Consider the following 56,514-nt stretch of genomic DNA (forward strand, 5'->3'; position numbering starts at 1 on the left):
GTCGTGGTCGAGCCGGCGCGCCTCGTGCAGCCGGTCGGCGGCGCGCTCGACCGGAGTGGGCTCCGTCAGCCCCTCCCCGATGCGCAGCAGCAACTGGCGCATACGGCGGGACAGATCCTCGATGGACTGGCCGGCCGTACGGACCCACACCGGCGGCACGAACAGGAAGTTGAACAGCAGCCCCACCACCGCGCCGATCAGCGTCTCCAGCACCCGGTCCCAGGCCGTCGACGCCACCCGTGTCACCCCGAGGACGAGCATCGCGCTGATCGCGACCTCCGGCACGAACTCGTCCACCCGGACCAGCCGCCCGACCAGCAGCGAGGCCACGATGATCAGCCCGAGACTCCACCAGGTCAGCCCGACCAGCACACTGAAGCCGCTGGCGACCAGCACCCCCGCGACGACGGCGTTCACCCTGCGGATGCTGGTGGTCAGGGTCGAGTAGAGCGTGACCTGTACGACCAGCAGCGCCGTCAGGGGAGCGGTCAGCGGCGCGGGCTCGCTGCTCAGCCACAGGGCGACCACGTAGGCGATCGTCGCGGCGGCGGCCGACCGCATCGTCTGTACCAGGACGGGTTGCGGGCGCCGCCCCCTCACCAGCTCGGCCACCGGCTCTCCCACCGCGTTTCGGACAAGACGCACGACCTCACACTTCCCAGGCCCTAGCCCGGACCCCGCCGGCCCCCGGCCCGCGCACCGGCTCCGCGCGTACCGTCAGAGCGGTCGCAGCGCCGGCGGTGGTGTCTTCTCCGACCACTCCAGGAACGGCCGCTGATGGCCACCGCCGATCCGGATCAGCGCGATCTCGGTGCATCCGGCGCCGACGAAGCCGGATCCGGCCCGCTCCGCGCCCACCACGTGTGCGACGAGGGCCCGCGGAGCCGCCTGCTCCGTCATGATCGTGTGTCCGATTCGCACCATGATCAGCGCTTAGCCGATCCGCCTCGGCAGGAAACCTACCGCCGCCCCGGGCAGGGCCAATGGGCCGATGCCCGGACGGATCCGTGCGTATCGATCCGCGCGGGCGGACCCGCGGTCGCTCTCGCGTACCCTGAATCAGTTCCGTACGGGCATGCTCACCGACCGGTGGGCGGTGCGCGGCCGGGCCCTCTCACGACCCCGGCCCGCACCCGGTGGAAGCGGCCGACGCGGTACGCCGGGGAGCACCCGGGACCGGTGGCGCCACGCTCCGGCCACCCGCGGTGATGCGGGACGGGGAATGATGAGGTAGACACCTTCCCAGCGGGTCGATCGGCATTCGGGCCGCGCGGCCGCTCGACTCTCCGAACGGTTGTGCATGCCTTCTTCACCGTCCCGTCAGGATCCGCCGCAGGGACCGAGCACGGGGGCCGCGCCGAACGCGCGTCCGCAGCATCACGACATCTTCCTCGAACCGCGCTACACCGTGGAGCTGCCACCGCTGCCCGACGGCGAGGGCGAGGATGAACCCTCCATGGACAGCGTGTTCGACCGGCCGCCGGCCCGCCGCCGTACGCCCACCCCGCGCCGCGGATAGCCGGGGACGCGGCGCGGCGGCCCGCCCGGACGGGCCGGGTGACACCTAATCATCACCCGGCCTGCCGGCCGTCGGCCCAGACGATCCCGTAGTACCTCAGCTGCTCGTCCTCCGAGACGAGCCGCATCCCCACCGCCGTCATCACGCGCTGGGACGCGGTGTTCTCGTGATCGGTGTCGCCCTGGACACGGGTGATACCGCTCGCCCGCGCGAACCGCAGCAGCTCGCGCAGGGCCTCGGAGGCGTAGCCCCTGCCGTGTTCCGACGGGATCAGGCCGTAGCCGATCGTGACGGTGAGGTTCTCGTCCGGGGCGCCGTGGAAACCGAGACCGCCTATGGTGTACCCGTCCTCGCGACGGCGGATCTCGTAGGAACCGAAGGGCTGGGGATCACCGGTGATCGCACAGGTCGTCAGATAGCGTCTGGCCCCCACCATGTCGCCGTCGGCGGGATACCCGGGCGCCCAGCGGTCCCCGTCCGCCGGCTCGGCCGCGGCCACCCGTTCGGCCTCCAGAACACTCAACGGATGAAGCACCAGCCGCTCTGTCACAAGATCGTCCATGACACGGAGACGTATCACGTGCCGCGGTGGCACCACATGTGTTTCATCCGATGTCCATGCCCCGTCCGCCGCCCCGTCCCGCGCTACCTGTGGCTCGGACGGCCGGTCCCGGGGCGTCAAGATCCCGTCAAGGTCCGCGCGGACGACGGCAGGGCCGCGTCAAGACCCTCGGCGGCCCGGGTTCCCGGAGGTCGCCGAGGGAAAATTGCGGTCGAGGGCCGCTGGGACGGTCCTGAGTCCGGCGCTGGGACGGTTCGGTCCGGCGCACGAGGTACGGCGAGGTGGACCATGAGATTCCCGCTTCGCGACCGCATCGCACTGGGCGCGGCCCTGATCGCGCCTCTCGCGGTCGCCCTGTTGCTGCTGCCGCTCCGTCCGGCCATGGCGAGCGCGGACCTGGCGCTGATTCTCGTCGTGGTCGTCGTGGCGGTCGCCGCCATGGGCAACCGTCTCGCCGGCGCGGTGGCCGCGCTGTCGGCGGCCGTTTGGTTCGACTTCTTCCTGGCCCGGCCGTTCGAGCGGTTCGCCATCACCGGCGCGAGCGACGTCGAGACCGCGGTGCTGCTGCTGGTGGTGGGACTCGCCGTGTCGCAATTGGCCGCCCATGCCAGACGGCTGCATGTCATGACGGTGGTGGACGCCGGGCTGCTCAGCCGGATCCATGACACCGCCCGGCTCGCGCAGTCCACCGGCTCTCCCGACGCCGTGGTCGACCAGGTGAGCCGGCATCTCGTGGAGATCCTGCGGCTGCGCGGCTGCCGGTTCGAGTACGGCAGTCTTCTCGGCCACCCGGCGCGTCTGGAGCAGGACGGCACCGTGACCGTGGACCACAAGCGGTGGGACATCGAACACCTCGGCTGGCCCGAGGGCGATATCGAGCTGCGGGCCTCGGGCGGCGGGCACTACGTGGGGCGGTTCATGTTCCGGCCCAATCCCGGCCTCGTACCGTCCAAGCAGGTGCGGCTGGTGGCCGTGACGCTCGCCGATGACGCCGGGGCCGCCCTCGACACCGTGGGCCCGGTCCTGGACACCGGCTGAGGCCCGACGGCCCGACGGTCCGACGGCGTCACGGCCCGGCGGCCACGGCCCAGGGGCGCGACCCAGCGGCGCGCGACGGTTCAGCGGAGAGGGATGGACACCCCGCGCTCCGCGTCGGGCCGGGGGCCGAAGATCCGGCGCTCGCTCTCCTGGATCCGTACGTCGTTGATGCTGGCCTCGCGGCGGGACATCAGGCCTGCCGCGTCGAACTCCCACAGCTCATTGCCGTACGAGCGCCACCACTGGCCGTCCGTGTCGTGGCTCTCGTACTGGAAGCGCACGGCGATGCGGTCGCCCTCGAAGGCCCACAGCTCCTTGCGCAGCGCGTACTCCAGCTCGCGCCCCCATTTCCGCGTCAGCAGTTCGACGATGGCGTCGCGGCCGGTGACGAACGCGTCCCGGTTACGCCACCGCGAGTCCTCGGTGTAGGCGAGCGAGACCTTGTGCGGATCGCGGGTGTTCCACGCGTCCTCGGCGGCCTGGACCTTCTGCTTCGCCGTATCGAGGGTGAACGGCGGCAGGGGCGGACGAGTGCTCATCACGGGCTCCTTCTGGTGCGGCTGATGCGGACTGGCGGGGGCTGGCGGGGACTGGCGGGGACTGGACTGGTGCCGACGGGCACCGACCGGTGCGGACCACGGTAGAGAACCATCGTTCTCCTCGCTCCTGATACCGTAGAGAACGATGGTTCTCGGGTCAAGGAGCGAGGGGACGAGGAACGGGGTGGGGAGCGTGACGAGGATGGACGGCGCGGCCGCCAGGGAACAGGCTCTGGACGCGGCGGAGCGGCTGTTCTACGCCCGGGGGGTCCAGAGTGTCGGCATGGACGACATCCGCGGTGCGTCCGGGGTCTCGCTCAAGCGGCTCTACCAGCTCTTCCCCGCCAAGGATCAGCTGGTCGAGGCGTATCTCGCACGGCGCGACCTCGTATGGCGGCAGCGGCTGGCCGACCGGGTGGACCGGCACCGGGATCCCGAGGAACGGATCCTGGCGGTCTTCGACCATCTGCACGCGTGGTTCGGCGAGCCCGACTTCCGTGGCTGCGCCTGGATCAACGCGTACGGCGAACTCGGCGCCACCTCACCCCGGGTCGCGGAGCAGGCGCGGGCGCACAAGCTGGCCTTCAAGCGGTATCTGGCCGGTCTGGTGGCCGACGCGAAGCTTCCCGCGGGCACGGCCGATCAGCTCCAACTCCTGGCCGAGGGCGCCATGGCGACCGCCGGGATACTCGACACCGCGGAACCCGCCCTCCAGGCGCGGGAGGCCGCCGTCCTGCTGGTGCGGGCCGCGCGCTGAGCGGTGACCCCCGCTGAGGCGCGCCCCCCGGCTGAAGAGACCCTCTGGGGCGCGGACACGTCATGGGTCATTCTGGAGCGGTACGGCACGCCATGCCTCTCGTACGACAGGAGCCGCGCCCGTTATGAAGATCACCGCTGCCGACACCATCGTCACCAGCCCCGGCCGTAACTTCGTCACCCTGCGCATCACCACGGAGGACGGCATCACCGGACTCGGTGACGGCACCCTCAACGGACGTGAACTGGCCGTCGAGAGCTATCTGTCGGATCATGTGGCGCCGCTGCTGATCGGCCGGGACGCGGCGCGCGTCGAGGACACCTGGCAGTACCTGTACCGGGGCGCGTACTGGCGCCGGGGGCCGGTGACGATGGCCGCCGTCGCGGCCGTGGACACCGCGCTCTGGGACATCAAGGCCAAGGCCGCGGGCATGCCGCTCTACCAGCTGCTCGGCGGGGCCTCCCGCACCGGCGCCCTCGCCTACGGCCATGCCTCGGGACGGGACGTGCCCGAGATCCTGGACTCCGTACGCGCCCATCTGGCCCAGGGATACCGCGCCATCCGTATCCAGTCCGGGATCCCGGGGCTGGACTCGGTGTACGGCGTGGCCGCGTCCGGTGCGGGAGGCGGCGACCGCTACGACTACGAACCCGCCCGCCGGGCGGCGGACGGACCGACGCGGCCGGTGGAGGAGGTGTGGGACACCCGGGCATATCTGCGCCACATGCCCGGGGTGTTCGAGGCGGTACGCGCGGAGTTCGGCCCCGAGCTGCCGCTGCTGCACGACGGACACCACCGGATGACGCCCGTCCAGGCGGCCAGGCTGGGCAAGGACCTCGAACCGTACGACCTGTTCTGGCTGGAGGACGCCACGCCCGCCGAGGACCCCACGGCCCTGCGGCTCGTCCGGCAGCACACCACCACGCCGCTGGCCATCGGAGAGGTCTTCAACTCCCCGCACGACTACGGCGTTCTGCTGAGCGAGCGGCTGATCGACTACGTACGCTCGGCGGTCACGCATGTCGGCGGCGTCACGGCGTTGCGCAAGCTCCTTGATCTGGCCGCCCTGTACGGCATCAAGTCGGGCATCCACGGACCCACCGACATCTCTCCCGTCGGTATGGCCGCGGCGCTCCATCTCGACCTGGCCGTGCACAACTTCGGGATCCAGGAGTACATGAAGCACTCGGCCAGGACGCTGGAGGTCTTCCGGACCTCCTACCGCTTCGACGAGGGGCTGCTGCATCCGTCCGATCAGCCGGGCCTCGGTGTGGAACTCGACGAGGCGGCCGCCGCGCGCTTCCCGTACGAGCCGGCCTATCTGCCCGTCAACCGCCTCACGGACGGGACCGTGCACGACTGGTAGCCGACCGGGCGTGCGGGACTTCCGCGAACGCGTCAGCGGCGCCCCACCGGCCCGGGGTGTTCCCCCGGCAGCCGGCCCGCCGCGACGGCCGCGGCGAGCGCGGCGTGGTCGGCCGCGTTGCGGTCGGCGTAGCGCAGCGCGAAGTCGGCCATGGCGCGGTCGAAGGCGTCGGAGCCACCGAGGTAGTGCGCGATGGCGATCCGGTCGCCGGACCGTGCGTGCGCGCGGGCCAGCGCGGCGCCGCACAGCCGCGCGTAGTCGTGCAGCAGGGGCGGCGACAGGTCCTCGACGACGAGGGAGCTCTTCATGTCACGCAGCTGACGCCAGTAGAAGTGCCGGCCCTCGGGCCCGGTCACCCACCCGAGGAAGATGTCGCTCGCGGCCTGGAGCAGCCGCTGTCCCGCCACCACCCGGTGGCCCTGGTGCGGGTAGGCGCTCTGCTGCACATGGGCTTCGAGCACGGACCGTTCGGCCTCCCTGATCTGGAGGAACAGCGGATCCCCGGCGTGCCGGCCCTCCAGCAGCACGATGTAGCAGCGCGTCCCGACGCTGCTGACACCCACGACCTTGCGGGCCGCGTCGATGAAGCGGAACCGGTCGAGGAGTGTGCGCCGCTCCTCCGGGAGTGTGCTCCGGTAGCCGATGAAGATGCGGCGGAGCACGGCCATGTCGAGCCGGCTCACCGGTTCGATCAGCGGCGGGTCGGGGGTGATCCTGCGCTGCCCGTCCGGCGCGTCGGTCAGCATGTCCAGCGTCCGCAGCCCGATGCGCTCCCCGGCGCGCGGCAGCCGCGACTCGACCCGCTTGCGATGTTCCGACCGCATGAGAGGAAGGATGTCCTCGGTGTCGAGACGCTCGTACCAGACGTCGAGTTCACCGCGGGCGGACAGCCGCCGCATCGACGTCCGGTAGGCGGCGGACGCGGCGTGTACGGCTTGCCGGGTGTGGGCCTCGGAGTGGCCGTTGTCGCCGGCGGCGACCGCGATGCTCGCGGCGAGCCGCTTCACATCCCACTCGAAGGGACCGGGAAGGGTCTCGTCGAAGTCATTGAGGTCGAAGAGCAGCGCGCGCTCGGGCGAGGCGAACACACCGAAGTTCAGCAGATGGGCGTCCCCGCAGAGCTGGACGGTGAGTCCCGTGCGGGGCTGGGTGGCCAGATCGGCGGCCATCACGGCGGCGGCGCCGCGCAGAAAGGCGAACGGAGAGGCGGCCATCCGCTCGTAGCGCAGCGGCAGCAGTTCGGGGACGCGGTTGGCGGTCTGGCGCGCCAGCACCGTGAGCGGATCGAGCCGGTCGGCGGCGGGTATCCACAGACCGTGCGAGGACCGGGACGCCTGTTTGCGTGCGGCCCGGCCGCGCTCCGCCCGGTCCGCGGGAGTGGTCATCACGGCCCCTCTCCCTCCGCTGGTCGGTGACGCCGTATCGCCGGTGAGCACGAGCATCGCGTTCCGGCGTCGGGGGAGCCCGGCGTGACGGCCATTCGGGTGGTTTTCACACAGGAATGCACCGTGACGGCGGACAGCGGAGCATTCTCGGATCACGGCGTGTCGGCCTACGACGCGTGCCATGCTGGATAAGCGCCCTTACCCCACGCGACAACGCAACACAGCACGTTCACAGGGCGATTCGGGGAGGTCGGATGGATCCGGTCCGGAAATCCACAGACACGTCGCCCGCCGGTACGGGCCGGTCGCCCGCGCGTACGGGGCCGTCACCCACCGATGCGCGCCCCTCGCCCGCGTGTTCGGGCCCGCCGTCCGCCGGTACGGGCCGGCCCCCCGGGGATACGGCCCCGGCGCCGGACCGCACGGGCCAGGCGCGCAGGGCACGGCGCCGCGAGCGGCTGCTCACGACCGCCACCGAACTGTTCCTCACCCGCGGTTACCCGGCCACCTCCATCGAACGGATCTGTGTCACCGCGCGGGTCTCCATCCGTGCGTTCTACGAGGAGTTCGAGGGGCGTGAGGCGCTGCTGATCGCGCTGCACAACGATGTCGCCCGTTCGGGCATGGAAGCCGCCCTGACGGTCCTCAGCGATCCCGCGACGGAGTCCGCGGACACCCGCGACAGGATCACGGCCCTGACCCGCGCCTATGTGGACGCCGTCACCGCCGATCCCGCTGCCACCCGGATCGCCTTCATCGAAGTCATCGGCGCCGGACGCGCGGTGGAGGACCACCGGCTGCTCTGGCGCGGCCTGTGGACCGACTTCCTGACCGGGGAGGCCGAGCGTGCCGTGGAGCGCGGCGAGGCCGTACGGCGCGACTACACGCTCGCCATGGTCGCCCTCATCGGGGCGGTCAACGAAATGGTCGGGCACTGGGCGCGCGATACCAGCGCCTTCTCGCCGCTGATGCTGGCCGACGAATTGGTCCACCACGCACTCGCCGTCCTCGGTCTCTCCGGCGAATCCGTCGGCTCCGTCGGCTCCGGCGGGTCCGGCGGGTCCGGCGGGTCCGGCGGCTCCGGGGCTCCCGTGGACGGTGAGAACGGCGAGGGCAGTGTGGGCAGTGCGGTGAATGTGGTCAGTGTGGACGGCGCGCACAGCGGCCTCGCGGACGAAGGGAAATGACGCGATGACCGGACTCTGGCACCAAGTACTGCGCACCATGTCCCATCCGGGCGCGTCCCCCGACGACGATCTGCTCGCCCGAGCGGCGGCGGACATCGCACTGCGTGAGCACCCCCATCCGCCCGCCGACGCCCAGGTGGTACTGGAAATCGCCCGCAACGAGTTCGCCGCCGTCCTCACGGTCGGGCAGGCGCGGTCGGCCCTGGACCACGCGCGCCGGATGGCGAAGGACGGGCCGGCCCGGTGAGCGAGCGGCGCGGCGGCGGGTGAACGCGATGGTTGTGGAACGGGCCGAACGCGCGCTGAACAGGCACCGCGCGGGCCTCGGAGCGTACGCCGCGCTCCCGGACGGATAGCCTGTGACCACGATGAACCGTTTGACGACACCCTGGGGCGAGTTCGGCCTCACCCGATTCCCCGAGCATCCCCGCGACACGCTGCGCGCGTGGGACGCCGCCGACGAGTATCTGCTGCGGCACCTCGCGGGCGCCGATACGGGGCAGGGGGAGGCGGGACGGCCGGGTGACGCGGGGGCGGCGGGGGCCGCGGGGGACGCTTCGGAAGGCAGCGAACCGACGGACCTGTCGGGCACGGTGGTCGTCGTCGGGGACCGCTGGGGCGCGCTGACCACGGTGCTCGCCGCGCGTCGGCTCGAACAGCTCGTCGCGGACCCGCTCGTCCAGATCACCGATTCGTATCTCACCCAGCAGGCGACCCGCGCCAATCTGCGCCGGGCCGGCGTCGGCGACGATTGCGTACGGCTGCTCTCGGCCAGGGACACCCCGCCGGAACGCGTCGACGTGCTGCTGATCCGCGTCCCCAAGAGCCTCGCGCTGCTGGAGGACCAGTTGCACCGTCTCGCCCCGGCGGTGCATCCGGGAACCGTGGTCATCGGCACGGGACGGGTCACCGAGATCCACACCTCCACACTGAAGCTGTTCGAGCAGATCCTCGGCCCGACCAGGACCTCGCTCGCGGTCAGAAAGGCGCGGCTGATCTTCGGTACGGCCGCGCCGGGGCGCACACGGACCGCCAGCCCCTGGCCGCACGGCTACGCGCTGCCGGACGGGCTCGGAACCGTATCGGGCCGTACGGTCGTCAACCACGCGGGGATCTTCTGCGCCGAGCGGCTCGACGTCGGTACGCGCTTCCTGCTGCGCAATCTGCCCCGGCGCCACGGTCCCGAGCATGTGGTCGACCTCGGCTGCGGCAATGGTGTGGTGGGCACGGCCATCGCGCTGGAGAACCCGGCGGCCAGGGTGACATTCATCGACGAGTCCTTCTCGGCGGTGGCCTCGGCCGAGGCCACCTTCCGCAAGAACGTCGACTCCGGGACCGCGGCGGAGTTCGTCCTCGGCGACAGCATGACGGACGTACCGGCGGGGACGGTCGATCTCGTGCTGAACAACCCGCCGTTCCACACCCATCAGGCGACCACCGACGCGACGGCGTGGCGGATGTTCACCGGGTCGCGCGCCGCGCTGCGGCCCGGGGGTGAGCTGTGGGTCATCGGCAACCGGCACCTCGGCTACCACACCAAGCTGCGGCGGCTCTTCGGCAACTGCGAGACCGTGACCAGCGATCCGAAGTTCGTCATCCTGCGGGCCGTCAAGCGCTGAGCCGACCATCAAGCGCTGAGCGGCCCGTCAAGCGCTGAGCCGGGCGCCGGGGGCTGCGCCGGGCGCCGAGGCTGCGGCCGGGGGCCGCGCCGGGGCGTTGGGGCTTCCTCCAGGCGGCCTCGCATCTGCGCTGGATGATTGTCTTGAGAATTGTATGTGCGAGCGAATACGGCCTATCTTGTCGCACATGCAGTCCTACACCATCGGTCAGGCGGCGAGGCTTCTCGGGGTGAGCCCCGACACCGCGCGCCGCTGGGCCGACGCCGGGCGGGTCGCGACCCATCGCGACGAGGGCGGACGCCGTCTCATCGACGGCCGCGCGCTCGCGGCGTTCTCCATCGAACTCGCGCAGAACGACACGGGCGAGGAGGACGTCTCGTACACCTCGGCCCGCAACGCGTTTCCCGGCATCGTCACCGCCGTGAAGCTCGGTGATGTCGCCGCTCAGGTGGAGATCCAGGCCGGTCCGCACCGGCTGGTCTCCCTGCTGACCCGGGAAGCCGTCGAGGAACTGGGCCTTGAGGTCGGGATGCAGGCCACCGCCCGTGTGAAGTCGACCAGTGTGCATATCGACCGCACATGACCCGCGCGGTTCCCGAGGCTTCGCGGTGCGCCGCGCCGCCGGCCGTTCCCCGGGCCGTCGTGGCCGGCCGCTTTTCCGTACCGCCCCGAGGCGTCGCCCGTCACCGGCGCTCCTGTCACTGTCCGCTCGCGTGCCCGTACCGGGCCCGTACCGCCAAGGAGTCCACCCTCATGTCCCTCGCCCTCACCCGGCGTCGCGCCGCGACCGTGCTCATGACCGCCGCCCTTCTCGTGCCGCTGGCCGCCTGCGGCGGTGAAAGCGACAGCAAGAAGGACGCAGGCGCGGGCTCCACGAGCGCCGAGGAATCGCCGAGCGGTGCCCAGGCGGCGGATCTGACCGTGCTGGCCGCCGCCTCGCTGACCGATGTGTTCAAGACGGCGGGCGCCGCCTACGAGAAGGCGAACCCGGGTACGAAGGTGACGTTCTCCTTCGCCGGTTCGCAGGAGCTGGCCGCTCAGGTCAAGCAGGGCGCTCCGGCCGACGCGCTGGTCACCGCCGACACCAAGACGATGGACGGTCTCCGGGGCGACACCGGCTCGCCGGAGATCATCGCCAAGAACCGGCTGGTGATCGCCACCGGCGAGGGCAACCCGGACCGGATCGAGAGCCTGAAGGACCTCGCCGACCCCAAGCTGAAGGTCGTCCTGGCCGCGCCCGAGGTGCCGGTCGGCCGCTACAGCGAGCAGGTACTGGACGCCCAGAAGATCGTGGTCAAGCCGGTCTCGCAGGAGCCGAACGTGCGCGCCGTACTGAGCAAGGTCGAGCTGGGCGAGGCCGACGCCGGCATCGTCTACAAGACCGACGCCGCCACCGCGACCGACAAGGTCGACGCCATCACCATCCCCGACGCGCGGAACGCCATCGCCGACTACCCCGCCGCCACCCTCAAGACCTCCGAGCACACCGAAGCCGCCGCCGCGTTCGTCAGCTGGCTCAGCGGACCCGAGGCGCAGAAGATCCTCCAGGACGCCGGGTTCCAGAAGCCGTAGCACTCAGCCGGTGACCAGCAACTCCGCCTCCCAGGAAGCCCGATGAGACGCATGCGCACCCGCGGCCCCGGCGCTCCCGCCGCGCTGGCGCTGCCCGCGCTGCTCGCGATCGCGTTTCTGCTGCTGCCCCTGATCGGCATTCTCGCCCGCACCCCCTGGGGCGATCTCGGGACGCATCTCACCACCCCCGGTGTGGTGGAGGCGCTGCGGCTGTCGCTGCTGGTCTCCTTCTGGGCGCTCGGTCTCTCCCTGGTGCTCGGGGTGCCACTGGCATGGCTGCTGGCCCGGGTGAGGTTCCCGGGTAAGACGCTGGTGCGCGCGCTGGTCCTGCTGCCCATGGTGCTGCCGCCCACGGTCGGCGGGGTCGCGCTGCTGCTCGGCTTCGGCCGGCGCGGGCTGCTCGGGCCCTGGTTGGAAGGCTCGTTCGGCATCACCCTGCCGTTCCACACCTCGGGCGCGGTGATCGCCGCGACGTTCGTGGCGATGCCGTTCCTGATCATCAGCCTCGAAGGCACCCTCGCGGGAATGCGGCCCGCCTACGAGGAGACCGCCGCGTCCCTGGGCGCCTCGCCGGTACGGGTGTTCCTCACCGTCACTCTGCCGATGGTCGCCCCGGGGCTCGCCGCGGGCGCCGCGCTGACCTGGGCGCGCGCCCTCGGCGAGTTCGGCGCCACGATCACCTTCGCCGGCAACCTTCCCGGCACCACCCAGACCCTTCCGCTCCAGGTCTATCTGCTGCTCCAGGACTCGCCGGAGGCCGCGACCTCGGTCTCCCTGCTGCTGCTGGCCATCGCGATGGCCGTACTGATCGCCCTGCGTGGACGCTGGACGGGCGTGACGGCCGACCGCGCACCGGACCGTGCCCCGCGGTCGGACGACGCCGACGCGCTCTCCGTACCGTCCGGACCCTCCGGACCCTCCGCACTCTCCGTACCGTTCGCATCCTCCGTACCGTCCGGACCGGACGACACCGTCCTCACGGCGGACAAGGCCCCCGCCCCGGCCGAACATTGGCGACTGCACGCTGAGGTCACCGGCTTCAACCAGCTCGTCCTGGACGCCGAGCCCGGCACGACCATCGCCGTCGTCGGCCCCAACGGAGCCGGCAAGACGACGCTGCTGCGCGCCCTCCTCGGCCTCACCCCGCGCGCCCACGCCGAACTCCGGCTCGGTGACCGCGATGTCACCGCTCTCCCGCCGCACCGCCGCGGTGTCGCCTGGGTCCCGCAGGACGGCGCGCTCTTCCCCCATCTCAGCGCGCTCGCCAACACCGGCTACGGCCTGCGCGCCCATGGCGTCCCCCGCGCCGAGGCCCGCGGTAGCGCGCGGGAGTGGCTCGACCGGCTCGGTGTCGGGCATCTCGCCCACCGCAAGCCGCATCAACTCTCCGGCGGCCAGGCGCAGCGGGTCGCGCTGGCCCGCGCGCTCGCCGCCCGGCCCCGGCTGCTGCTCCTCGACGAGCCGCTCGCCGCACTCGACCAGACCACCCGGGCGCGCGTGCGGCACACCCTGCGCGGCCATCTCGACGGCTTCGGCGGGGTCTGTCTGATCGTCACCCATGACCCGGTCGAGGCCGTCTCGCTGGCCGACCGGGTCCTCGTACTCGACGACGGCAGGGTGCTCCAGGACGCCCCGCCCGCCGAGGTGACCCGTAACCCGCGCTCGCCGTGGGTGGCCCGGATGCTCGGGCGCAACGCCTGGCCCGGCAGGTCGGGGCCCGCCGGGTTCGAACTCACCGCCGGCGGGCGGCTGATCGTCGCGGAGCCGCCCGCCGAGGGTACGGAGGCCCTCGCGATCATCGCCCCGGAGGCCGTCTCCGTACACCGTGAGCGGCCCGTCGGCAGCCCCCGCAACGTCTGGCGGGGAACGGTACGCGAGATCACCGCCCTCGGCAGCAGGCTGCGCGTACTGATCACCTCGGACGAGGCCCCCGATCTGGTCGCCGAGATCACGCCGCAGTCCGCCGCCGAACTCGGCCTGGCCGACGGCGTATCCGTATGGACCAGTGTCAAGGCCACCGAGGTCACCCTCGTCGCCCTGTGAGACCGGGCCCGTCGGGGAGGTCCCGCCGGTGCCGAGGGCCTGACAGGGTGAGTACGCGGACCGAGCAGGGGAGCGAGCGATGTTGCTGCGTCAGCTGGAGTATCTGGTGGCACTCGCCAGGGAACGGCACTTCGCTCGGGCCGCGGCGGCCTGCTTCGTGTCGCAGCCCTCGCTGTCCGCGGCGATCCGCAAACTGGAACACGAACTGGACGTGCCCATCGTCCAGCGAGGCCGCCGCTTCGAGGGGCTGACCCCCGAGGGCGAACGGGTGCTGCTCTGGGCGCAGCGCATCCTCGCCGAGCGCGACGCCCTGCGCCATGAACTCTCCGCGATGCGCGACGGTCTGGCCGGCACCCTGCGGCTGGGCGCCATCCCCACCGCGCTGACCGCGGCCTCACTGCTCACCACGCCCTTCGTGGAACGTCATCCCCGCGCCCGGGTCTCGCTCGACTCCCTCTCCTCCCGGGAGATCGCCCAGCGGCTGGCCGAATTCGAGCTGGATATCGCGCTCACCTATCTGGACGACGACAGCCTCGGTCATGTCCGCAGGAGTCCGCTGTACGAGGAGCGCTATCTGCTGCTCACCCCGTACGACGGATCGATGACCGGCCGCCCGGCCGCCCGTTGGGCGGAGATCGCCGAGCTGCCGCTCTGCCTGCTCTCCCGGCAGATGCGCAACCGCCGGATCATGGACGAGTACTTCGCCGCGGAAGGCGTGACCACCGTGACCCCCGCCATCGAAACGGACTCCGTCGCCGGTCTGTACGCGCATCTCGCGGCCGGCCACTGGTCGAGCGTCATCTCCCATGCCTGGCTGCACATGTTCGGGGTTCCCGACGGGATGCGGGTGATCCCGCTGGAACACCCGGCGCACGGCCCGCGGGTGGGCCTGGTCATCGCCGACCGCAGCCCCGAACCCGTGCTGGCCAGAGCCCTGTTGGAGATAGCCAGGGAGGCGGGCGTACGGGAGGCGCTGGACCGGCTCCTGGACACCTATCTCAGCCCGGCGGCCCCGTCCGGTGACTCGGGATAGCCGCGGCCTATCCCGAGATAGAAAGGTTCATTTTGACCACGACCCGGCGGCGCGACGAGGGTGGAGACATCTTCCCGCAGCAATGAATGAGGAGCCGCTGTCATGGCAAAGGTGCTGTGCGTGCTGTACGACGACCCGGTCGACGGATACCCCAAGACGTACGCCCGCGACGACCTTCCTCGTATCGACCACTACCCGGGCGGCCAGACCACCCCCACTCCGCAGGGCATCGACTTCACCCCCGGGCAGCTCCTCGGCAGTGTCTCCGGTGAGCTGGGGCTGCGTACGTTCCTGGAGTCCCGTGGCCACACCCTCGTCGTCACCTCGGACAAGGACCGGGACGGTTCGGTCTTCGACCGGGAGCTGGTCGACGCCGATGTGGTCATCTCGCAGCCGTTCTGGCCCGCCTATCTGACGGCCGAGCGCATCGCGAAGGCCCAGAACCTTAAGCTCGCCATCACGGCGGGCATCGGCTCCGACCATGTCGACCTCGACGCCGCCATCGCCAAGGGCGTCACCGTCGCGGAGGTCACGTACTGCAACAGCATCAGCGTCGCCGAGCACGTGGTGATGATGACGCTGTCGCTCGTACGGAACTACCTGCCCTCGCACCAGTGGGTACTGGACGGCGGCTGGAACATCGCGGACTGCGTCGCCCGGTCGTACGACCTGGAGGGCATGCAGGTCGGCACCGTGGCCGCGGGCCGGATCGGGCTCGCCGTCCTGCGCAGGCTGGCGCCGTTCGACGTCGGGCTGCACTACACCGACCGCCACCGGCTCCCCGAGGCCGTCGAGCAGGAGCTGGGGCTCACCTGGCACGAGAGCGCGGCCGCGATGGTCCCGCACTGCGACGTGGTCACGATCAACGCGCCCCTCCACCCCGAGACGGAGGGACTCTTCGGGGACGAGCTGCTCGCCACCATGAAGCGCGGTGCCTATCTCATCAACACCGCCCGCGCGAAGATCGCCGACCGCGACGCCATCGACCGCGCGCTGCGCAGCGGCCAGCTCGCCGGTTACGCGGGCGACGTGTGGTACCCGCAGCCCGCGCCGGCCGACCACCCCTGGCGGACCATGCCGCACCACGGCATGACCCCGCACATCTCCGGCTCCTCGCTCTCCGCCCAGGCCCGCTATGCCGCCGGGACCCGGGAGATCCTGGAGTCCTGGTTCGCGGGCACCCCGCTGCGCGACGAGTATCTGATCGTCGACAAGGGGGCGCTGGCCGGGGTCGGTGCCCACTCGTACTCAGTGAAGAACACCTGATCAAGAAGATCTGATCACCGTCATATCTCCTCGGGATAAGGGGATTTGACGTAGATTCAGCCGCTTCCGGCCACGCCCCTGGCCGGGGCGGCTGTGTCGCGTCCGCTCGCGTGTTCGGCACACTGGTGGCGTGTCCACACTTCCTCACCAGGTACAACAGGGCCTGCCGACGGGCCATATGGTCGTCTGCGGCGACGACACCCTGGCCCACCGGCTGGCGGGCGAGCTGCGCGACGTCTATGGCGAGCAGGTGACGCTCGTCATCCCGCCGGTACGCCCCTCCCGCCTCCCGCCCGCACCACTGGCCGGTCCGGGCAGAGCCTCGGCCCTCTTCGGACGGATGTCCGCGGCCATGGCCCGTACGGCCGCGACGCTCCCGGACCCGGCGGGGGAGGGGACCGGGCGGCCGGACGGTCCGCGTGTCCTGGAGGCGGCGGAACTCGGCGAGGACGTCCTCGCCGACGCCGGAGTGGACGAGGCGGCGGCGCTCGCTCTCGTCCATGACGACGACGAGATGAATATCCGGGTCGCGCTCGCCGCCCGCCGGCTCAACCCCCAGCTGCGGCTGGTCATCCGGCTCTACAACCGCAAGCTCGGCCAGCATCTGGAGGAGCTGCTCGACCAGGCGGCGGCCGTCGCCCTCCCCGGTCTCGACCGGGCGGCCCTGGACGCCACCACCACGGTCCTCTCGGACGCCGACACCGCCGCCCCCGCGCTGGCCGCCACCGCCGTCGCGGGGACCAGCAAGGTGATACGGGCCGACGGTCTGCTGCTGCGAGCCGTGGAGCGCAATCCGCCGGGGCCCGGCGAGGTCGCCGACCCGGGGCTGTGCACCCTCGCCCTGCTCTCCGCCACCACCAACGACCCGGCGGGGGCGGAGGGTTCGGACAACAGCGGCCAGGACGGCCCGCGACTGCTGCCCGACGACGCGAGCGCCGCCGCCGCCACCGGACGCGGCACGGTCGTGCTGGAAGCCGTCTCGCACGCCGCCCCCGACCTGCCGCGGCGCCGGCTCGCGGGCCGCGGCGCCCCGCTCGCCTCACTGTTCTCCCGCCGGCTGCGGTGGTCCTTCGCCGGGATCCTCGCCGCCGTACTCACCCTCGCGGTCGTCTCGTCGCTGGTCACCGAAGCCCATCCGCTGGGCGCGATGTACCTCACGCTGCTCGATCTCTTCGCCATCGGCGATCCCGCCGTGGGTGAGCCCGCGCCCCGGCAGGTCATGCAGCTCCTCGCCATGGTCACCGGAATCCTGCTGCTGCCCGTGGTGCTCGCGGCGGTCCTGGAGGCGCTCGGCACGTTCCGTACGGCATCGGCGCTGCGCCGGCCGCCGCGTGGTATCTCCGGCCATGTCGTACTCCTCGGACTCGGCAAGATCGGCAGCCGGGTGCTCGTACGCCTGCGTGAGCTGGGCATCCCGGTGGTGTGCGTGGAGGAGGACCCCGACGCGCGGGGGATCGCGCTCGCCCGCAGCCTGCGCGTGCCGACCGTCCTGGGCGATGTGACCCAGGAAGGGGTGCTGGAGGCGGCCAAGATCGAGCGGGCGCACGCCCTGCTCGCCCTCACCAGCGTCGACACCACCAATCTCGAAGCCGCGCTGTACGCGCGCTCCGTCGCCCCCGATCTGCGGGTGGCGCTGCGGCTGTACGACGACGACTTCGCGACCGCCGTCTACCGCACCCTGCGCGCGGCGCATCCCGGGGCGCTCACCCGCAGCCGCAGCGTCTCCACCCTGGCGGCCCCCGCCTTCGCCATCGCCATGATGGGGCGCCAGATCCTCGGGGCCATCCCGGTGGAACGCAAGGTGTTGCTGGTGGCCGCCATCGATGTGGCGGGTCATCCGCGGCTGGAGGGCCGTACGGTCGCGGAGGTGTTCCGGCCGGGCGCCTGGCGGGTCATCGCCCTGGACACCGCGGCGCCGGGGGACCGGGTGCCCGATCTCGCCGACACCCGGCTCGATCACGAGGAGCGGCGGCCGGCCGGGCTGGTCTGGGATCTGCACCCCGGCTATGTGCTGCACTCCCGGGACCGGGTGGTGCTGGCGGCCACCCGCAGGGGCCTGGCGGAACTGCTCGGGCGGCGGTCCGCCTCCCGGGCCCGCCCGGCGGGATGATCCCCGGCCTTCGCGGGTGCGGCGTGGCCCTCCGGCGCCGCGCCGTACCCGGCCCTACCGGGGATGCGGCGGGGCCCGGCGGGCACGAGAATGGCGAACACCGGATGAACGAGGAGGCGGCATGAACGCAGAGTCCACGGCGCGACCGGAGCCCGAGAGCGTGACCCCGGACCGGCTGCTGCACACCGGCGGGTGCGACCAGGTCACGGCCGAAGATCTCACGCTCGCCTCCGGCCGCGATCTCACCCCGGAGAACATCGAATGGGCCAGGCGCCGGCTGGCCGAGAGGGGTCGCGCGGCCATCGAGGAGCAGTTGCCCTGAGGGCTGTCCCGTTATCCCGGCTGTTGTCGTAGCGCGACCGCGACAGCCGCCATATCTCCGACCACGCGCCTCGCGCACCGAGCGCGCCCCACCGAGCGGTGAGGCGCGCTTCTCGTTGCCGTCGTCCCGCTGATTGCATCCGTAAGCTCGCGTCCTCCCCCGCGTCACCGAACTCGCCTACGCTCCCTCTCGGTTGACATGCCCAAGACATGCGCAACGGGAGGATCAAGGGATATGGCAAAGTTCCTTCGCACCACGGTGGCGGCCGGCGCCGTCGCCGTGCTCGCCTTCGCCACCACGTCGGCCGGTGCCGCCGACACGGGCGCGCTGCCGTACCCCTCCACCACCGGGGTCGGTGTCCACAACGCGTACGAGAAGGCCACCTTCCCGTACTTCGCGGACGCGCTGGACTCCGGGGCCGGGATGCTCGAACTCGACGTATGGACCAATGTGTTCGGCGCCTCCTGGCGTGTGTCCCACAGCAATCCGCTGGGCAATGACAACAACTGCGCCAACGCCGCCACGGTGAGCCAACTGCGTACCAACGCGAAGAACCGCGATCTGGCCGGCTGCCTGACCGACCTCAAGACCTGGCACGACGCCCACCAGGACCACCGGCCCATCGTCCTCAAGATCGAGATGAAGGACGGCTTCCAGGGGCAGGCCGGCCGCGGCCCCGCCGCCCTCGACGCGCTGCTCAACAGCGAGCTCGGCGACGCGCTCTACCGCCCCGCCGACCTGGTGGGCGACCGCGGCGACCTCGACCGGGCCGCCCAGGCGGGCGCCTGGCCGACGCGCGCGCAGATGGCCGGCAAGTTCATCGTCGAGCTGATCCCCGGCACGGTGGAGGAGCAGAATCCGCTCGACACCCTGTGGACCGACCGTGAGTACGCCACTCATCTGCGTGACCTCAAGGCGGCGGGCCGACTGAGCGAGGCCGCGGCCTTCCCCGCCGTCCACAAGGCCACCGCCGGTGATCCGCGCACCCGCTACACGGACGCGACGATCAGGCCCTGGTTCGTGTTCTTCGACGGCGACGCCTCCGCCTACGCGGCCGGCACGATCGACACCGCCTGGTACGCGCAGCGGAACTACTTCCTGCTGATGACGGACGCCCACAACGTCCCGCCGGCCATCGACGGCACCAACCCCACCGAGCAGCAGGCCCGCGACCGGCTGACGCTGCTGGCCCAGCGGAACGCCAGCCTGATCTCGGCGGACTGGCACGCGCTGGCGACGGTGCTCGCGACCGTCGTCCCGCGCGGCTGAGCCAGGGGAATCACACACGTCCCGGGGCCGGTACCGCTCGCCGGCCCCGGGGCTCGCGGCCAGGGGACGGCGTGGTCCCACAGCCATGTCCGTCCCGCGCTGTCAGCCGCCCTCCGTCACATCCCGGCCGTACGCCGCGAGGACCGTCTCGACCGTGTCCGCCTCCGTCGCGGACTTGTCCTCGCGGTAGCGGACCACCCGGGCGAAGCGCAGCGTCACGCCCGCCGGATAGCGGGACGAGCGCTGGAGCCCGTCGTACGCGATCTCGACCACCAGTTCAGGACGTACGGTCACGGTGAAGCCGTCGTCACGCACCGCCAGTTCCCGCAGACGTTCCGTCTGCCACTCCAGCATCTGGTCCGTCAGTCCCTTGAAGGTCTTGCCGAGCATCGCGAACGAGCCGTCCGGCCGGCGCGCGCCCAGATGCAGATTGGAGAGTCTGCCGGTGCGCCTGCCGTGCCCCCACTCCGCGGCGAGCACCACGAGATCCAGGGTGTGCACCGGTTTCACCTTCAGCCAGCCCGCCCCGCGCCGGCCCGCGCTGTAGGGGGTGTCGAGCGCCTTGAGCACCACACCCTCATGGCCCCGGGCCAGGGTGTCGCGCAGGAACGCCTCGGCGGCCCGCGCCTCCTCCCGGGCCGGGCCGGTGACCACGAGCCGTCGTACCCGCATCGGCGCGGGAACCAGCCGCGCCAGCGTCTCGTGCCGCTCCGCGCACGACAGTTCCAGCAGATCCTCGCCCCCGGCGGCGAGGACGTCGAAGAAGACGGGTGACAGCGGGACGGCCGCGGCGGCGGACTGTACGTCCATCCGCGAGCCGACCCGGCTCGCGATCTCCTGGAACGACCTCGGCCTGCCCTCCACGTCCAGCGCGATGACCTCCCCGTCCAGTACGAAGCGGTCGCCCGGCAGCCTCAGCGCGATCGCGGTCACCTCGGGCAGCCGGTCCGTGATGTCGTCGAGTGTGCGCGTGAAGATCCGTACCGTCGGCCCGTCGCGGTGCACCTGCACCCGGATGCCGTCCAGCTTCTCCTCGACGGCGCACTCCCCGAGCCGGTCGATCGCCTCCGCGACGCTCGCCGCGCTCTGCGCGAGCATCGGCAGTACGGGCCGCCCCACCGTGAGCAGGAACTCCTCCAGCACCCGTGGCCCCTCCGCCAGCAGCCGCTCCGCCACCTTCTGGAGGGAGCCGGCCAGCATCACGGCCCGGCGCACCGCGGCGGCCCGCGCGCCCGAGGTCTCCGCCAGGGCCTCGACGGCGACGGCGTCCAGCGCGCCCTGGCGCACCTCGCCGGAGATCAGTCCCACCAGGAAGCGCTGCTCCTCCTCGGTGGCCGCGCCCAGCAGTTCCTGGACCAGCCGTCGGCGCTCAGCCTGCGCCCCGCGGCCCGCCACGGCCGCGAGGGCGGTGAAGGTGGCATCGACCCGGTGCACGGTCAGCGTGGCGCGGTCCGCGGGCGGGGGCGGGTCCTTCAGCGCGTTCCAGCCGACCCCGATCCGGCCCTGTGGCAGCCGCCCGGCCAGATACGGGATGACGATGGGCACGTCCTCGGATCCCGCTGTACGGAAGAGTCCGGCCAGCAGGGAGATCTTCCGGGACCGGGCCGATGTCTCGGCGACCTCCCGGGAGACATGCGCGAGCGGTGCCAACAGCATGCTGCCATCGTGCTACGCCGCGCGCGCGTCCGCCCGTCGTGGCCGCATGCCCATCGGTGCGCGGGCCCGGCGAGATCCAGCGGGCCCGGCGGGATCCGGACGAAAGACCCTACGGGACAGCCCTTAGCCTGGGCGTACGAACGCACGGCCCACGACAGGCCCGGGAGGCGTGACATGAGCGAGACCGGCACCGGCGCCACCGATCCCGCCCCCGACCCCGGGCTCTTCGGACCCCGTTCGGTCACCTGGCAGCTGCACAGCGACCCGGTCATGTGGATCGCCGGCATCCGCGCCCTCTACCTCCAGGCGCTGCATCCCCGCGCGGTGCGCGGCGTGACCCAGAACAGCGATTTCCGGCGCGACGCCTGGGGCAGGCTGCGCCGTACCGCCGGATTCGTGGGCACCATCAGCTACGGCACGACCGAGGCCGCCGAGCGGGCCGGCGCCCGGGTCCGCGCCATCCACCGCCGCCTCACGGCCACCGACCCCGCGACGGGCGAGCGCTACGGCGTCGACGAAACGGGGTTGCTGCTCTGGGTGCACTGCGCCGAGGTCGACTCGTATCTCCAGGTCGTGCGCCGCTCCGGCATCCCGCTCGGCGACGCGCTCGCCGACCGCTATGTGTCCGAACACCGCGAGGGCGCCCGGCTGGTCGGCCTCGATCCGGACCAGGTCCCGGCCACCACCGCCGAGCTGGCCGAGTACTTCGCACAGGTGCGTCCCGAGCTGGCCTGCGGACCCGAGGCGCGTGAGATCGACGACTTCCTGCGCAGGCCGCCGGTCCCGGCCCTGCTCGTCCCGGCCCGTGGGCTGCTGTGGCGACGGGTGGCCGCGCTCGCCTACGCGTCGCTGCCGCCGTACGCCCACGAGCTGTACGGCAGACCCGCGCCCGATCCGGAGACCGTCACCCACCGGCTCACCGCGACCGGAAACCTGCTGCGCCTCATTCCCGCCCGGGTGCGGTGGCAGCTGCCGCCCAAGCACATTCTCCGGGCAATGGCCAGGCTCGGCCCCGACACCCGCCCCGCCCCGTACACACTCCAGGACGGGACGGCCATACTGGACGGGCCGGGGAGGGCGCAGCGAGGGGACGGGGGCGACAGCACGCGATGGCGGACACCAGGCTGATCCAAGGCCGCTACCGGCTGCTCGATCAGATCGGGCGCGGGGGGATGGGCGAGGTATGGCGGGCCCGCGACGAGTCGCTCGGCAGGCAGGTCGCGGTCAAGTGCCTCAAGCCGCTGGGTCCGCAGCAGGACCAGTCCTTCACCCGGATCATGCGGGAGCGGTTCCGCAGGGAGGCGCGGGTCGCGGCCGCTCTCCAGCACCGGGGAGTCACCGTCGTCCATGACTTCGGCGAGGACAACGGCGTGCTCTATCTCGTGATGGAGCTGCTCGACGGACGCAACCTCAGCCAGCTGCTCGAGGACAATCAGCAGCATCCGCTGCCGGTGCCCCATGTCGTCGACATCGCCGACCAGGTCGCGGACGCCCTCGCGTACACCCACGGCCAGGGCATCATCCACCGCGACCTGAAGCCCGCCAACATCATGCGGCTCGCCGACGGCACGGTGAAGATCTGCGACTTCGGCATCGCACGGCTCGGCCACGACATCGGCTTCACCTCGCGACTGACCGGCACGGGCATCGCGATGGGCACCCCGCACTACATGTCGCCCGAGCAGATCGGCGCCGGCCATGTCGATCACCGCAGCGATCTCTACTCACTGGGCTGTGTGCTGTACGAGATCGCCACCGGCGCCCCGCCGTTCGATCTGGGCGACGCCTGGGCGGTACTGGTCGGCCACCGCGACACGATCCCCGAGCCGCCGCGCAAGCACCGGTCGGAACTACCGGAGTTCTTCGACCGGCTCGTCCTCGACCTGCTGGCCAAGACACCGGATGAGCGGCCCACCGACGCGGGGGATCTGCGGCGCCGGATCGGCGCCGCGCGCACGGCCCCGGGCCCGGCGGGCACGGTCCTGGGGAGCACGGCGCCCGGGAGCACGGGCCCGGTGAGCACCGGACCGCACACACCTCCGGCGTTCCCCGTGTGGGACAGGGGTCCCGCGCCCTACGGCGCGGGCGGCTCGGGGCCGCCGCCGGACGGTTCCCGGCTGCCGTCCTGGGCCCGCTCCATGACCACCGGTCACAAGGCGACCGGTGTGTCCGTGCTGCGGCCCACCCCGCCCGACCACACCGCGGGCCTCACCGGCGAGTGGACCCGCCCGGCCGATCCACGCGCCACCGCCGGAACGTATCCGGCCGCCGCGCGGCCCACCCCGTCCCCCGAGCAGCTCGCGGTCCTCGTCAGCCGGCACAACGCCGGTCTGAGCCTCGGCCGGCTCGGCCGCTGGGAGGAGGCGGGCGAGGTGCACCGCGCGGTCGCCGCTGAACGTGAATACGCCCTCGGCCCCGACCATCCCGACACCCTCGCCGGCCGGTACGAGGTCGGGTTCACGCTCAGCATGACCGGGCGTACCGGGGACGCGCTGCGCGAGTTCAGCCGCGTCGCGGAGGGGCGCGCCCGCGCGCTCGGCCCGGACCATCCGGACACGCTCGCGGCCCGCCAGGAGACGGCGTACGCGCTGGGGCAGCTCGGCCGGCACTTCGAGGCCCACGAGGTGTTCGCCGCGGTGCTCGCCTCCCGCGAGCGCACGATGGGCCCCGACCATCCGGACACCCTGCGCTGCCGCCACAACCTGGCGTACAACCTCAGCCGCCTCGGACGCCTGGAAGACGCGTACCGGCTGGCCCAAGCGGTCGCCGTGGCCCGCGCCCGGGTGCTCGGCGCCGACCATCCCGACACGCTGGTCAGCCAGTACGAGGTGGCCTACGCGCTGGGGCGGCTCGGCCGCTGGCCGGAGGCGCTGGGCGCCTACCGTGAGGTGGCCGCGGTCCGCGCCCGCGCGCTCGGCCCCGACCACCCCGACACGCTCTCCGCACGCTACGAGATCGGCATCAGCCTGGGACGGCTGGGCCGCAGCGAGGAGGCGCTCGATCTGTACCGCGGGCTCGTCGCCGACCGTGTCCGTATCCAGGGATCGCTGCACCCGGAGACCCTGCGGGCCCGGCACGGCTTCGGGGTCAACCTGGGCCGGCTCGCCCGCTGGGACGAGGCCCTCGCCGAGGCCCGCGAGGTGTGCGCCGCCCGGGAGCAGGTCCTCGGCCCCGAGCACCCCGACACCCTCGTCAGCCGCCGGGAGATCGCCGTCGGCCTGGGCTGGCTGGACCGCTGGCCCGAGGCCCTGACCGTCTACCGCAGGGTCGCCGAGGCCCGGGACCGGGTCCTGGGCCCCGTCCACCCGGACACCCTGGCGGCCAGGAACGACGAGGCGCACTGCCTGGAACAGCTGGGACGGGGAGCCGAGGCCGTGGAGCTGTACCGCCAGGTCGCGGCGTTGCGCCAGCAGCACGGCACCAGGGGCCGCTGAGCGGCTCAAGAGGCCACGCGCAGGTGGCGCGGCCTCCATCAGTCCTCCGACGGAGGCCGCGCGCACAGGTGGGGCGGCCTCCATCAGTCCTCCGACGCCACCCAGCCGGCCGCCTCGATACGCGCCGCGTCCTTGCGCCGCGCCTCGTCGAAGACCGGGCGCCCACCGTCCTCGATCCGCAGCCCGTCCACGTACGCGCCCCGTCCCACGTACAGCCGGTCCGTCGTGTACCGCCAGCGCAGCCGTACCGCCGTATCGCGCCAGGCCGCCAGATCCGCGGTCAGCCGGTGCCAGTCGCGCCCCGACCAGCCCGTGGCCGAACCCGCCGGGTGCGCCAGCGGCTCCTGCCCGGTGCCTACGGTCGTGAAGGGCACCGGCCGCCAGCTCTTCCCGGCGTCGGCCGACGCCTCCAGGAACAGCCCGTCCGCGTCCGGCTCGGTGTCCCACCACAGCGAACAGCGCAGCACCCCGGCGCGGGCAGTGACCGGGGGCAGGGTCAGCGTGGCCGTCGTGGTGCTCGCCATGCCCGAGAACCACGCGGTACGGCCGCGCGCGGGCCGCACCGCGACGGCGCGCGCCATCCGGTTGGCCGTCGCGACGCGCGGCGCGCTGCCGGACCGCCAGCTCCGCACGGGGTGCACCGAGTTGCCGAGCACGATCAGGAACGAGTCGGTCGTCGGGTCGAGGACGAGACTGGTGCCGGTGAACCCGGTGTGGCCCGCCGAGCTCGGGGTGGCCATCGCGCCCATGTACCAGTGCTGGTAGAGCTCGAAGCCCAGTCCGTGGGCGTCGCCGGGGAAGGCGGAGTTGAAGTCGGTGAACATCAGCTCCACGGACTCGGGCCGCAGGATCCGGGCCCGGCCGTACGCGCCGCCGTTGAGCAGCGTACGGGCGAGGATCGCCAGGTCCCAGGCGTGGGAGAAGACCCCGGCGTGGCCCGCGACCCCGCCGAGACTGTAGGCGTTCTCGTCGTGCACCTCGCCCCACACCAGCCCCCGGTCGAGCCCTGACCACGGCAGGCGCGCGTCCTCGGTGGCGGCGATCTTCGGTCTCCAGGAGGCGGGCGGGTTGTAGCGCGTGCGGTGCATCGCGAGCGGAGCGGTGATCTCGTCGCGGAGCAGGGTGTCCAGGGTGTGACCGGTGATCCGTTCCAGGATCAGCTGGAGCGAGATCAGATTGAGGTCCGAGTACAGATAGACCGTGCCGGGCGGGTTCACCGGGGCCTCGTTCCACAGCAACTGGAGCTTGCCCTCGTACGTCGGCGCCGCATAGAGCGGGACCCAGGCGCGGAAACCGGAGGTGTGCGTCAGCAGCTGGCGCACGGTCACGTCCTGCTTGCCCGCCCGCCCGAACTCCGGGAGATACGTGGTGACGCGGGCCGTCAGCTCCAGTGCTCCGCGCTCGATCTGCTGGACGGCGAGGATCGAGGTGAACAGTTTGGAGAGGGAGGCGAGATCGAAGACCGTGTCCTCGGCCATCGCGATCCGCCGCTCGGGGGGCAGCTCCACTCCGGTGTCGGTCTTCTCGTCGTACGCCGAGTAGCGCACGGCCGCACCGATCGGCCGGTGCAGGGCGACCGTTCCCCCGCGCGCGGCGAGCAGCACGGCGCCCGCGTACCAGGGGTGCGTGGGGGAGGGGCCGAGGAAGGCCGTCGCCTCGTCGACCAGTTGGTCCAGCCGGCCGGGGAGGAGACCGGCCCGCTCGGCGGAGCCGTGCCGCAGCGTCGTCCGTCGTGTGCTGCCGGACCCGCCACGCGGTTCTGCCGCGGCGGCGCGGGCCGGGCCGTCGGCGAACGGGATCGGCGCCACGGCGAGCGCCCCGCCCAGGGCCAGCACCCCGCCGCCCAGCCTGCGCCGGCTTATCCCACCGGGCCGCGCGCCCCCGCTCCGTACGTCGTTCCCCGCGCCGCCCTCGGTACCGCTCGTACCGCTCGCTCCCTGTCCGTCCGCCCGGTCCTGCGCCATTCGGCAGCCCTCCCCTGAACGTCGTCTCTTTCGGGACCTCACCGTCAGGACTCCTTACCACAGGGGAACTGACACCGCATCACGGGCGACGGGACGGAGTCGCCGTACGGTGCCGCCACCGCGCGCACCACCAGCACCTCTGGCAGCGTGTGGCGCATGAGGACGAGCGTCGGCATCAGGTCACTGGTGTCCCAGTGGCCCGTGGTGGTGCCCCTGCTCGCGTTGGTCGCGCTGGTCCTCAGCTGGGGGCGCAGCCTGTCGGGCTTCGCGGTCGCGCTTGTCGCCCTCTGTCTCGCGGGCGCCGTGCTCGCGGCCGTGCACCACGCCGAGGTCGTCGCCCACCGGGTGGGGGAACCCTTCGGCTCACTCGTCCTCGCTGTCGCGGTCACGGTCATCGAGGTGGCGCTCATCGTCACGTTGATGATCGACGGCGGCGACAAGACCGCCTCACTCGCCCGTGACACCGTCTTCGCCGCCGTCATGATCACCTGCAACGGCATTCTCGGCATCTGCCTGCTGGTCGGCGCGGTGCGCAGCAGGGTCGCCGTGTTCAACGCGGAGGGCACGGGCACCGCGCTGGCCACCGTCGCCACCCTGGCCACACTGACCCTGGTGATCCCGACGTTCACCACCAGCAAGCCGGGCGGCGAGTTCTCGTCCGCGCAGCTGGGCTTCGCCGCGGTCGCCTCACTCGTCCTGTACGGGCTCTTCGTCGCCGTACAGACCGTGCGTCACCGCGACTACTTCCTGCCCGTCACCCAGCAGGGGGAGGTACAGGAGGAGAGCTCGCACGCCCCGCTGCCCACCCGCCGTGCGGCCGTCCTGAGCCTGGTGATGCTGATCGTGGCGCTGATCGCCGTCGTCGGGGACGCGAAAGCGGTGTCCCCCACGATCGAGTCGGGTGTGGAGTCGGCCGGACTGCCACAGGCCGTGGTCGGTGTCGTCATCGCGCTGCTGGTGCTGCTGCCCGAGACCCTCGCCGCCGTACGCGCGGCCCGCCGCGAGCGCGTACAGACCAGCCTCAATCTGGCACTCGGCTCCGCGATAGCGAGCATCGGTCTGACGATCCCGGCCATCGCGCTCGCCACCATCTGGCTGAGCGGGCCGCTGGTGCTCGGGTTGGGCGCCGTCCATATGGTGCTGCTCGCGCTGACCGTGGTGGTGGGCGCCCTGACCGTCGCCCCGGGCCGGGCCACGCTGCTCCAGGGCGGGGTGCATCTGGGGATCTTCGCCGCGTTCGTCTTCCTCGCCATCAGCCCATGACCCGGACCATGACCTGGACCACGACCCGGACAGGACCCGGCGGGTCCGAGGGCCCGGGGGTTGACCCGGCCCGCGGCTGCCCGGAGGATCGCGCCATGAACGCCGAGGACCACACCGCGCCGGAATCCGACGACCCCCTGCGGGAGTTGCTCGACAGTACCGTCGACGGCGTGGTGCGCCGTTCTGCGGCCCGGGTGCCCGACCGCGTGGCCGTACGGTACGCGGACCGCACCTGGACCTACGCGGAGCTGGACACGGCCGTCTCCACCGCCGCCGCCGAGCTGCGCGGACACGGTCTCGCGGACGGCGACCGGGTGGCGTCGTACGGCCACAACTCGGACGTCTATCTGATCGCCTACCTCGCCTGCGCGCGGGCCGGGCTCGTCCACGTACCGGTCAATCAGCACCTCACCGGCGAGGACCTCGACTATCTCGTGAAGCAGTCGGGCAGCACGCTCGTGCTCGCGGATCCGGGCCTCGCCGCGCGAGTGCCCGGCGGCGTCCCGGTACGCGCGCTGCGTGACACCGACGACTCGCTGCTCGCGGCACTGGCCGCGCCGAGGCCGTACGAACGCGCCGGCGACCCCGGCGAGCTGTCCCAGCTGCTCTACACCTCGGGCACCACCGCGCTGCCCAAGGGCGCCATGATGACGCACCGCGCCCAAGTGCACGCGTACGCCAGCGCCATCACCGCCCTCGACCTGCGGGAGAGCGACCGGCCGGTCCACTCGCTGCCGCTCTACCACTCCGCCCAGATGCATGTCTTCCTGCTGCCGTATCTCGCGGTCGGCGCGGAGAACACGATCCTGGACGCACCCGACGCCGGGACGATCTTCGAACTCATCGGCGCGGGCCGTGCGGACAGTCTCTTCGCGCCGCCCACCGTGTGGATCGGCCTCTCGCGGCACCCCGAGTTCACCACGCGCGATCTGACCGCGCTGCGCAAGGCGTACTACGGTGCCTCGATCATGCCGGTGCCCGTACTGGAGCGGCTGCGCGCGCGGCTGCCCTCGCTCGCCTTCTACAACTGCTTCGGACAGAGCGAGATCGGCCCTCTCGCCACGGTCCTCGGACCCGACGAGCACGAGGGCCGGATGGACTCCTGCGGCAGGCCCGTCCGTCATGTCGAGGCACGGATCGTCGACGAGAGCGGCGAGGACGTTCCGGACGGGACGGCGGGCGAGGTCGTCTACCGGTCGCCACAGCTCTGCGCGGGGTACTGGGACAAGTCGGAGGAGACGGCGGAGGCGTTCCGCGACGGCTGGTTCCGCTCCGGGGATCTCGCCGTGCGGGACGCCGAGGGTTACTACACGGTGGTGGACCGGGTGAAGGACGTCATCAACTCCGGTGGGGTGCTGGTCGCGTCCCGGCAGGTCGAGGACGCTCTCTACACCCATCCCGGCGTCGCCGAGACCGCGGTCGTCGGAGTGCCCGACGACTGCTGGATCGAGGCCGTCACCGCCGTCGTCGTCCCGCGCGGCGAGGTCACCGAGGCCGAACTCCTCGCCCACGCCCGCGAGAAGCTCGCCCACTTCAAGGCCCCGAAGCGGATCGTGTTCGTGGCGGCGCTGCCGCGCAACGCCAGCGGGAAGATCCTCAAGCGCGAGCTGCGCGACCGCCTCGGCCGCTCCTGAGGCGCCGCCCGGGATCCGCTCAGTGGGATCTGAGGTCCACGATCCGCTTGATCTTGCCCACCGAGCGCTCCAGGGTCTCCGGATCCACGACCTCCACCGCCACCGAGACCCCCACCCCGTCCTTGACGGCCGCGGCGATCGCCCGCACCGCGTCCGCGCGCTGCGCGGAGGTCGCGTCCGCGCGGGCCTCGGCCCGTACCGTCAGCGCGTCCATCCGGCCGTCGCGGGTCAGCCGGAGCTGGAAGTGCGGGGCCACCCCCGGCGTACGCAGCACGATCTCCTCGATCTGGGTGGGGAAGAGGTTCACCCCGCGCAGGATCACCATGTCGTCCGACCGGCCCGTGATCTTCTCCATCCGGCGGAAGACCCGGGCCGTGCCGGGCAGCAGCCGGGTGAGATCCCGGGTCCGGTAGCGGATCACCGGCATCGCCTCCTTGGTGAGCGAGGTGAAGACCAACTCGCCCTCCGCACCGTCCGGCAGCACCTCCCCGGTGAACGGATCGACCACTTCCGGATAGAAGTGGTCCTCCCAGATGTGCAGGCCGTCCTTCGTCTCCACACACTCCTGGGCGACCCCCGGGCCCATCACCTCCGACAGCCCGTAGATGTCGACCGCGTCGATCGCGAACCGCTCCTCGATCTCGCGCCGCATCTCCTCAGTCCAGGGCTCGGCGCCGAAGATGCCCACCTGGAGGGAGGTCGTACGGGGGTCCACGCCCTGGCGCTCGAACTCGTCGAGCAGCGTCAGCATGTACGACGGCGTCACCATGATGATCTCGGGGCGGAAGTCCTGGATCAGCTGGACCTGCCGGGCGGTCATGCCCCCGGACGCCGGGATCACCGTGCAGCCGAGCCGCTCGGCGCCGTAGTGCGCGCCGAGTCCGCCGGTGAAGAGCCCGTAGCCGTACGCCACATGGACCTTGTGCCCGGGGCGGCCGCCCGCCGCCCGGATCGAGCGGGCCACCACATCGGCCCAGGTGTCCAGATCCCGCTGGGTGTACCCGACGACGGTCGGCCGGCCCGTGGTGCCGCTGGAGGCGTGGATGCGCCGTACCTCGGACTGGTCCACGGCGAACATCCCGAACGGATAGTTGTCCCGCAGTTCCGCCTTGGCGGTGAACGGGAAGCGCGCCAGATCGGCGAGCGAGCGGCAGTCCTCGGGACGCAGCCCCGCCCGGTCGAAGGCCAGCCGGTAGTGGCCGACGTTCTCGTAGGCGTGCCGCAGTGTGGCGCGCAGCCGTTCCAGTTGCAGTACGGCCAGCTCCTCGCGGCTGAGCTGTTCCGCCGCGTCCAGCTGAGGTGTCATGGGCGCTCTCCCGGTCCCTCGGACAGTGCGGTCATCCGATCGACCGATCATTCGGTTGATCGTCCCGGGATCAGTAATTCAGGAGTGCCGACGAGCGTCAAGAGCCGCGACGAGGCCCACGCGGGGTGATCGCGCGGGCGGCCGAGGAGCGCGGCGCACCGTACCGGGGCGGTGTGCTGCCTGCCTCGGCGGCCCTGGTGGGCGGCGAACCGCGGCTGGACGCACCGCACATGACGGCGCCGCGGCTTCGTCCGCGGGGCATGGCCCGGTGCCGCGGCGCGGCCTGTCCGGGACCGACGCCGGTCGATAGGGTGGCCCAGGGACGACGCAGCGGGAGGAGCAGGACGTGGCTGAGAGCACCACCACCCATAAGCCGCTTTCGGGCTGGGACAAGCCGGAACTCGATCTGAGCAACGCGGACTGGCAGTCGAGCAGCCGGGGTACGGGTGACGTCCAGATCGCCTTCGTCGAGGGGTTCATCGCGATGCGCAACAGCGGCCGGCCGGAGAGCCCGTCGCTGATCTTCAGCCCGGCCGAGTGGCGGGCCTTCGTGATCAACGCGCGCGAGGGGGAGTTCGACCTCACCTGACGGAACGGGCCGATGGAGTCGGCGGGGCCGAAGGAGCGTGTCCCGGCCGACCGGGCGTGGGCGGCCGGCTCCGGTGAAGTGAAGCGAACCCGTACCATGGTGGGATGTCCTTTCTCCGCCGCCGCAGCGCCGCCACACCCGCGGGCCCGGACTTCGATGTCCTGGCCATGGACCCGGGTGACTGGCCCGGCAATCTGGGGGCGGGGCTGCTGCCCGCGCCCGATGGCAGCTGCCAGGGTGTCTTCCTCCGGTACGACCTGTTCGGTGGCCGCGGCCCCGCGATGATCATCGGTAATCTGCCCGCGGGGTCACCCGCCCGCGAGCTGGCCGACGGGCAGATTCCGTTCGAGGTGGCGCAACTGCTGCTGGCGCTGGAGAACGAGGAGCCGGTCGAGGTGACCGGCACCGAGGACATCCCGGTGATGCAGGGGGACAACCTCCTGATCGTGCGCCGCCTCAAGCTCTCGGAGAGCCGGATCTCCTGTGTGCAGTTCGACCGCAGCGACGATGTGCTGGTGACCATCGCCAGCTGGGACCGGCCCATCACGGACGATCTCTACGCGCTGCTGAAGCCGCTGCCCGCGGAGCTGTTCCAGCAGGGCTGACTCAGGGGCACAGCGGGGCTGAGTCAGGGGCACAGCGGGGCTGAGTCAGGGGCTCGGCAGGGCTGAGCCAGGAGCCGATCGCTCCCGCGCGGCGTGGATCATGGCCCTTTTCCGGCCGTGTTCTCACCGGCGGAAGCGAATTTGTCATGTCCCTTGCCATTTCAGTCATCGGACTTTTACCGTGCCTGCCATGACCCCTGGGATGAGCCGCAGAACCACGATCAAGTCCGCGCTTGGGGTAACGGGCGCACTGACGCTGGGCATTCCGGCAATATCCGGAGCCGCAGCCGCCGTTAACCCCTCCGATGAATTGACGCTCAGGTATCACACCCCCGCCGCCGACTGGGAGCGCGAGTCACTGCCCATCGGCAGTGGTGCGCTCGGTGCGAGCGTGTTCGGCACCCTCGCCACCGAGCGCCTCACTCTCAACGAGAAGACCCTGTGGACCGGCGGCCCCGGGGCCGCCGGCGGATACGACCACGGCAACTGGACCCAGCCCCGGCCCGGAATCCTCGCCTCCGTACAGCGACGCCTCGACACCGAGGGCAAGCTCACGCCGGAAGTCGTCGCCGCCGAACTCGGCCAGCCGAAACACGGTTTCGGCGCGTACCAGGTACTGGGCGATCTGGAACTGGCCGTACCGGGCGCCCCTTCGGCCCCCGACGGCTCCTACCGCCGTACCCTCGACCTCGCGTCCGCGCTCGCCGCCGTCACGTACACCCACCAAGGCGTCGCGTACACACGGGAGTTCTTCGCCTCCTACCCCGGCAAGGCCATCGTCGGCCGGTTCTCCGCCAACCAGCCGGGAAAGATCGGCTTCACCCTGCGCTACACCTCGCCGCGCGCCGACTTCACCGCCACGGCGAGCGGCGACCGGCTCACCGTCAGGGGCGCGCTCCAGGACAACGGGATGCGGTTCGAGACCCAGATCCGGGTACGGACCGACGGCGGCCGGGTCACCGCGGGGAACGGCACCCTCACGGTCACCGGTGCCAACAGCGCCTGGTTCGTCCTCGCCGCCGGTACGGACTACGCCGACACCTATCCGCGCTACCGGGGCGCCGACCCGCACGGAGCTGTCACCGGCGCGGTCGACGCGGCCGTCGGCCGCTCGTATGATGCCCTGCGCACCGCCCATGTGAACGACCACGGCGCGCTCTTCGGCCGGGTCTCCCTCGACATCGGCCAGCAACTCCCCGACCTGCCCACCAACCAGCTGCTGACCCAGTACACGGGGGGCTCCGGCGCCGCCGACCGGGCGCTCGAAGCGCTGTTCTTCCAGTACGGCCGCTACCTGCTCATCGCCTCCTCGCGGGCCGGCTCCCTGCCCGCGAACCTCCAGGGCGTGTGGAACAACGTCACCAACCCGCCCTGGTCGGCCGACTATCACGTCAACATCAACCTCCAGATGAACTACTGGCTCGCCGAGGTCACCAACCTTGCCGAGACCACGGCTCCGTACGACCGTTATGTCGAGGCGATGCGCGCGCCCGGCCGGGTGAGCGCGCGGGAGATCTTCGGCTCGGCCGGCTGGGTCGTACAGAACGAGACCAACCCGTTCGGCTTCACGGGCGTGCACAACTGGGCGACCTCGTTCTGGTTCCCGGAGGCCGCGGCCTGGCTCACCCAGCAGCTCTACGACCACTACCGGTTCAACGGCTCCACCGACTATCTGCGCTCCACCGCCTACCCGGTGATGAAGGAGGCCGCGGAGTTCTGGCTCGCCAATCTCCGCACCGACCCGCGCGACGGGAAGCTCGTCGTCACGCCCAGCTACTCACCGGAGCACGGGGACTTCACGGCGGGCGCGGCGATGTCCCAGCAGATCGTGCACGATCTGTTCACCAACACCCTGGAGGCCGCCAGGACCCTGGGGGACGCACCCGACTTCCGTACCCGGCTGGAGACCGCCCTCGCCAGCCTCGACCCCGGGCTCCGTATCGGCTCCTGGGGCCAGCTCCAGGAGTGGAAGACCGATGTCGACAGCCGGACCGACGACCACCGTCATGTGTCGCATCTCTTCGGGCTCCACCCGGGCCGGCAGATCGTCGCGGGCAGCACATGGGCGGAGGCGGCCAAGGTCTCACTGACCGCGCGCGGCGACGGCGGGACCGGCTGGAGCAAGGCATGGAAGATCAACTTCTGGGCGCGGCTGCGGGACGGCAACCACGCCCACAAGATGCTCTCGGAGCAGCTCAAGAGCTCCACCCTGCCCAACCTCTGGGACACCCACCCGCCCTTCCAGATCGACGGTAACTTCGGCGCCACCTCGGGGGTCGCCGAGATGCTGGTCCAGAGCCAGCACGGCCCGATCGAGATCCTGCCCGCCCTGCCCGCCTCCTGGCCGAACGGCCGGGTGACAGGCCTGCGGGCGCGCGGCGGCGTCACGCTCGACATCAGCTGGAGCGGCGGCAGGGCGAGCCGGATCACGCTGCGCGCGAGCCGTACGACGAACCTGACCCTGCGCAGCACACTGCTGCCCGGCGGCGAGCGGATCTTCCGGGCGACGGCGGGACAGACGTACGAGTTCACCCCGTAACGAGGACCTGTCCGAGTGGCTCGGCGCCGCGCTCGGGGGCCGGCCGCCCGACCCGATCTGTGGTCGGCGCGGCTGGGGCCCTGTCGGGAGCGGCCCCGGGCCATGCGGCTCCGCGATCGTATTCGTCGGCTCCCATGACCCACAGGAATCGAACGGTCACCGGGTGGCAGCGGGCCAGGACACCGTCAGGGAACCGAACCGTCTCCGGAAGGTGCGGGCACCGCGGCGGGCGCGCGTTCGTTTTCCCGTGTTGGACAGGACGACGACAGCGCCCGACCATGGAGGAGTACAACGAGAGCGCATGTTTCCGAGGTGCGTCGCCATGAAAAGGATCTCTCTCGGCTCTACCGGCCTCCAGGTCTCCCGCATCGCCATCGGCGTTCTGGTCTACAGCCCACTCGCCAGCGGTCTTCTCACCGGCCGCTTCGACGAGAGCACGACGTTCGAGGAGAGCGACTGGCGAAGCGAGTCCGCGGCGTTCACCGGGGACGCTCTGAAGCGCAATCCGGCAGTCGTGCGGCGGCTGGCGGAGTTCGCCCAGGAGCGCGGGATCACGGTCGCGCGGCTGGCCGTCGCCTGGGTGCTCGCACGGCCCGGCGTGCACGTGGCCATCGTCGGCGCGCGCGGCAGCGCCAACATCAAGGCGAGCGCCGCGGCCGTCGACGTCGAGCTGAGCGCCGAGGATCTCGCGCGCATCGACGACCTCACGGCCGATGCCGTCTCCATCGAGGGCGCCACACCCGAGGGTGTGATGTGATCCCGCGAGGTGAACCGTCCCTCCTGCGGAACCGGGCGGAATCGCGCAAGATGGGATGCACGACTGAAGGCCCGTACGCGGCCGTCCGCCCGACCGCCGGACCTTCATCGAGCGAAGGGACAGCATGGACAGCAATGGTCTGAACCCCGACGTCCTGCGCGAACTGCGAGCGCTGCGCACCTTTCCGGCCGTTTCCCTGACAATGCCCACGCACCGGCGCGAGCCCCACCACGAGCAGGACGGGGTACGGCTGCGCAATCTGCTCGCCGAGGCGGGACGCCGGCTGGAGGCCGAGCCGGATCTGGACAAGCGGTCACGCGCCGCCGTCAGAGGCCAGCTCGACAAGGCCGTCGCCGAGGTCGATCTGCGCCACCTGCTCGACGGCCTGCTGCTGCTCGCCGACGCCGGGGAGTTCCGGGTCTGGTATCTGCCGCGCGAGGTGCCCGAGCGCGTCGTCCTCTCCGACACCTATCTGACCCGGAATCTCGTGGCGGCGACCGCGCAGTCACGGCCGTTCTGGGTGCTGGCGATCGCCGCCGACCGCGCGACGCTCTGGAGCGGATCCGGTGAGTCGCTGCGCGAACACCGCGAGAACGGTTTTCCCATGACGCCTCCCGAGGAGACCTGGGACGTCGAACGCGAGGAACGGATCGGTGACACCCCGAGCACCTTCACCGACGAGGAGACCCGCCGTTTCCTCCGGTCCGTCGACGAGACCATGGGCGCGGTGCTGGCGCGCCGCCCCCGCCCGCTCCATCTCGTCGGCCTCGCCCCCGCGCTCGCCCTGCTGGAGGAGGCGGGCAACGCCACCCATACGGCCGTCGGACGGCTGGTCAAGGGCGGTCTGACGGACGGACCCGCCCCCGTCCTGCTGAAGGAACTCCGGCCCGTGGTCGAGGAGTACGCGCGCCGTGAGAAGGCCGACGTACTGACCCGGCTGGACGACGCCAAGGGCCGGCGCACCTTCGCCGCCGGGCTCGACGAGGTCTGGGAATCGGTGCGCGAGAAGCGGGCCGACCTGGTCGCGCTCGAAGAGCACTACCGCCGTACGGTCCGCGTCAGCGACAGCCATCTGATCCCGGTCGACGACGAGTCCACCGCAGAGCCCGACGTACGCGAGGACATCGTCGACGAGCTCGTCGAAGCGGCTCTGGACGGCGGCGCCGAGGTGGTGTTCCTCCCGGACGACACGCTCGCCGTCCACGACCGGATCGCCGCCGTCCTGCGCTACTGACTACTCGGTGCCGCGACCGCCCCGCGTACCCGGACAGACATATGCCGGGCGTCACCGGCTCCCCCCGCGGCCGGCGACGCCCGGCATCCCCCTGCCGGTTCGGTATCAGCGCGCCGGACGCACCTCCACATCGGTCGCCTTCACATAGGCGACCCGGTGCCCGAACTGGATCTCGTAGTACGTGTCCTCGCCCCGCACCACCCGGTGTCCGGCGGTGTCGAAGGCCGGCGCGAAGAAGTACTCGCTCGGTGCCTGGGCGCCCACCACATAGCGCTGGCCGGCGAGCAGCTTGTAGGGAAACGCCGAGACCGGCTGGACCGGAATCCCCTCCGGATAGGCCACGGCCTCCGGATAGGCCCGTCCGTACACCGGGATCTCCGCCAGCCCGGCCTTCGGCGTCAGCACCGACGCCTTGGCGCCCACGGCGGTCGGCTTCTTACGCGGGTTGTGGAACCACGCCTTCTGGCCGAGGTACCAGATCGCCGTCCAGTCGCCCTCGCGCCCGGCGACCGCGTACTGCTGGCCGGTCGAGGCACGGGCGCCCAGGTCATTGACGTCGATCGTGGAGTCCTTGCCGTCGGGCCGCAGCCCGATGTCCTTCACCAGCGGAGCGTCCGCGGCCGGGGCGGTGTGCAGCCGCACGGCGCCCGAGCCGTGCGGGGCGCAGGCCTGGCCCGCCTTCTCACAGCCGGTGTACGACGGCTGGTTGGCCGCGTAGTCCGGACGGATGGTGACCACGGACGCGTTCGCCCCCGCGGTCGCCCTGAACGGCTTGCCGAGCAGCTGGAAGTAGTGCGCCCAGTCCCAGTAGGGGCCCGGGTCGGTGTGCATCCCGGAGATCAACGCGGTGGTCGTGCCGGGCACATTGTCGTGGCCCAGGATGTGTTGACGGTCCAGCGGGATGTCGAACTTCTTCGCCAGATACCCGACCAGCCGGGCGGAGGTGCGGTACATCGCCTCCGTGTACCAGGCGTCCGGCGCGGCGAGGAAGCCCTCGTGTTCCAGACCCACGGACTTGGAGTTGGTGTACCAGTTGCCCGCGTGCCAGCCGACATCCTTGGTCGCCACATGCTGGGCGATATGCCCGTCGGACGAGCGCAACGTGTAGTTCCACGACACATATTTCGGGTCCTGGATCAGCTTGAGGGTGGTGTCCCAGGAGCCCTCGGTGTCATGAATGATGATGTAGTCGACCGACCCGGACTTCGGCCGGTCGGCCTTGTCGTGGTTGCCGTAGTCGCCCTCGCCGAACTCCGCGTACGGCGCCGGGATCCACTCGCAGGCGACCGTGCGGGGGCACTCGGCCCGCCCCGCGTCGGCCGTGCGCAGACCGAGCCGCGCCGTCTGTGAGGTGTCGGGGGAGACCTGGGGGGCCGCGCGCAGCGCCACCCGCTGGCCGCTGTCCGTCGTACGCCCCTCGCCGTTCCTGATCACGTCGTACACATCATTGGCGTAGGTCGCGGCCGTCGCGGAGTCGTCCGCCCCGGAGAACCGGGCCACCGCCCCGTACCAGTCGGCCGGATCGCCGCTCAGCGGCTGTCCCAGCTCCCGCTGGGCCGCGGCCAGCAGCGCCGCGCCACCCCGGACATTGGCGGCGGGGCTCCGCCGCAGCTCCTTGGCGGGCAGCCCGGTCAGCTCGGCGGCGCGGTCCAGGGTGCGCAGCCGGGCGGGCAGTTCGGAGGTTCTGGGCAACGGGGTCTCGGCGACGGTCTTCACCGCGCGCGAGCTGTCCCCGCGCGGGTCCTCCGTACCCTCCGAGTGGTGCGGCGCGTCGGCGAGCGCCGTCCTGGCGTCGGTCAGATGCATCGGGCCGTAGCCGCCGGTGACGCTCGGGGCTCCGCTGTGCGTGTCCCAGCGGGACTGGAGGTAGGAGACACCGAGCAGCACGCTCTGCGGCACCTGGTACCGCGCGGCGGCGGCGGCGAACTCACGCTGCAACGCACCGGATCCCGGCTGTTCCGCGGTGGCGGAGGGAGTGGCCGAGACCAGGGGCAGCAGCAGCGCGGCGGATGCCACGACACCCCCCGCTCGCAGCACGCGACCACGCGGGAATCTCGGTCGTGGGGGGACGGAACCTTGCAATGCAGCCTCCAGTGACGGGTGGTGCGAGAAGGGGCTCGCCGGGCCGACTGGACTACAGGGGTATCGGCTTCCGGACGATCCGTCAATCATCAGGCATGGAGGGGATTTCGACGGGGATTTCGCACGTCAGCATGGGTGTCACGGAGTTTCGCGGCGGTGGTGCCCGGGCCTGCGGCGCGTCAGTGGAATGGACCAATGATCAGATATCCGCCGCTGGGAACGGCCGGGAACGGCTGGGAGAGGCAGGGAGCGGCCGGATACGGCCCGGGAGTCACGCCGGACGCGCCGCGCGCCCCGTGGGTCTGTCTGCACGGGGCGCACGGCGCTGTTCGTTCTCACTCGGTACGGCCGGCCGGATCAGCGGGTCCCGACCGCCGCGCGTACGGCCCGCCGTGCCATCGCGCAGTCGTCGTGCAGCCGACGCAGCAGCAGCCGCTGCTCCTCTCCCGGCGTCAGACCGCTCTGCTGCGCGGGCGGCGACGGGCGGGCGGACGGGCCCGTACCGGGTGACGGCGTCTCACGCAGCGCGCGCTGCACCGCCGTCTCGTACATCCGGATCTCCCGGGTCAGTACGAGCATCAGATTGACCAGGAACGCGTCGCGCGCGACCGGTCCATCGGTCTGCGCGAGCTGACTGATGCGGCGGCGCGCCAGCGGGGCGTCCCCGAGCACCGCCCACAGCGTCGCCAGATCGTAGCCCGGCAGATACCAGCCCGCGTGCTCCCAGTCGACGAGCACCGGACCCGCCGGGGACAGCAGGATGTTGGAGAGCAGGGCGTCACCATGACAGAACTCCATGCCCTGTCTGGCGCCGGCCAGACCGTGCAGCAGCTTCCGCAGATCGCCCAGGTCCCGGTCGGTGAACAGCCCCAGCTCGTGATAGCGGGCGATCCGCGACGCGTAGTCGAGCGGCTTGTCGAACAGACCGGCCGGGGGCCGCCAGGTGTTCAGCCTGGAGATCGCGCCGAGTGCGGCCCGCAGATCGGCGCGGGGCGGCGCCTCCACCGGATGGCGGGTCAGCGCGGCGGCCCGTCCGGGCATCCGCTCGATCACCAGCGCGCAGTTCTCGGGGTCCGCGGCGATCAGCCGGGGTACCCGCACCGGCGGCCGGTGCCGGACGAAGGAGCGATAAGCGGCTATTTCGTGCCTGAACCGTTCGGTCCAGACCGGGGAGTGGTCCAGGAGGCACTTGGCGACCGCGTTGGCGCGCCCGGTGGTTCCGATGAGCAGAACGGAGCGCCCGCTGTGCCGCAGCACCTGCACGGGGTTGAACTCCGGGCAGACCCGGTGCACCGCCGTGATCGCCATGCGCAGCTGCGCGCCCTGGGGGCCGGACAAGTCGATTCTCCCGCTGAGCGGTTGGGTGACCGTCCCCGTCCTGAGCCGCGGCCGCCCCGCATGTGTGGGGTCCAGATATGGGCCGCTGCCAGGGGTGACCGTACGCTGCGACCGGGGCGGGGCGGACACGGAGGACGATGCTGTGTACATGGGCGATACAGATCCCTTCGTGTGCCGACGAATTACTCGCGCCTCCCGCCCGGCGGCCGTGAAGCACCCTGGGGAGTACGTCCGGCTGCCGGGCGGGATGGCGCGTTCCTACCCGACACCGTCGACCCCCTGGCACACGAGCTGGCGAAGCCTGGCGAACCGTGGCGAATAGTCGCCACGCGTCTGACAGGCGGTTACTGTCAACTCAGCCGAGAACCTGGGGGCTTGACGTGAGCGGAGAACCCAACACCCGTCTGTCGGATCTGTTCGGCCTGGCCGGCTGGTCCAAGGGCGAACTCGCGCGGCTGGTGAACCGGCAGGCGGCGGCCATGGGCCACCCCCAGCTGGCCACCGACACCTCGCGGGTGAGGCGTTGGATCGACATGGGGGAGACCCCGCGCGATCCCGTGCCGAGAGTGCTGGTAGCCCTGTTCACCGAGCGGCTCGGTCGTGTCGTGACCATCGAGGACCTCGGGTTCGTACGGAGCGGGCGCGCGGGGAAACGACGGGACGCCGGGAACGCGGACAACCCCGACGCCCTCCCCTGGGCGCCCGACCGGACGGCCGCGGTCCTCACCGAATTCACGGGAATGGACCTCATGCTCAACCGTCGCGGCTTGGTGGGCGCGGGTGCCGCGCTCACCGCAGGCTCAGCACTCACCAGCGCCATGCATGACTGGCTGCACTCCGACCCCGGACTCTCGTCCGATGCCCCCCGGATCGACGATCCCCTGCACGTGGACCCCGCCGGGTTCGACCGTTACGAGGCCGCCCCCATCGGGTCGCAGGAGATCGAGGCCCTGGAGCGCTCCGTCGAGGTGTTCCGCGCCTGGGACGCCGCCCGTGGCGGCGGACTCCAGCGCAAGGCGGTGGTGGGCCAGCTCAACGAGGTGGGCGGCATGCTCGCCTACCGTCACCCCGACCATCTCCAGCGGCGCCTCTGGGGCGTCGCCGCCAACCTCGCCGTGCTCGCCGGCTGGATGTCCCACGACATCGGTCTCGAACCCACGGCCCAGAAGTACTTCGTGATCGCCACTCACGCGGCGCGCGAGGGCGGCGACCGGCCCCGCGCGGGCGAGGCCCTGTCCAGGGCCGCTCGTCAGATGGTCCACCTCGGCAGGCCCGACGAGGCACTCGACCTGATGAAGCTCGCGGATTCGGGCTCGGGCGAGGAGGCTCTGCCCCGCACCCGCGCCATGCTGCGCACCATCGAGGCATGGGCGCACGCGTCCCTGGGCCGCGGCCAGGCCATGCGCCGCACCCTGGGTGAGGCGGAGGAACTCTTCGGCGCGGACGAGCAGGACGTCCCGTCGCCCTGCTGGATGCAGATGTTCGACGAGGCCGATCTCCACGGCATGGAGGCCCTGGCCTTCCGTACCCTCGCCGACCACGAGCCCGCGGCGGCGATCCCCGCGCAGCAGCACGCCAGGCGCGCGCTGGAGCTGCGCGGCAACGACCGGCAGCGCTCCAAGATCTTCGACTACATCTCGCTGGCGTCCGCCTGCTTCATCGCCGACGATCCCGAACAGGCCGACCGCTACGCGCGGCTGGCGCTGGTGTCGATGGGGGAGACCTCCTCGCACCGCACCTGGGACCGACTGCGGGAGATGTACCGGCTCACCGGTCAGTACGCGGGGTACGAGAGGATCGACGATCTGCGCGAGGAGCTGAAGCTGGCCATGCCCAAGGGGCCGGCGAAGCGGACGGGGAAGGCGGATGTCTAGAGCCCCTCTTCCGGGACCCGCTCTTCCGGGACACCCCCTCGCGGGCCGGCCGGGGATCTTCCGTCAGCCGGGGATCCTGATAACCATCAGACAGGCGGCGTCCGCACGTTCGGCCCTGTCGGACTCCTCGACGATCAACTGAGCACACTCACGCGCGGAGCGGGTACCGGCCACCCGGGGCGCCAGTTCGACGAGGTGCTCGCGTGCCGGCCCGTCGCTGTGCAGCACCAGCAGATCCCCGGGCCGCAGCTGGACTTCGGCCTGCTCGTACACGGCCCCCGAGGTCGCCCCGAGCAGTACGCCGTCCGGCGGCGTGAGCGCGTGCCCCGTCCCGTCGCGGAACAGCAGCGGGGCGGGGTGGCCCGCCTGCGCCCAGGAGAGGATCCGGGTCTCCGGGTCGTAGCGGGAGCAGAGCGCGCTGCCCAGCGCGGGCTGTTCCGAGGACTCCAGCAGCTGGTTGAGATGGCCGAGCAGGGCCCCGGGCGCGATGCCGGCCACGGCCATTCCGCGCAGCGCCCCCAGCAGCATCGCCATCGAGGAGGCCCCGGCCACACCGCGGCCGGTCAGCTCGCCGATGGTCAACAGCGACTCCCCGCAGGGAAGTTCAAGAGCGTCGAACCAGTGACCACCGGTCGCCGGGTGCGCCGCGGCGGGGAGCCTGCGGGCGGCCAGGTCCAGCGCGTCGGGCCCGCTCCTCGGCCCATACGAGGAGCCGTGCCAGGCGGGGAGAACCGCCTCGTGCAACTCGGCCACCAGCCGGTGTTCGGTCCGCGCGAGATGGTGTTCGCGCCGGAGGGAGTCACGGGAGTCGCGTACGGACTGCTCGCCGTGGCGCAGCGCGCTGACGTCACGCAGCACCGCCCACATGGAGGCGGTGCAGCCATCGGTGTCGAGGACGGGCTCGCCCATCATGTGCAGCGTACGGACCCCGCTGTCGGCCCCGACGATCCTGAACTCGCCGTCGATGGGCTTCCCGTCGATCAGACAGTCCGTCACCATCGCGGTGAGCAGCGCTTGGTCGTCGGGGAACACCAGGGACGGCAGTTCGTCGAGCGACAGCGGCCCGCTCTCCGGCTCGCGCCCGAGGATCCGGAACAGTTCGTCCGACCAACTGATCTCGTCGGTCAGGAGGTTCCACTCCCCGCTGCCCACCCGGCCGAGCGGCGACTCCGAGCCGTCCTGGGCGGGGTCCTGGCCCGGGGAAGCGTCCCGCGCCGGACGGTCCGGCGCGTCTTCCGTGTCCGGCGTGCCTGCCTTGAGCTGGTCCAAGTGGGAGCCCAGATGGTCCAGTTGACGTATCGCCAGATCGCAGAGTGCGCGCTGCCAGCGCCAGAGCGTGTTGCCGTCGTCGACCTCGGTGTCCCGGCGTACGGCGTCCACGTCACCGCGCAGCCGGCGGGTCCGGGTGATGAGCGCGTCCACCGTTCCCGGCTCGGCGGGCTGCGGGACGGGGCGGTCCGCGAACAGAGGGGACGGCATCTCGTACTCCGATACGGGGTGGCACGGGCTGTCGGTGGGGGGACCGCTACGACTGTCGCACAGGCGCCGGAGGCACGTAAGGCGTTTGGCAACACTCGGGTCGATCATGCCTTTGGCATATGCCGCAGGCTGTGCTTCTCGCATTCATGCACCCTCGGCGGACCGGCCTTTCGCCGTACGCCTCGCCGACGCCTTCGCCCGGACAGGACCTAGGTGACCGGCATACGGTGGAGCGCCACCAGCAGCCGCCAGATCCGTGCCGCGATGCCCTCCGGCGTGTCCTCGATCAGCCCGTGCAGCCAGTCCGCCAGCACTCCGGCGAAGGCGGCGGCCACCGCCGACGCGATCAGCTCGGGGGCGGGCGCCCCGGCCAGGGTCCGCTCGACGCGGCTGCGCTCCCGCAGTTCGCGGTGGAGCAACTCGCCGAGCGGGCCGCTCCCTCCCGGGCGCAGCAGCGTCCGGTAGAGCGCGGCATGCGGAGTGAGACCGGTGAAGAAAGAGGTCAGCGCGGGAGGAGGGACGCGTGGATCGGGGGCGCCGCGCCAGGCGTGCAGAGCGTCCACCGCGTCCCGTACCACCTCCGCGCAGGCGTCGACCGCCAGCGTCCGCAGGTCGGGGTAGTGCAGATAGAACGTGGCCCTGCCCATCCCGGCGCGGCGCACCAGAGCGGCGACTCCGACCTCCTCGAACGGGCGCTCCGCGCAGGCGTCGAGCAGGGCCTGCCGGAGCCTGGCCCGGGTTCTCGCCGTGCGGGGATCGCCCGTCGGCCCGCTCGCGGCCGGTCCCGCCGGTACGCCGGTCATCCCGCCGCCAGCACCGCGGCCAGGGTGACCGCGCCCGGCAGCGCCTGCACGAGCAGGATGCGCCTGTTCGCGGTGGCCCCGCCGTACACACCGGCGACGACCACGCAGATCAGGAAGAAGATCTGTACGCGGTACCCCGTCGGGTCCGAGGCGATCAGCCCCCATATCAGCCCGGCGGCCAGGAAGCCGTTGTAGAGACCCTGGTTGGCGGCGAGGGGCGCGGTCGCGCGGGCCATGTCGGCGTCGAATCCGGACAGTTCGCGGCCCGGCTTCCGCTCCCACAGGAACATCTCCAGCACCATCACATAGACGTGGAACACGGCCACCAGGCCGACCAGGACATTCGCGGCAGTCTGCATGATCGGGATCTCCTGTGACTCGGTTGGACAGGTGTCCATAAATCATAGACACCTGTCCAGGATGGCCTTCGGGCGGGGGTGCCGGTGGCCTTCGGGCGGGGACCGGTGGCTATGACAGCCGGAAGGCGTCGGCCAGCGCGTCCATCTGGGCCGTCAGCAGGGTGCTCGCCCGGTGTCCCATCCCTCCATACAGGCCGGACACCTCCAGGCTCACGGTGCCGTGCAGTTGGGACCAGGTCAGAACGGTCCCGGCGAGCGCCGCGCCCGCTCCCGCCGCCGGTGCGGCGTTGCCGGTGTGCTCCGTCAGCCAGTCGCGCACCGCGCCGTCGCCCCTGACCCACGCGTCCATCTCGGCGACGACCGGCCGTACCGCGTCGGTGGGTTCGGCGCCTGCGAACACCTTCAGGAACGGGCCGAGCGTGGCCCGCGCGCGCAGCAGGGTGTCGGGCGGTGCCGCGTACCCGGGGACCGGTGTCCCCTGGATCAGCAGATAGCGGTGGGGCTCGGCGACGGCCCAGTCGCGGTACGCGCCGGCCAGCACATGCAGGACGGCGCGGGCGCTCCCGGGCGGCGTGCCGGCCGCCGCGCGTTCCATGATCCGCGCCGCGTCGTCGTACGCGTCCCGGATCAGTGCGCTGAGCAGATCGTCGCGGCCGGCGAAGTACCGGTACAGCGCGGGCCCCGAGAGCCCCATCTCCTTGGCGATCCGGGTCAGCGCCACGGCCGGCACGCCGCCCTCGGCGAGCTGCTGGAGTGCCGCCGACTTGATCTCCGCGCGGGTCTGTTCGCGGTAGCGCGCCCGGGGGGTCTGTGCGGCGTCGGCCATGGCGTCCTCCTGTGTGCGTGACGGTGCCTCGTGGAGGTTACAGACCGTAGCTCCATGGAATCGGGCCCGGACCGGGACTCTTGTGATTCTCCATCGCGAGAGTTATGGTCTCTAACAGAAGTGAGAGCATGAAGCTTCGGTGGAGCCGCACGCTACTCCTCGAACCCCGTATTCCGAACGTCGAACTCCGAACTCCGAACGAGAGGGACTCGTCATGTCCGCTGCTGAACGCGACCTGCACACCGTGCTGGGGGCCGGCCCCGCCGGCACCACCCTCGCCGTCGAACTCGCCCGCCGCGGCCATCCCGTACGGCTGGTGGACCGCGCCGGGACGGGGGACCCCCTTGAAGGCGTGGAGCGGTTCGCGGCCGACGTGTCGACCCCGGAAGGGGGCCCGGCCGCGGTGGACGGCGCCGCCGTCGTGTATCACTGCGTGAACGTCGCCTATCACCTCCAGGTCGAGGTGATGCCGCGGATCCAGCGGGCGGTACTGGGCGCGGTGGAGACCACCGGCGCGCGCCTGGTGGTGCTGGACACCCTCTACCCGTACGGCGAGACGCATGGCGAGGTCATGACCGAGGACACGCCCTGGCGGACGATGTCGCGCAAGGGCCGGATGCGGGCGCGGCTCGACGAGGACTATCTCGCCGCGCACCGTGAGGGGCGGGTCCGCGCGGTGCTCGCCCGGTCGGCCGACTTCGTCGGTCCCGGCGTGCTCAACTCGACGCTGGGCGGGGCCGCCTTCCCGGCCGCCCTGACGGGGGGTGAGGTACTCGCCATGGGCGATATCGACTTGCCTCACAGCTATACGAACATCGGCGATGTGGCGACCGGACTGGCCACGCTCGGCGAGCGCCCGGAGGGCGACGGACGCGTCTGGCATCTGCCCACCGCGCCCGCCGTCACCACCCGCGAGATCCACGCGATGATCGAGCGGCGGGTGGGTGGCGCGCTCAAGACGGTCGTGCTCGACCGGCCGCGCCCCTTCGGGCCGTTCGACGAGATCTTCATGCGGGAGTACGAGGAGATGTTCTACCAGCACACCGAGGCGCAGATCGTGGACTCGTCGGCCTTCGAGCGGACGTTCGGGATCCGGCCCACCCCGCTGTCCGAGACCGTGGACACCACGCTGGACTGGTACCGCGGCCTGCTCGCCCGGTAGCCGGCACCGGTCCCGGGCCGGACGGCGGGCCGGGGCGGCGGGTCTTGGGGCGGGCCATGGGGCGGGCCGCGTACCGGGACACGTACCGCGGCAAGCCGAAGCCCCCGGGCGAAGCGTGTCCCGGGGGCTCGGCCAGCATTCCCCGCTGGGGGCGCTTGGAGTTAACGCGGCACAGTCTGGCACCGCGGGCGATCAGGCACGGGCAGGCCGCGCCGTGATCACCGGACGGCCTTCACGATCACCAGATGGCCTCCACCCATTCCGGGTGGTCGATGAACGGGTTGCGGTTGTGCTGGTACTGGTCGTAGATGACCTGGTTGCGGCGCTGCTCGAAGGCGTCCGGCGGGTCCTCGTCGTTCCACTGCTTGAGTACGGACAGCTTCCCCATCGCGGGGCTCGATCCGTTGTTGACCCGCTCGTTGGGTTCGAGATCGGGCCACGAGTCGTCGCCCTCGTACCGTACGGCCATGTACAGGATCATCCGGGCGACATCACCCTTCACCGCGTCGCGCGGCTCGAAGGAGTCGGAGTCCGTGTAGTTGCCGGGCGCGCCGGAGACCGCGCTGCCGCCGTTGTCGAAGTCCTTGTTCCCGCGTATGGAGTTGACGCGGACGTCCTCCGGGCGCAGATGGTGGACATCGGTGCCGGGGCCGGTCGCCTCGCCGAAGTCGCCGTGGGACTTGGCCCAGACGTGCTCGCGGTTCCACTGACCCGTGTTGCCGCCGTTGCTCGTCTTGGAGATGGACTTGCCGGTGTACAGCTCGATCACGTTCGACGAGTTCGCGGGGTCCTGGTCCGTGGCCTGGAGCGCCGTCCAGACCTGGGCGTAGGTGATCTTCGTCTGATTCTTGATGATCGAGTGCAGCGACGACTTGAGCGCGGTGCCGGTCTTGCCGATCGCGCCCTGGTAGTACGTGTCGTCGAGCGCGGCGGTGGCTGTGACGGTGACCGTGCGGGCCGGCGCGGTCTCCTGGGAGGCGATCGCGGGTGCGGCGGCCGCGGTGGTGGCGAGCACCGCGGTGGCGGCACAAAGAGCCAACAGCGTGCGTCGGGTGGGACGTTGACGACGGGACATGGCGGAGCTGTCCTCTCCGGCGGGACCACCGCTGCGCACGGCCACAGGGTGGGGGCGGTGCGGCGCGTGGTCGTGAAGTAACGGTTCAGCGGGAGCCTTCCACAGGGCATGTGGCCTCGCGTGAACGCCTCGTGTCGGTCATGTGCAGGTCAAGCTCGCCGTGCCCGTTCGGCGCCGGGGTGCCCGGTTGTGGAGGGTCTGCGTTCATATGGATGGGCGGTGGACATAAATCTGGTCAACTTTGGTCCATACCAGCTTCTTGACGACCCCTCGTCCCCTCCCTTAAATCAAGTATTGAAATAAGCGTCCGGGGCGGCTCTCCCCGAAGCTCCCCGACGTTGTGATGTCATGCGCATGACCCCCCACCCGAAGTGATGTGATGACTGTGCGAATCCCCATGGGACGCCGAATGGCGCTCTACGCGCTCGCTCTTCTCTGCTGTTCCAGCCTGGCGGCGGCTGTCCCCGCCACCGCGGCCCCCGCACCCGAACCACCGACCGCCGCGGCCGGGGCGGCGGCGGTCACGTTCTCCGACGACTTCAACGGCGCCGCGGGATCCGCCGTCGACGGCGGCAAGTGGCAGATCGAGACCGGCGACAACGTCAACAACCACGAACGGCAGTACTACACGGCGGGCAACAACAACGCCGCCCTCGACGGCCAGGGCAACCTGGTCATCACCGCGCGCAAGGACAACCCCGGCAACTACCAGTGCTGGTACGGCCGGTGCGAGTACACCTCGGCCCGGCTCAACACGTCCGGCAAGTTCACCTCGACCTACGGACGGGTCGAGGCCCGCATGAAGGTCCCGCGCGGACAGGGCATGTGGCCCGCGTTCTGGATGCTCGGGAACGACATCGGCAACGTCGGCTGGCCCAACAGCGGTGAGATCGACATCATGGAGAACGTCGGCTTCGAGCCCAGCACGGTCCACGGCACCCTGCACGGCCCCGGCTACTCCGGCTCGGGCGGCATCGGCGCCGGCTACACCCTGCCGAACGGACAGGCGTTCGCCGACGCGTTCCACACCTTCGCCATCGACTGGTCGCCCAACTCCATCACCTGGAGCGTCGACGGCAACGTCTACCAGACGCGCACCCCCGCCGATCTCGGCGGCCGCAGCTGGGTGTTCAACAAGCCCTTCTTCATCATCCTGAACCTCGCGGTCGGCGGCTACTGGCCCGGCGACCCCAACAGCAGCACCCCGTTCCCGTCCCAGCTCGTCGTCGACTACGTGCGCGTCAGCACGAACGACGGCGGTTCCGGCACCGGGGGCACGATCACCGGACTCGGCGGCAAGTGCATGGACGTGGCGTCCGCCAGCTCCGCCAACGGCACGCCCGTACAGCTCTACGACTGCAACGGCTCGGCCGCCCAGCGGTGGACCGTCGCCTCCGACGGCTCGCTCCGCGCGCTCGGCAAGTGCCTGGACGTGAAGGACAACAGCACGGCGGACGGTGCGCAGCTCCAGCTGTGGGACTGCGGCGGCGGCGCCAATCAGCGCTGGGCGGTCCCGGACGCCCGCGACATCGTGAACATCCAGGCCAACAAATGCATTGACGCGACCGGCAACAGCTCCGCCAACGGCACCCGGCTGCAGATCTGGACCTGCACGGGCGCCGCGAACCAGAAGTGGACGGTGAACCGCGCATGACGACGGTACGCACGCTCCGCAAGCCCCTCAGATCCCTCGCCCCGCTGGCCGCGCTGCCCCTCGTGATCGGCGCGTCGCTCATCACCGCCCCCACCCCCGCCACCGCGGCGGTCGCCGCCGTCGGCACGATCACGGGCCTGGGCGGCAAGTGCGTGGACGTGGCGTCCGGCAGCTCCGCGAACGGCGCGGCCGTACAGCTCTACGACTGCAACGGCTCGGCCGCCCAGCAGTGGGATGTCGCCTCCGACGGCTCGATCAGGGCCCTCGGGAAGTGCGTCGACGTCAAGGACAACAGCACCACGAACGGCGCGCAGCTCCAGCTCTGGGACTGCACGGGAGCCGCCAATCAGAAGTGGACCGTCTCCGCGGCCCGCGACATCGTGAACACCCAGGCGGACAAGTGCCTGGATGTGACCGGCAACAGCTCCGCCAACGGCACCCGGCTGCAGATCTGGACCTGCACCGGAGCGGCCAACCAGAAGTGGACCGCGCCGTCGGGCGGCGGCAACCCCGGCCCCAGCGGACCCATGGCGGTCGCGCCCTATATCTACAACGGCTGGGGCAGCCCGCCGAACCCGACCACCGTCATGAACGCGACCGGCGTGAAGTGGTTCACCCTGGCGTTCGTGCTCAGCAACGGCTACTGCAACCCCCAGTGGGACGGCGGACGGCCGCTGACCGGTGGGGTGGACCAGCAGACCATCAACACCGTGCGCGGCGCGGGCGGCGATGTCATCCCGTCCTTCGGCGGCTGGAGCGGCAACAAGCTGGAGAGCTCCTGCTCCAGCGCGGGTGAGCTGGCCGCGGCCTACCAGAAGGTCATCAACGCGTACGGCCTCAAGGCGATCGACATCGACATCGAGGCGGCCGCGTACGACAGCCCCACCGTGCAGCAGCGCACCGTGGACGCGCTCAAGACCATCAAGGCCAACAACCCCGGCATCAAGGTCTATGTCACCTTCGGCACCGGCCAGAACGGTCCGGACACCAGCCTGATCAACCGCGCTGCCGCCGCCGGTCTCACCGTCGACAGCTGGACGATCATGCCGTTCAACTTCGGCGGCGCCGGACAGAACATGGGCACGCTCACCACCCGCGCAGCCGAGGGCCTCAAGAACGCGGTCAAGAACGCGTACGGGTACAGCGACGACCAGACGTACCGCAGCATCGGCATCTCGTCGATGAACGGCATCACCGACAACAACGAGACGGTGACCGTCGCGGACTTCCGCACCATCCTCGCCTACGCGCAGCAGCACCACCTGGCCCGGCTGACCTTCTGGTCGGTCAACCGCGACCGGCCCTGCACCGGCGGCGGAGCCGACACCTGCTCCGGGGTGAGCCAGCAGGCGTGGGACTTCACCCGCGTCTTCGCCCAGTACGCCGGCTGACCGGGCGAGGAGCCTCCATGAACCGACACCCGTACGGCGGCGGACAGCCCCGCCGTCGGCTCTTCCCGCTCACCCTGCTGCTGACCGTGGTGGCCCTCTGCGCCTCCCTGATCGGCCTGCCCCAGCAGGAGGCCGCCGCGGGCACCACCGCGGCGGCGGCGCTGCCCACCGGCTGGACCACGATCAGCAACAAGGGCAACGGCAAGTGCGTGGACGCCCGCGCCGCGGCGACCGGCAACGGCACCGCGGTGCAGCAGTACGCCTGCAACGGCAGCCTCGCGCAGAACTGGTCCCTCACGGAGACCGGCGCCGGCTACGTCAGGGCGGGCAACCGCAACGCCGACAGCCAGGTCTGGGACGTCACCGACGTCTCGGCCGCCGACGCCGCCACGATCCAGCTCTGGACGTACAGCGGAGGCAACAACCAGCAGTGGCTGCCGGTGGCGGAGGCCGACGGCGCCTACCACTTCGTCAACCGCAACAGCGGCAAGTGCCTCGACGTACCGAGCGCCTCGACCGCCGACAGCGTCCAGCTCCAGCAGTACACCTGCAACGGATCCGCCGCCCAGTCCTTCCGGGTCCAGGCCGCCGATCCGCCGGCACCCCCCGGCACCCCGGATCTCGGTCCCAACGTCGTCGTCTTCGATCCGTCGATGTCGGCCTCCTCGATCCAGAACCGGGTGAACGCGACCTTCCAGCAGCAGGAGACCAATCAGTTCGGCGCCCAGCGCGCGGCCTTCCTGTTCAAACCGGGCACCTACGACGCCGATGTGAATGTCGGCTTCTACACCCAGGTGGCCGGCCTCGGGCTCTCGCCGGACGACGTCAATATCCGTGGCGCCGTCCATGTCGAGGCCGACTGGTTCCCGCCGCAGAACGCCACGCACAACTTCTGGCGCAGCGCCGAGAACCTCTCCGTCACCCCCACCACCGGCACCGACCGCTGGGCCGTCTCGCAGGCCGCCCCGTACCGCCGGATGCATGTCCGCGGCAACCTCGCGCTGGACGACGGCGGCTGGGCCAGCGGCGGATTCATGGCCGACTCGAAGGTGGACGGCCAGGTCAGGTCCGGTTCTCAGCAGCAGTGGCTGTCCCGGAACACCGAATGGGGCAGCTGGACGGGGTCCAACTGGAACATGGTGTTCGTCGGCGCCCAGAACGCGCCCGCGAACAGCTTCCCCAACCCGCCCTACACCACGGTCGACCAGACGCCGCAGGTGCGGGAGAAGCCCTTCCTGTACGTGGACTCGGTCGGCGCCTACCAGGTGTTCGTGCCCGCGCTGCGCGCCAACTCGAAGGGAACGACCTGGTCGGGCGGTGCTCCGGCGGGTACGTCGCTCCCGCTGGACCAGTTCTACATCGCCAAGCCCGGCGCGACGGCCGCGGACATGAACGCCGCGCTGGCGGCGGGCAAGAACCTGCTCGTCACCCCCGGCGTCTACCACCTCAACCAGACGCTGCGGATCACCCGTCCCGACACCGTCGTCCTCGGGCTCGGCCTCGCCACCCTCATCCCGGACAACGGCATCACCGCGGTGTCGGTCGCCGATGTGGACGGCGTCAAGGTGGCGGGTCTGCTCATCGACGCCGGGACGGTCAACTCCCAGCGGCTGATGGAGGTCGGCGCCGACGGCTCGAACGTGAGCCACGCCGCCAACCCCACCTCGCTGCACGATGTGTTCTTCCGCATCGGCGGCGCGGGCGTCGGCAAGGCGACCACCAGCCTGGTCGTCAACAGCCGCAATGTGATCGGCGACCATATGTGGATCTGGCGCGCGGATCACGGCAGCGGGGTCGGCTGGAACACCAACACGGCGGACACCGGTCTGGTCGTGAACGGCGCCGATGTCACGATGTACGGCCTGTTCGTCGAGCACTATCAGAAGCATCAGACGATCTGGAACGGCAACGGCGGCAGAACGTACTTCTACCAGAACGAGATGCCGTACGACCCGCCCAACCAGGCGGCCTGGATGAACGGCGCCACACAGGGATACGCCGCCTACAAGGTGGCCGACTCGGTGACCAGCCATCAGGCGTACGGCCTCGGCAGCTACTGCTTCTTCAACGTCAACAACAGCGTGACCGCGGAGCACGCGTTCGAAGTGCCCAATAACGCCAATGTCCGCTTCCGCAACATGGTGACGGTGTCGCTGGGCGGTACGGGCACCATCCGGCATGTCATCAACGACAGGGGAGGCCCGTCGAACTCGGCCACCAATGTGGCCAATCTCGTCAGCTATCCCTGATCGGGAAGACCAGGTCCAGGTCCTGACCTGACCTACGGACGGACCGACGAGGAGGAACACCCCGGGCGCCGACGCGACATGAGGCTGCCCGGGGTGTTCCTGTTCCTGTCCTCGCGGCGGTTCCCCGGGCACACCCCGGGCACACCCCGGGCACACCCCAGGCACACCCCAGGCGCACCCCGCGCGGAGCCGTGCGCGGTCGGGAAGCGGCTCAGGAGGCCGGTTCGACCTCCAGGAAGCGGCGTCGCCGCGGTCCCCGGTAGAGCAGGGCCTCCCACCCCAGGCGCGTCAGTACGGCGGCGCACTCGGTCAGGGCCCGCTCCTCGTCCTGGGCGGCCCCGCCGCCGTGCGGGCCGAGCCACTCCACCCGTACGACGGCGGGTGCCTCACCCACCCTCGCGGTGGCGGGCGGATCCTCCGCCTGTACGCGATACCCCGTCGCGACCCGCTGTCCCGAGCCGTCGACCGCGGACGCCGGCAGACCGGCGGCCTCCAGCGCGAGCGCGACGGCGCGCACCGGCCGCCGCCGCTCCCACTGCGCGGGGACCGCCGCCGGATCACCGGCCCCGCTGTGTGTCAGCCGTCTGATCTGGAGCAACCCCTCGAACGCGACCCGGACTTCGGCCGCCCGCGCCTGGGGCGTCGTCCCGCACACCGGGCCGTCGCCCGTCGCGGCCTCGAAGCCACCGGGACGCTCCGTACCCTCTTCTCCGCCTGCCATCCCCGCTGCCGTCCCCTTCCGCCCTCTTCCCCGACCGCGCCCCTGCCGGCCCCGGCAGGTGTCCGGACCGACAGAAGACCCCGACCGGACGGGGGACGCCGGTCGGGGTCGTCAAAAGGGAGAGCGTGGATGGCGGTCGCCTCGCGGCGATAGGCTCCATGGGGCTTCAGCCGAACGATCTTCCCCATGGGCGATTCTTTTATGGGGCCCGGGGACTCAGTTCCATCCACACCCTCAATCGATGCAACGGCGGGCCCCCGCCGATTGTTCCCGGGGGCGGGCGATCGGGACGAAAGCACCCAGCTGGGGTTCGAGTAGAACCACAGCTCCTTCCACGGGTCGGCGTCGCCCGGCGCATCCACCGCCGGGCCACTATGCACTGCATGTATACGCACTATGTATAGTGCGGTTATGTCATTCGGCCATGCCCTGTCAGGGCCAGTGAACCCTGCTCCGCCCTGCCCACTGTCCGCGGCGGTGTCCGCCCACGTGCGTCGCGTGTTCGGCACGTTCGGCGTGTTCCGCATGGCGTAGCCGGCTCACCGGCCCCTCCGGGCCCGCGGCCGAACCGACTTCACCCGGCGCGCCGTTCCGCGCGCCGGCTCCCACCCGGGCCCGGTGCGGGCTCAGCGCTGCGCGACTGAGGCCCTCTCTCCGACCGGCCACTCAGTCATTGGAAGAGGGATTTGTCATGCCAAAAAACACTTCGGCACTCGGCCTGAGGGCAGCGGGCGCCCTGGCGGCGGTCGCCTCGGTCGGCCTGGTGCTGAGCGGCTGCTCCGGGTACGACGCCAACTCGCCCGCCGACGCCAGAGGCGACGCCAAGAACGGGCCGAAGACCGCGGCCGGTGCGGTCGACTGCGCGAAGGAGCGCTGTATAGCCCTCACCTTCGACGCGGGACCGTCCGAGCACACCCCCGGACTGCTCGACATCCTCAAGAGGGAGAAGGTCCCCGCGACCTTCTTCCTGCTCGGCAAGAACCACGTCGTCAAACACCCCGACCTCGTGCGCCGTATCGCGGCCGAGGGCCATGAGGTGGCCAACCACACCTGGTCGCACAAGATCCTGACGGACCGGGACCCCGACGCCGTACGCGAGGAGCTCGCCCGTACGCAGGACGCCATAGCGGAGATCACCGGCCGCAAGCCCACGCTGATGCGCCCGCCGCAGGGCCGTACCGACGACGAGGTCACGCGGGTGAGCCGGGAACTCGGCCTCGCGCAGATCATGTGGAGCGCCACCGCCAAGGACTACTCGACGACGGACTCCAAGCTCATCAAGAAGCGCATCCTCGACCAGGCGGACCGTGACGGCATCATCCTGCTGCACGACATCTACGACGGCACCGTGCCCGCCGTCCCCGGGATCATCGAGGAGCTGAAGAAGCGCGGCTACACGTTCGTCACCGTCCCCCAGCTGCTGGCGCCGGGGCACGCCGAGCCGGGGAAGGTCTACAAGCCCTGACCTCGCGGGGCGTCCGACGACCGGGTGGCCGCGCGCTCTCAGGGCTTCCGGCGCCTCAGGACGGGAACTCGCTCTCGGGAACCTCGCTGGTGGTGGCGTTGCCACCGACCGTCTTGGCCAGCGAGAAGGTCAGCACGGTGTACTGCGTGCCCCCGCTGACCTCCACGGTCCTGAAGTCCGCCGTGTCGTCGAACTTCTCGAAGGAGCAGTCCCGCGTGAAGGACTTCTTCGAGGAGTTCCAGTCCGAGCCCGAGGTGAAGTACACGGTGTACGAGCCGTCGCCGACGCGGCGCACCGTCGTGCTGGCGCCCTCGCGTATGTACACCGTGAACGTGGTCTTCTCGCCGCGGGTCAGGGAGACCACCGCGTCGGAGTCCGTGCCGTTCCTGATGGTCAGCCGGCCCAGCCCGCCCGCACGGGCGTCCTTCACGAAGGCGCCATTGCCGAGCCGGCGGTGCTGCGGCTTCTCGGTACGGGGCAGCTTCAGCCGTACGGGGTAGCCGAGGCCGGTGAGCGTGGTGCCGGCTTCCCTGACACGCCCGGGACCGTCGGCCGAGCCCAGCTCGACGCGCGGTGAGGTGGCGCAGCGTCCTTCGCCGGCCCCCGCGTCCGCCAGGCTCTGGCTCAGATCGCGCAGCGAAGCGGCGAGGCCGGCGTTGCCGGCCACGGCGTCATCGGGGGCGCCGGTCGTCTCCAGCCCGCCGGCGGCGGTGGCGGCCGCGGTGGAGGCCGTACCGAGCGCCTGCGTCAGCGCGCGGCCCTCACTCGCGCGGTCGACAGCGCGCAGGGCCTTGTCGAGCGGGCCGAGCGTGGTGTCCAGCGCGCCGCGGTACGCGGCGGGGTCGACGGTCGGCGTAGGACTCGGCGTGGGCGTGCCGACCGCCGCCGAGGAACCCGGACCGTCGCTGTCACCGTCACCCCCCGAGCCGCACGCGGTCAGCGGTAACGCCACTGCCAGGACCACACCCGCCGCCGTGGCCCGTCCCCAGATGCGCGTGCGTATGTCACTCACCCTGCTGCCCCGTTTCCCCCCGCTCGCCCCAGGGCGAGCACCGAATGTCCAGGCTTCTCCGGTGCCGGACGGCTGTCAAGACGCCGCCGTGCGGCCACTGGTTCCCGTCCTGCTGGCGGTGGCGGAGGACCGGCCGTACGGTGAAAAAAAGGCGACTGACTCGAAGTGACCTGTGCGAGTGACCTGTGCGGTCGGACGGGCGGTGTGATGACGAACGGCGGAGAGGGCGTGGGCGGGTTCATCTGCAGTCATCTCGCGGATGTGCGGTCGGTGACTCCGGACAGCGGGGACAGCTGCACCGAGTGTGTGGCCATGGGCGACACCTGGGTGCACCTGCGGGAGTGCCAGGGGTGCGGTCACATCGGGTGCTGCGACTCCTCCAAGAACAAGCACGCCACCGCGCATTACAAGGCGTCCGGGCACCCGCTCATCCGTTCGTACGAGCCGGGTGAGGGC

The 56,514-nt window shown here is 71.3% G+C and carries 48 protein-coding genes (2 of these 48 cut by a window edge); 31 read left to right on the forward strand and 17 right to left on the reverse strand.

Annotated elements, in window-relative coordinates:
• Together ACIRQP_RS19460 and ACIRQP_RS19465 are read right to left on the reverse strand one after the other, a co-directional pair.
• A protein-coding gene (locus ACIRQP_RS19460) for an aromatic acid exporter family protein (RefSeq protein WP_403891605.1) crosses the window boundary here: on the reverse strand, window positions 1–561 show its beginning. The gene continues 588 nt to the left of window position 1, outside the view; 561 of the gene's 1,149 nt are visible here — the first part of the coding sequence; it begins with the start codon at window positions 559–561; its stop codon lies off the left edge, out of view.
• 156 nt (window positions 562–717) lie between these two features.
• Complete coding sequence (locus ACIRQP_RS19465; protein ID WP_403891341.1) at window positions 718–924, reverse strand: hypothetical protein; 207 nt, start codon at window positions 922–924, stop codon at window positions 718–720.
• A gap of 376 nt (window positions 925–1,300) precedes the next feature.
• Here ACIRQP_RS19465 and ACIRQP_RS19470 point away from each other — a divergent pair, with 376 nt between their 5' ends.
• Window positions 1,301–1,519 (forward strand): hypothetical protein, encoded by a 219-nt coding sequence (locus ACIRQP_RS19470; protein ID WP_403891344.1) that lies wholly within the window; start codon window positions 1,301–1,303, stop codon window positions 1,517–1,519.
• Between the two features lie 52 nt (window positions 1,520–1,571).
• Here ACIRQP_RS19470 and ACIRQP_RS19475 read toward each other — a convergent pair whose 3' ends face one another.
• Window positions 1,572–2,081, reverse strand: coding sequence for a GNAT family N-acetyltransferase (locus tag ACIRQP_RS19475; protein ID WP_403891347.1), 510 nt, complete (start codon window positions 2,079–2,081; stop codon window positions 1,572–1,574).
• Window positions 2,082–2,369: 288 nt separating this feature from the next.
• Here ACIRQP_RS19475 and ACIRQP_RS19480 point away from each other — a divergent pair, with 288 nt between their 5' ends.
• Entirely contained in the window at window positions 2,370–3,119 is a 750-nt protein-coding gene (locus ACIRQP_RS19480; RefSeq protein WP_403891350.1) for a DUF4118 domain-containing protein, read from the forward strand.
• 80 nt (window positions 3,120–3,199) lie between these two features.
• Here ACIRQP_RS19480 and ACIRQP_RS19485 read toward each other — a convergent pair whose 3' ends face one another.
• On the reverse strand, window positions 3,200–3,658 hold the full coding sequence (locus ACIRQP_RS19485; protein ID WP_403891353.1) for a DUF1348 family protein: 459 nt from the start codon (window positions 3,656–3,658) through the stop codon (window positions 3,200–3,202).
• A gap of 202 nt (window positions 3,659–3,860) precedes the next feature.
• Here ACIRQP_RS19485 and ACIRQP_RS19490 point away from each other — a divergent pair, with 202 nt between their 5' ends.
• Both ACIRQP_RS19490 and manD read left to right on the forward strand, forming a co-directional pair.
• The gene (locus ACIRQP_RS19490) at window positions 3,861–4,415 is read left to right on the forward strand and encodes a TetR/AcrR family transcriptional regulator (RefSeq protein WP_403891607.1); all 555 of its coding nucleotides are present in this window, start codon (window positions 3,861–3,863) and stop codon (window positions 4,413–4,415) included.
• Between the two features lie 124 nt (window positions 4,416–4,539).
• Window positions 4,540–5,781: a D-mannonate dehydratase ManD gene (manD, locus tag ACIRQP_RS19495; RefSeq protein ID WP_403891355.1), complete on the forward strand. Its 1,242-nt coding sequence runs from the start codon at window positions 4,540–4,542 to the stop codon at window positions 5,779–5,781.
• A gap of 32 nt (window positions 5,782–5,813) precedes the next feature.
• Here manD and ACIRQP_RS19500 read toward each other — a convergent pair whose 3' ends face one another.
• On the reverse strand, window positions 5,814–7,166 hold the full coding sequence (locus ACIRQP_RS19500) for a DUF2252 domain-containing protein (RefSeq protein WP_403891358.1): 1,353 nt from the start codon (window positions 7,164–7,166) through the stop codon (window positions 5,814–5,816).
• Between the two features lie 254 nt (window positions 7,167–7,420).
• On the opposite strand from ACIRQP_RS19500, the gene ACIRQP_RS19505 reads away from it, so the two are divergent.
• From ACIRQP_RS19505 to ACIRQP_RS19555, 11 genes are all read left to right on the forward strand, one after another.
• Window positions 7,421–8,353: a TetR/AcrR family transcriptional regulator gene (locus tag ACIRQP_RS19505; protein WP_403891361.1), complete on the forward strand. Its 933-nt coding sequence runs from the start codon at window positions 7,421–7,423 to the stop codon at window positions 8,351–8,353.
• A gap of 4 nt (window positions 8,354–8,357) precedes the next feature.
• The gene (locus ACIRQP_RS19510; RefSeq protein WP_403891364.1) at window positions 8,358–8,600 is read left to right on the forward strand and encodes a hypothetical protein; all 243 of its coding nucleotides are present in this window, start codon (window positions 8,358–8,360) and stop codon (window positions 8,598–8,600) included.
• Window positions 8,601–8,721: 121 nt separating this feature from the next.
• On the forward strand, window positions 8,722–9,972 hold the full coding sequence (locus tag ACIRQP_RS19515) for a methyltransferase (protein WP_403891609.1): 1,251 nt from the start codon (window positions 8,722–8,724) through the stop codon (window positions 9,970–9,972).
• A gap of 187 nt (window positions 9,973–10,159) precedes the next feature.
• Window positions 10,160–10,555, forward strand: coding sequence for a molybdopterin-binding protein (locus ACIRQP_RS19520; protein ID WP_403891367.1), 396 nt, complete (start codon window positions 10,160–10,162; stop codon window positions 10,553–10,555).
• Window positions 10,556–10,725: 170 nt separating this feature from the next.
• Window positions 10,726–11,544 carry a molybdate ABC transporter substrate-binding protein gene (gene modA, locus ACIRQP_RS19525; RefSeq protein WP_403891370.1) on the forward strand — a complete coding sequence of 273 codons (819 nt, stop codon included), beginning with the start codon at window positions 10,726–10,728 and terminating at the stop codon, window positions 11,542–11,544.
• 42 nt (window positions 11,545–11,586) lie between these two features.
• Window positions 11,587–13,587: an ABC transporter permease gene (locus tag ACIRQP_RS19530; RefSeq protein ID WP_403891373.1), complete on the forward strand. Its 2,001-nt coding sequence runs from the start codon at window positions 11,587–11,589 to the stop codon at window positions 13,585–13,587.
• Window positions 13,588–13,666: 79 nt separating this feature from the next.
• Window positions 13,667–14,620 (forward strand): LysR family transcriptional regulator, encoded by a 954-nt coding sequence (locus tag ACIRQP_RS19535; protein ID WP_403891376.1) that lies wholly within the window; start codon window positions 13,667–13,669, stop codon window positions 14,618–14,620.
• Window positions 14,621–14,722: 102 nt separating this feature from the next.
• Window positions 14,723–15,886 carry an NAD-dependent formate dehydrogenase gene (locus ACIRQP_RS19540; protein WP_403891379.1) on the forward strand — a complete coding sequence of 388 codons (1,164 nt, stop codon included), beginning with the start codon at window positions 14,723–14,725 and terminating at the stop codon, window positions 15,884–15,886.
• A 178-nt stretch (window positions 15,887–16,064) separates the two neighbouring features.
• The gene (locus ACIRQP_RS19545) at window positions 16,065–17,996 is read left to right on the forward strand and encodes an NAD-binding protein (RefSeq protein WP_403891612.1); all 1,932 of its coding nucleotides are present in this window, start codon (window positions 16,065–16,067) and stop codon (window positions 17,994–17,996) included.
• 121 nt (window positions 17,997–18,117) lie between these two features.
• Window positions 18,118–18,318, forward strand: a complete 201-nt coding sequence (locus ACIRQP_RS19550) for a hypothetical protein (protein WP_403891382.1) — start codon at window positions 18,118–18,120, stop codon at window positions 18,316–18,318.
• A 234-nt stretch (window positions 18,319–18,552) separates the two neighbouring features.
• Entirely contained in the window at window positions 18,553–19,587 is a 1,035-nt protein-coding gene (locus ACIRQP_RS19555; protein ID WP_403891385.1) for a phosphatidylinositol-specific phospholipase C domain-containing protein, read from the forward strand.
• 102 nt (window positions 19,588–19,689) lie between these two features.
• Here ACIRQP_RS19555 and ACIRQP_RS19560 read toward each other — a convergent pair whose 3' ends face one another.
• Window positions 19,690–21,243 carry an ATP-dependent DNA ligase gene (locus ACIRQP_RS19560; RefSeq protein ID WP_403891388.1) on the reverse strand — a complete coding sequence of 518 codons (1,554 nt, stop codon included), beginning with the start codon at window positions 21,241–21,243 and terminating at the stop codon, window positions 19,690–19,692.
• A gap of 174 nt (window positions 21,244–21,417) precedes the next feature.
• Between ACIRQP_RS19560 and ACIRQP_RS19565 the strand changes: the two genes are divergently transcribed.
• Together ACIRQP_RS19565 and ACIRQP_RS19570 are read left to right on the forward strand one after the other, a co-directional pair.
• The gene (locus ACIRQP_RS19565; protein ID WP_403891391.1) at window positions 21,418–22,371 is read left to right on the forward strand and encodes an oxygenase MpaB family protein; all 954 of its coding nucleotides are present in this window, start codon (window positions 21,418–21,420) and stop codon (window positions 22,369–22,371) included.
• Entirely contained in the window at window positions 22,353–24,677 is a 2,325-nt protein-coding gene (locus tag ACIRQP_RS19570; protein ID WP_403891394.1) for a tetratricopeptide repeat protein, read from the forward strand. The genes ACIRQP_RS19565 and ACIRQP_RS19570 overlap by 19 nt, the downstream gene beginning before the upstream one ends.
• 83 nt (window positions 24,678–24,760) lie before the next feature.
• On the opposite strand, the gene ACIRQP_RS19575 is transcribed toward ACIRQP_RS19570, so the two are convergent.
• Window positions 24,761–26,641 carry a serine hydrolase gene (locus ACIRQP_RS19575; RefSeq protein ID WP_403891396.1) on the reverse strand — a complete coding sequence of 627 codons (1,881 nt, stop codon included), beginning with the start codon at window positions 26,639–26,641 and terminating at the stop codon, window positions 24,761–24,763.
• Between the two features lie 156 nt (window positions 26,642–26,797).
• Here ACIRQP_RS19575 and ACIRQP_RS19580 point away from each other — a divergent pair, with 156 nt between their 5' ends.
• The gene (locus ACIRQP_RS19580) at window positions 26,798–27,904 is read left to right on the forward strand and encodes a calcium:proton antiporter (protein ID WP_403891399.1); all 1,107 of its coding nucleotides are present in this window, start codon (window positions 26,798–26,800) and stop codon (window positions 27,902–27,904) included.
• A 95-nt stretch (window positions 27,905–27,999) separates the two neighbouring features.
• Window positions 28,000–29,538, forward strand: a complete 1,539-nt coding sequence (locus ACIRQP_RS19585; protein WP_403891402.1) for a fatty acyl-CoA synthetase — start codon at window positions 28,000–28,002, stop codon at window positions 29,536–29,538.
• 19 nt (window positions 29,539–29,557) lie between these two features.
• Here the strand turns inward: ACIRQP_RS19585 and paaK are convergent, their stop codons facing one another.
• Window positions 29,558–30,844, reverse strand: a complete 1,287-nt coding sequence (gene paaK, locus ACIRQP_RS19590) for a phenylacetate--CoA ligase PaaK (protein ID WP_403891405.1) — start codon at window positions 30,842–30,844, stop codon at window positions 29,558–29,560.
• A 346-nt stretch (window positions 30,845–31,190) separates the two neighbouring features.
• Here paaK and ACIRQP_RS19595 point away from each other — a divergent pair, with 346 nt between their 5' ends.
• The 5 genes from ACIRQP_RS19595 to ACIRQP_RS19615 all read left to right on the forward strand — a co-directional run bounded on the left by ACIRQP_RS19595 (window position 31,191) and on the right by ACIRQP_RS19615 (window position 36,568).
• The gene (locus ACIRQP_RS19595; protein ID WP_403891408.1) at window positions 31,191–31,433 is read left to right on the forward strand and encodes a DUF397 domain-containing protein; all 243 of its coding nucleotides are present in this window, start codon (window positions 31,191–31,193) and stop codon (window positions 31,431–31,433) included.
• A gap of 104 nt (window positions 31,434–31,537) precedes the next feature.
• On the forward strand, window positions 31,538–32,038 hold the full coding sequence (locus tag ACIRQP_RS19600) for a hypothetical protein (protein WP_403891411.1): 501 nt from the start codon (window positions 31,538–31,540) through the stop codon (window positions 32,036–32,038).
• A gap of 190 nt (window positions 32,039–32,228) precedes the next feature.
• Complete coding sequence (locus tag ACIRQP_RS19605) at window positions 32,229–34,577, forward strand: glycosyl hydrolase family 95 catalytic domain-containing protein (RefSeq protein ID WP_403891414.1); 2,349 nt, start codon at window positions 32,229–32,231, stop codon at window positions 34,575–34,577.
• 322 nt (window positions 34,578–34,899) lie between these two features.
• The gene (locus tag ACIRQP_RS19610; RefSeq protein WP_403891417.1) at window positions 34,900–35,334 is read left to right on the forward strand and encodes an aldo/keto reductase; all 435 of its coding nucleotides are present in this window, start codon (window positions 34,900–34,902) and stop codon (window positions 35,332–35,334) included.
• A 124-nt stretch (window positions 35,335–35,458) separates the two neighbouring features.
• Entirely contained in the window at window positions 35,459–36,568 is a 1,110-nt protein-coding gene (locus ACIRQP_RS19615; protein WP_403891420.1) for a chemotaxis protein, read from the forward strand.
• Window positions 36,569–36,673: 105 nt separating this feature from the next.
• On the opposite strand, the gene ACIRQP_RS19620 is transcribed toward ACIRQP_RS19615, so the two are convergent.
• Together ACIRQP_RS19620 and ACIRQP_RS19625 are read right to left on the reverse strand one after the other, a co-directional pair.
• Window positions 36,674–38,650 (reverse strand): N-acetylmuramoyl-L-alanine amidase, encoded by a 1,977-nt coding sequence (locus ACIRQP_RS19620; RefSeq protein ID WP_403891422.1) that lies wholly within the window; start codon window positions 38,648–38,650, stop codon window positions 36,674–36,676.
• A gap of 357 nt (window positions 38,651–39,007) precedes the next feature.
• Window positions 39,008–40,138, reverse strand: coding sequence for an aminoglycoside phosphotransferase family protein (locus ACIRQP_RS19625; RefSeq protein WP_403891425.1), 1,131 nt, complete (start codon window positions 40,136–40,138; stop codon window positions 39,008–39,010).
• A 230-nt stretch (window positions 40,139–40,368) separates the two neighbouring features.
• Between ACIRQP_RS19625 and ACIRQP_RS19630 the strand changes: the two genes are divergently transcribed.
• Window positions 40,369–41,862 carry a hypothetical protein gene (locus tag ACIRQP_RS19630; protein ID WP_403891427.1) on the forward strand — a complete coding sequence of 498 codons (1,494 nt, stop codon included), beginning with the start codon at window positions 40,369–40,371 and terminating at the stop codon, window positions 41,860–41,862.
• Between the two features lie 63 nt (window positions 41,863–41,925).
• Here the strand turns inward: ACIRQP_RS19630 and ACIRQP_RS19635 are convergent, their stop codons facing one another.
• The 4 genes from ACIRQP_RS19635 to ACIRQP_RS19650 form a co-directional block, all read right to left on the reverse strand.
• Window positions 41,926–43,341 (reverse strand): PP2C family protein-serine/threonine phosphatase, encoded by a 1,416-nt coding sequence (locus ACIRQP_RS19635; protein ID WP_403891430.1) that lies wholly within the window; start codon window positions 43,339–43,341, stop codon window positions 41,926–41,928.
• 209 nt (window positions 43,342–43,550) lie between these two features.
• Window positions 43,551–44,144, reverse strand: a complete 594-nt coding sequence (locus ACIRQP_RS19640; RefSeq protein WP_403891433.1) for a TetR/AcrR family transcriptional regulator — start codon at window positions 44,142–44,144, stop codon at window positions 43,551–43,553.
• The gene (locus ACIRQP_RS19645; protein ID WP_403891436.1) at window positions 44,141–44,503 is read right to left on the reverse strand and encodes a DUF1304 domain-containing protein; all 363 of its coding nucleotides are present in this window, start codon (window positions 44,501–44,503) and stop codon (window positions 44,141–44,143) included. Before ACIRQP_RS19645 ends, ACIRQP_RS19640 begins: the two co-directional genes overlap by 4 nt.
• A gap of 109 nt (window positions 44,504–44,612) precedes the next feature.
• Window positions 44,613–45,329 carry a TetR/AcrR family transcriptional regulator gene (locus ACIRQP_RS19650; RefSeq protein WP_403891439.1) on the reverse strand — a complete coding sequence of 239 codons (717 nt, stop codon included), beginning with the start codon at window positions 45,327–45,329 and terminating at the stop codon, window positions 44,613–44,615.
• Between the two features lie 214 nt (window positions 45,330–45,543).
• Between ACIRQP_RS19650 and ACIRQP_RS19655 the strand changes: the two genes are divergently transcribed.
• Entirely contained in the window at window positions 45,544–46,491 is a 948-nt protein-coding gene (locus ACIRQP_RS19655) for an NAD-dependent epimerase/dehydratase family protein (RefSeq protein ID WP_403891442.1), read from the forward strand.
• 238 nt (window positions 46,492–46,729) lie between these two features.
• Here ACIRQP_RS19655 and ACIRQP_RS19660 read toward each other — a convergent pair whose 3' ends face one another.
• A complete protein-coding gene (locus ACIRQP_RS19660) occupies window positions 46,730–47,566 on the reverse strand; it encodes an endonuclease I family protein (RefSeq protein WP_403891445.1) in 837 nt (278 codons plus the stop codon).
• Between the two features lie 397 nt (window positions 47,567–47,963).
• On the opposite strand from ACIRQP_RS19660, the gene ACIRQP_RS19665 reads away from it, so the two are divergent.
• Genes ACIRQP_RS19665 through ACIRQP_RS19675 form a run of 3 tightly spaced genes read left to right on the forward strand, consistent with a single transcriptional unit; the run spans window position 47,964 to window position 52,860 of the window.
• A complete protein-coding gene (locus tag ACIRQP_RS19665; protein ID WP_403891448.1) occupies window positions 47,964–49,220 on the forward strand; it encodes a family 16 glycosylhydrolase in 1,257 nt (418 codons plus the stop codon).
• A complete protein-coding gene (locus ACIRQP_RS19670; RefSeq protein WP_403891451.1) occupies window positions 49,217–50,611 on the forward strand; it encodes a ricin-type beta-trefoil lectin domain protein in 1,395 nt (464 codons plus the stop codon). Before ACIRQP_RS19665 ends, ACIRQP_RS19670 begins: the two co-directional genes overlap by 4 nt.
• 17 nt (window positions 50,612–50,628) lie before the next feature.
• Window positions 50,629–52,860 (forward strand): RICIN domain-containing protein, encoded by a 2,232-nt coding sequence (locus ACIRQP_RS19675; protein ID WP_403891454.1) that lies wholly within the window; start codon window positions 50,629–50,631, stop codon window positions 52,858–52,860.
• A gap of 211 nt (window positions 52,861–53,071) precedes the next feature.
• Here ACIRQP_RS19675 and ACIRQP_RS19680 read toward each other — a convergent pair whose 3' ends face one another.
• Window positions 53,072–53,581 (reverse strand): hypothetical protein, encoded by a 510-nt coding sequence (locus tag ACIRQP_RS19680; RefSeq protein ID WP_403891457.1) that lies wholly within the window; start codon window positions 53,579–53,581, stop codon window positions 53,072–53,074.
• 691 nt (window positions 53,582–54,272) lie between these two features.
• Between ACIRQP_RS19680 and ACIRQP_RS19685 the strand changes: the two genes are divergently transcribed.
• On the forward strand, window positions 54,273–55,046 hold the full coding sequence (locus ACIRQP_RS19685) for a polysaccharide deacetylase family protein (protein ID WP_403891460.1): 774 nt from the start codon (window positions 54,273–54,275) through the stop codon (window positions 55,044–55,046).
• 55 nt (window positions 55,047–55,101) lie between these two features.
• On the opposite strand, the gene ACIRQP_RS19690 is transcribed toward ACIRQP_RS19685, so the two are convergent.
• The gene (locus ACIRQP_RS19690) at window positions 55,102–56,058 is read right to left on the reverse strand and encodes a hypothetical protein (protein ID WP_403891463.1); all 957 of its coding nucleotides are present in this window, start codon (window positions 56,056–56,058) and stop codon (window positions 55,102–55,104) included.
• Between the two features lie 207 nt (window positions 56,059–56,265).
• Here ACIRQP_RS19690 and ACIRQP_RS19695 point away from each other — a divergent pair, with 207 nt between their 5' ends.
• Window positions 56,266–56,514: the 5' portion of a UBP-type zinc finger domain-containing protein gene (locus tag ACIRQP_RS19695; RefSeq protein ID WP_403891466.1), read on the forward strand. It continues 69 nt past the right edge of the window; only the first 249 of its 318 coding nucleotides appear in the window; the start codon lies at window positions 56,266–56,268; its stop codon lies off the right edge, out of view.

Source organism: Streptomyces sp. NPDC102274 (assembly GCF_044766385.1).
Lineage (GTDB): Bacteria > Actinomycetota > Actinomycetes > Streptomycetales > Streptomycetaceae > Streptomyces.

Coding starts and splice junctions, on each gene's coding strand:
- ACIRQP_RS19600 (WP_403891411.1), top strand. CDS start 31,538: ATGTCCTTTCTCCGCCGCCGCAGCGCCGCCACACCCGCGGGCCCGGAC.
- ACIRQP_RS19680 (WP_403891457.1), bottom strand. CDS start 53,581: ATGGCAGGCGGAGAAGAGGGTACGGAGCGTCCCGGTGGCTTCGAGGCC.
- ACIRQP_RS19485 (WP_403891353.1), bottom strand. CDS start 3,658: ATGAGCACTCGTCCGCCCCTGCCGCCGTTCACCCTCGATACGGCGAAG.
- ACIRQP_RS19665 (WP_403891448.1), top strand. CDS start 47,964: ATGGGACGCCGAATGGCGCTCTACGCGCTCGCTCTTCTCTGCTGTTCC.
- ACIRQP_RS19465 (WP_403891341.1), bottom strand. CDS start 924: ATGGTGCGAATCGGACACACGATCATGACGGAGCAGGCGGCTCCGCGG.
- manD (WP_403891355.1), top strand. CDS start 4,540: ATGAAGATCACCGCTGCCGACACCATCGTCACCAGCCCCGGCCGTAAC.
- ACIRQP_RS19645 (WP_403891436.1), bottom strand. CDS start 44,503: ATGCAGACTGCCGCGAATGTCCTGGTCGGCCTGGTGGCCGTGTTCCAC.
- paaK (WP_403891405.1), bottom strand. CDS start 30,844: ATGACACCTCAGCTGGACGCGGCGGAACAGCTCAGCCGCGAGGAGCTG.
- ACIRQP_RS19670 (WP_403891451.1), top strand. CDS start 49,217: ATGACGACGGTACGCACGCTCCGCAAGCCCCTCAGATCCCTCGCCCCG.
- modA (WP_403891370.1), top strand. CDS start 10,726: ATGTCCCTCGCCCTCACCCGGCGTCGCGCCGCGACCGTGCTCATGACC.
- ACIRQP_RS19560 (WP_403891388.1), bottom strand. CDS start 21,243: ATGCTGTTGGCACCGCTCGCGCATGTCTCCCGGGAGGTCGCCGAGACA.
- ACIRQP_RS19575 (WP_403891396.1), bottom strand. CDS start 26,641: ATGGCGCAGGACCGGGCGGACGGACAGGGAGCGAGCGGTACGAGCGGT.
- ACIRQP_RS19490 (WP_403891607.1), top strand. CDS start 3,861: ATGGACGGCGCGGCCGCCAGGGAACAGGCTCTGGACGCGGCGGAGCGG.
- ACIRQP_RS19605 (WP_403891414.1), top strand. CDS start 32,229: ATGACCCCTGGGATGAGCCGCAGAACCACGATCAAGTCCGCGCTTGGG.
- ACIRQP_RS19610 (WP_403891417.1), top strand. CDS start 34,900: ATGAAAAGGATCTCTCTCGGCTCTACCGGCCTCCAGGTCTCCCGCATC.
- ACIRQP_RS19660 (WP_403891445.1), bottom strand. CDS start 47,566: ATGTCCCGTCGTCAACGTCCCACCCGACGCACGCTGTTGGCTCTTTGT.
- ACIRQP_RS19675 (WP_403891454.1), top strand. CDS start 50,629: ATGAACCGACACCCGTACGGCGGCGGACAGCCCCGCCGTCGGCTCTTC.
- ACIRQP_RS19535 (WP_403891376.1), top strand. CDS start 13,667: ATGTTGCTGCGTCAGCTGGAGTATCTGGTGGCACTCGCCAGGGAACGG.
- ACIRQP_RS19470 (WP_403891344.1), top strand. CDS start 1,301: ATGCCTTCTTCACCGTCCCGTCAGGATCCGCCGCAGGGACCGAGCACG.
- ACIRQP_RS19475 (WP_403891347.1), bottom strand. CDS start 2,081: ATGGACGATCTTGTGACAGAGCGGCTGGTGCTTCATCCGTTGAGTGTT.
- ACIRQP_RS19655 (WP_403891442.1), top strand. CDS start 45,544: ATGTCCGCTGCTGAACGCGACCTGCACACCGTGCTGGGGGCCGGCCCC.
- ACIRQP_RS19570 (WP_403891394.1), top strand. CDS start 22,353: ATGGCGGACACCAGGCTGATCCAAGGCCGCTACCGGCTGCTCGATCAG.
- ACIRQP_RS19550 (WP_403891382.1), top strand. CDS start 18,118: ATGAACGCAGAGTCCACGGCGCGACCGGAGCCCGAGAGCGTGACCCCG.
- ACIRQP_RS19585 (WP_403891402.1), top strand. CDS start 28,000: ATGAACGCCGAGGACCACACCGCGCCGGAATCCGACGACCCCCTGCGG.
- ACIRQP_RS19480 (WP_403891350.1), top strand. CDS start 2,370: ATGAGATTCCCGCTTCGCGACCGCATCGCACTGGGCGCGGCCCTGATC.
- ACIRQP_RS19635 (WP_403891430.1), bottom strand. CDS start 43,341: ATGCCGTCCCCTCTGTTCGCGGACCGCCCCGTCCCGCAGCCCGCCGAG.
- ACIRQP_RS19545 (WP_403891612.1), top strand. CDS start 16,065: ATGGTCGTCTGCGGCGACGACACCCTGGCCCACCGGCTGGCGGGCGAG.
- ACIRQP_RS19625 (WP_403891425.1), bottom strand. CDS start 40,138: ATGTACACAGCATCGTCCTCCGTGTCCGCCCCGCCCCGGTCGCAGCGT.
- ACIRQP_RS19565 (WP_403891391.1), top strand. CDS start 21,418: ATGAGCGAGACCGGCACCGGCGCCACCGATCCCGCCCCCGACCCCGGG.
- ACIRQP_RS19530 (WP_403891373.1), top strand. CDS start 11,587: ATGAGACGCATGCGCACCCGCGGCCCCGGCGCTCCCGCCGCGCTGGCG.
- ACIRQP_RS19555 (WP_403891385.1), top strand. CDS start 18,553: ATGGCAAAGTTCCTTCGCACCACGGTGGCGGCCGGCGCCGTCGCCGTG.
- ACIRQP_RS19510 (WP_403891364.1), top strand. CDS start 8,358: ATGACCGGACTCTGGCACCAAGTACTGCGCACCATGTCCCATCCGGGC.
- ACIRQP_RS19540 (WP_403891379.1), top strand. CDS start 14,723: ATGGCAAAGGTGCTGTGCGTGCTGTACGACGACCCGGTCGACGGATAC.
- ACIRQP_RS19615 (WP_403891420.1), top strand. CDS start 35,459: ATGGACAGCAATGGTCTGAACCCCGACGTCCTGCGCGAACTGCGAGCG.
- ACIRQP_RS19515 (WP_403891609.1), top strand. CDS start 8,722: ATGAACCGTTTGACGACACCCTGGGGCGAGTTCGGCCTCACCCGATTC.
- ACIRQP_RS19500 (WP_403891358.1), bottom strand. CDS start 7,166: ATGACCACTCCCGCGGACCGGGCGGAGCGCGGCCGGGCCGCACGCAAA.
- ACIRQP_RS19685 (WP_403891460.1), top strand. CDS start 54,273: ATGCCAAAAAACACTTCGGCACTCGGCCTGAGGGCAGCGGGCGCCCTG.
- ACIRQP_RS19650 (WP_403891439.1), bottom strand. CDS start 45,329: ATGGCCGACGCCGCACAGACCCCCCGGGCGCGCTACCGCGAACAGACC.
- ACIRQP_RS19505 (WP_403891361.1), top strand. CDS start 7,421: ATGGATCCGGTCCGGAAATCCACAGACACGTCGCCCGCCGGTACGGGC.
- ACIRQP_RS19520 (WP_403891367.1), top strand. CDS start 10,160: ATGCAGTCCTACACCATCGGTCAGGCGGCGAGGCTTCTCGGGGTGAGC.
- ACIRQP_RS19640 (WP_403891433.1), bottom strand. CDS start 44,144: ATGACCGGCGTACCGGCGGGACCGGCCGCGAGCGGGCCGACGGGCGAT.
- ACIRQP_RS19580 (WP_403891399.1), top strand. CDS start 26,798: ATGAGGACGAGCGTCGGCATCAGGTCACTGGTGTCCCAGTGGCCCGTG.